General features: G+C 42.5%; 47 protein-coding genes (2 of these 47 running past the window's edge). 12 read left to right on the top strand and 35 right to left on the bottom strand.

Features of this window, described 5'->3' with window-relative positions:
* Window positions 1–1,373, top strand: the 3' end of a protein-coding gene (locus tag J3P37_RS02210) for a hybrid sensor histidine kinase/response regulator transcription factor (RefSeq protein WP_256009359.1). The gene continues 2,656 nt to the left of window position 1, outside the view; 1,373 of the gene's 4,029 nt are visible here — the last part of the coding sequence; its start codon lies off the left edge, out of view; its stop codon occupies window positions 1,371–1,373.
* Window positions 1,374–1,408: 35 nt separating this feature from the next.
* On the opposite strand, the gene J3P37_RS02205 is transcribed toward J3P37_RS02210, so the two are convergent.
* The 4 genes from J3P37_RS02205 to J3P37_RS02190 all read right to left on the bottom strand — a co-directional run bounded on the left by J3P37_RS02205 (window position 1,409) and on the right by J3P37_RS02190 (window position 3,873).
* Window positions 1,409–2,125: a T9SS type A sorting domain-containing protein gene (locus tag J3P37_RS02205; RefSeq protein ID WP_256009358.1), complete on the bottom strand. Its 717-nt coding sequence runs from the start codon at window positions 2,123–2,125 to the stop codon at window positions 1,409–1,411.
* 104 nt (window positions 2,126–2,229) lie between these two features.
* Window positions 2,230–2,865, bottom strand: coding sequence for a DUF6266 family protein (locus J3P37_RS02200; RefSeq protein ID WP_256009357.1), 636 nt, complete (start codon window positions 2,863–2,865; stop codon window positions 2,230–2,232).
* 260 nt (window positions 2,866–3,125) lie between these two features.
* Window positions 3,126–3,365 (bottom strand): hypothetical protein, encoded by a 240-nt coding sequence (locus J3P37_RS02195; protein WP_256009356.1) that lies wholly within the window; start codon window positions 3,363–3,365, stop codon window positions 3,126–3,128.
* A gap of 307 nt (window positions 3,366–3,672) precedes the next feature.
* Window positions 3,673–3,873 (bottom strand): hypothetical protein, encoded by a 201-nt coding sequence (locus tag J3P37_RS02190; protein ID WP_256009355.1) that lies wholly within the window; start codon window positions 3,871–3,873, stop codon window positions 3,673–3,675.
* A gap of 220 nt (window positions 3,874–4,093) precedes the next feature.
* On the opposite strand from J3P37_RS02190, the gene J3P37_RS02185 reads away from it, so the two are divergent.
* Window positions 4,094–4,252: a hypothetical protein gene (locus J3P37_RS02185; RefSeq protein ID WP_256009354.1), complete on the top strand. Its 159-nt coding sequence runs from the start codon at window positions 4,094–4,096 to the stop codon at window positions 4,250–4,252.
* Between the two features lie 252 nt (window positions 4,253–4,504).
* On the opposite strand, the gene J3P37_RS02180 is transcribed toward J3P37_RS02185, so the two are convergent.
* Both J3P37_RS02180 and J3P37_RS02175 read right to left on the bottom strand, forming a co-directional pair.
* Window positions 4,505–5,377, bottom strand: a complete 873-nt coding sequence (locus J3P37_RS02180; protein WP_256009353.1) for a hypothetical protein — start codon at window positions 5,375–5,377, stop codon at window positions 4,505–4,507.
* Between the two features lie 33 nt (window positions 5,378–5,410).
* Complete coding sequence (locus J3P37_RS02175; RefSeq protein ID WP_256009352.1) at window positions 5,411–5,680, bottom strand: hypothetical protein; 270 nt, start codon at window positions 5,678–5,680, stop codon at window positions 5,411–5,413.
* A gap of 1,045 nt (window positions 5,681–6,725) precedes the next feature.
* On the opposite strand from J3P37_RS02175, the gene J3P37_RS02170 reads away from it, so the two are divergent.
* Window positions 6,726–7,457: a response regulator transcription factor gene (locus J3P37_RS02170; protein ID WP_256009351.1), complete on the top strand. Its 732-nt coding sequence runs from the start codon at window positions 6,726–6,728 to the stop codon at window positions 7,455–7,457.
* A 153-nt stretch (window positions 7,458–7,610) separates the two neighbouring features.
* Here the strand turns inward: J3P37_RS02170 and J3P37_RS02165 are convergent, their stop codons facing one another.
* The 14 genes from J3P37_RS02165 to J3P37_RS02100 form a co-directional block, all read right to left on the bottom strand.
* Window positions 7,611–9,641: an alpha-amylase family protein gene (locus J3P37_RS02165; RefSeq protein WP_256009350.1), complete on the bottom strand. Its 2,031-nt coding sequence runs from the start codon at window positions 9,639–9,641 to the stop codon at window positions 7,611–7,613.
* A 25-nt stretch (window positions 9,642–9,666) separates the two neighbouring features.
* Window positions 9,667–10,668 (bottom strand): glycoside hydrolase family 43 protein, encoded by a 1,002-nt coding sequence (locus J3P37_RS02160; RefSeq protein ID WP_256009349.1) that lies wholly within the window; start codon window positions 10,666–10,668, stop codon window positions 9,667–9,669.
* Window positions 10,669–10,702: 34 nt separating this feature from the next.
* Entirely contained in the window at window positions 10,703–11,743 is a 1,041-nt protein-coding gene (locus tag J3P37_RS02155; RefSeq protein ID WP_256009348.1) for a glycoside hydrolase family 43 protein, read from the bottom strand.
* 21 nt (window positions 11,744–11,764) lie between these two features.
* Window positions 11,765–12,916 (bottom strand): cellulase family glycosylhydrolase, encoded by a 1,152-nt coding sequence (locus tag J3P37_RS02150; protein WP_256009347.1) that lies wholly within the window; start codon window positions 12,914–12,916, stop codon window positions 11,765–11,767.
* 14 nt (window positions 12,917–12,930) lie between these two features.
* Complete coding sequence (locus tag J3P37_RS02145) at window positions 12,931–15,282, bottom strand: family 20 glycosylhydrolase (RefSeq protein ID WP_256009346.1); 2,352 nt, start codon at window positions 15,280–15,282, stop codon at window positions 12,931–12,933.
* Window positions 15,283–15,284: 2 nt separating this feature from the next.
* Window positions 15,285–16,244 carry a BT_3987 domain-containing protein gene (locus tag J3P37_RS02140; RefSeq protein ID WP_256009345.1) on the bottom strand — a complete coding sequence of 320 codons (960 nt, stop codon included), beginning with the start codon at window positions 16,242–16,244 and terminating at the stop codon, window positions 15,285–15,287.
* A gap of 78 nt (window positions 16,245–16,322) precedes the next feature.
* On the bottom strand, window positions 16,323–18,152 hold the full coding sequence (locus J3P37_RS02135; protein WP_256009344.1) for a RagB/SusD family nutrient uptake outer membrane protein: 1,830 nt from the start codon (window positions 18,150–18,152) through the stop codon (window positions 16,323–16,325).
* Window positions 18,153–18,161: 9 nt separating this feature from the next.
* Window positions 18,162–21,566: a TonB-dependent receptor gene (locus J3P37_RS02130; RefSeq protein WP_256009343.1), complete on the bottom strand. Its 3,405-nt coding sequence runs from the start codon at window positions 21,564–21,566 to the stop codon at window positions 18,162–18,164.
* Between the two features lie 104 nt (window positions 21,567–21,670).
* Window positions 21,671–22,858, bottom strand: a complete 1,188-nt coding sequence (locus J3P37_RS02125) for a FecR family protein (protein WP_256009342.1) — start codon at window positions 22,856–22,858, stop codon at window positions 21,671–21,673.
* 72 nt (window positions 22,859–22,930) lie between these two features.
* On the bottom strand, window positions 22,931–23,509 hold the full coding sequence (locus J3P37_RS02120) for an RNA polymerase sigma factor (protein ID WP_256009341.1): 579 nt from the start codon (window positions 23,507–23,509) through the stop codon (window positions 22,931–22,933).
* 288 nt (window positions 23,510–23,797) lie between these two features.
* On the bottom strand, window positions 23,798–25,216 hold the full coding sequence (locus J3P37_RS02115; RefSeq protein ID WP_256009340.1) for a calcineurin-like phosphoesterase C-terminal domain-containing protein: 1,419 nt from the start codon (window positions 25,214–25,216) through the stop codon (window positions 23,798–23,800).
* 222 nt (window positions 25,217–25,438) lie between these two features.
* Window positions 25,439–26,986, bottom strand: a complete 1,548-nt coding sequence (locus tag J3P37_RS02110; protein WP_256009339.1) for a bifunctional GNAT family N-acetyltransferase/carbon-nitrogen hydrolase family protein — start codon at window positions 26,984–26,986, stop codon at window positions 25,439–25,441.
* A gap of 141 nt (window positions 26,987–27,127) precedes the next feature.
* Complete coding sequence (locus tag J3P37_RS02105) at window positions 27,128–27,319, bottom strand: cold-shock protein (protein WP_256009338.1); 192 nt, start codon at window positions 27,317–27,319, stop codon at window positions 27,128–27,130.
* A 111-nt stretch (window positions 27,320–27,430) separates the two neighbouring features.
* Window positions 27,431–28,873: a S41 family peptidase gene (locus J3P37_RS02100; protein WP_256009337.1), complete on the bottom strand. Its 1,443-nt coding sequence runs from the start codon at window positions 28,871–28,873 to the stop codon at window positions 27,431–27,433.
* A gap of 88 nt (window positions 28,874–28,961) precedes the next feature.
* Between J3P37_RS02100 and J3P37_RS02095 the strand changes: the two genes are divergently transcribed.
* Complete coding sequence (locus J3P37_RS02095; RefSeq protein WP_256009336.1) at window positions 28,962–30,113, top strand: helix-turn-helix domain-containing protein; 1,152 nt, start codon at window positions 28,962–28,964, stop codon at window positions 30,111–30,113.
* Between the two features lie 78 nt (window positions 30,114–30,191).
* Here the strand turns inward: J3P37_RS02095 and J3P37_RS02090 are convergent, their stop codons facing one another.
* Together J3P37_RS02090 and J3P37_RS02085 are read right to left on the bottom strand one after the other, a co-directional pair.
* The gene (locus tag J3P37_RS02090) at window positions 30,192–31,325 is read right to left on the bottom strand and encodes a glycoside hydrolase family 43 protein (protein WP_256009335.1); all 1,134 of its coding nucleotides are present in this window, start codon (window positions 31,323–31,325) and stop codon (window positions 30,192–30,194) included.
* A 38-nt stretch (window positions 31,326–31,363) separates the two neighbouring features.
* The gene (locus tag J3P37_RS02085; RefSeq protein ID WP_256009334.1) at window positions 31,364–32,557 is read right to left on the bottom strand and encodes a glycoside hydrolase family protein; all 1,194 of its coding nucleotides are present in this window, start codon (window positions 32,555–32,557) and stop codon (window positions 31,364–31,366) included.
* A 48-nt stretch (window positions 32,558–32,605) separates the two neighbouring features.
* On the opposite strand from J3P37_RS02085, the gene J3P37_RS02080 reads away from it, so the two are divergent.
* Both J3P37_RS02080 and J3P37_RS02075 read left to right on the top strand, forming a co-directional pair.
* Window positions 32,606–34,096: a M48 family metallopeptidase gene (locus J3P37_RS02080; protein WP_256009333.1), complete on the top strand. Its 1,491-nt coding sequence runs from the start codon at window positions 32,606–32,608 to the stop codon at window positions 34,094–34,096.
* An 18-nt stretch (window positions 34,097–34,114) separates the two neighbouring features.
* Window positions 34,115–35,689 (top strand): DUF6770 family protein, encoded by a 1,575-nt coding sequence (locus tag J3P37_RS02075; RefSeq protein ID WP_256009332.1) that lies wholly within the window; start codon window positions 34,115–34,117, stop codon window positions 35,687–35,689.
* Window positions 35,690–35,775: 86 nt separating this feature from the next.
* On the opposite strand, the gene J3P37_RS02070 is transcribed toward J3P37_RS02075, so the two are convergent.
* The 3 genes from J3P37_RS02070 to J3P37_RS02060 are packed head-to-tail and all read right to left on the bottom strand — an operon-like array spanning window position 35,776 to window position 39,176.
* Window positions 35,776–36,270, bottom strand: a complete 495-nt coding sequence (locus J3P37_RS02070; RefSeq protein ID WP_256009331.1) for an SRPBCC family protein — start codon at window positions 36,268–36,270, stop codon at window positions 35,776–35,778.
* Window positions 36,271–36,308: 38 nt separating this feature from the next.
* Entirely contained in the window at window positions 36,309–37,763 is a 1,455-nt protein-coding gene (locus J3P37_RS02065; protein ID WP_256009330.1) for a glycoside hydrolase family 28 protein, read from the bottom strand.
* A 54-nt stretch (window positions 37,764–37,817) separates the two neighbouring features.
* Complete coding sequence (locus tag J3P37_RS02060; RefSeq protein WP_256009329.1) at window positions 37,818–39,176, bottom strand: alpha/beta hydrolase family protein; 1,359 nt, start codon at window positions 39,174–39,176, stop codon at window positions 37,818–37,820.
* Window positions 39,177–39,224: 48 nt separating this feature from the next.
* On the opposite strand from J3P37_RS02060, the gene J3P37_RS02055 reads away from it, so the two are divergent.
* Genes J3P37_RS02055 through J3P37_RS02040 form a run of 4 tightly spaced genes read left to right on the top strand, consistent with a single transcriptional unit; the run spans window position 39,225 to window position 41,167 of the window.
* Window positions 39,225–39,497, top strand: a complete 273-nt coding sequence (locus tag J3P37_RS02055; RefSeq protein WP_256009328.1) for a hypothetical protein — start codon at window positions 39,225–39,227, stop codon at window positions 39,495–39,497.
* 49 nt (window positions 39,498–39,546) lie between these two features.
* Complete coding sequence (nudK, locus tag J3P37_RS02050; protein ID WP_256009327.1) at window positions 39,547–40,125, top strand: GDP-mannose pyrophosphatase NudK; 579 nt, start codon at window positions 39,547–39,549, stop codon at window positions 40,123–40,125.
* 8 nt (window positions 40,126–40,133) lie between these two features.
* Window positions 40,134–40,598 (top strand): GNAT family N-acetyltransferase, encoded by a 465-nt coding sequence (locus J3P37_RS02045; RefSeq protein WP_256009326.1) that lies wholly within the window; start codon window positions 40,134–40,136, stop codon window positions 40,596–40,598.
* Window positions 40,595–41,167, top strand: a complete 573-nt coding sequence (locus J3P37_RS02040) for a GrpB family protein (protein ID WP_256009325.1) — start codon at window positions 40,595–40,597, stop codon at window positions 41,165–41,167. The genes J3P37_RS02045 and J3P37_RS02040 overlap by 4 nt, the downstream gene beginning before the upstream one ends.
* Window positions 41,168–41,215: 48 nt before the next feature.
* Here the strand turns inward: J3P37_RS02040 and J3P37_RS02035 are convergent, their stop codons facing one another.
* The 10 genes from J3P37_RS02035 to J3P37_RS01990 form a co-directional block, all read right to left on the bottom strand.
* Window positions 41,216–42,019, bottom strand: a complete 804-nt coding sequence (locus tag J3P37_RS02035) for a DUF3298 and DUF4163 domain-containing protein (RefSeq protein ID WP_256009324.1) — start codon at window positions 42,017–42,019, stop codon at window positions 41,216–41,218.
* Window positions 42,020–42,032: 13 nt separating this feature from the next.
* Window positions 42,033–42,302, bottom strand: coding sequence for a TFIIB-type zinc ribbon-containing protein (locus tag J3P37_RS02030; protein ID WP_256009323.1), 270 nt, complete (start codon window positions 42,300–42,302; stop codon window positions 42,033–42,035).
* A gap of 130 nt (window positions 42,303–42,432) precedes the next feature.
* Entirely contained in the window at window positions 42,433–44,418 is a 1,986-nt protein-coding gene (locus J3P37_RS02025) for an alpha-galactosidase (protein WP_256009322.1), read from the bottom strand.
* A gap of 2 nt (window positions 44,419–44,420) precedes the next feature.
* Complete coding sequence (locus J3P37_RS02020) at window positions 44,421–45,980, bottom strand: DUF4832 domain-containing protein (protein ID WP_256009321.1); 1,560 nt, start codon at window positions 45,978–45,980, stop codon at window positions 44,421–44,423.
* A 36-nt stretch (window positions 45,981–46,016) separates the two neighbouring features.
* The gene (locus tag J3P37_RS02015) at window positions 46,017–47,129 is read right to left on the bottom strand and encodes an acyltransferase family protein (RefSeq protein ID WP_256009320.1); all 1,113 of its coding nucleotides are present in this window, start codon (window positions 47,127–47,129) and stop codon (window positions 46,017–46,019) included.
* Window positions 47,130–47,143: 14 nt separating this feature from the next.
* The gene (locus J3P37_RS02010; RefSeq protein ID WP_256009319.1) at window positions 47,144–48,019 is read right to left on the bottom strand and encodes a PKD domain-containing protein; all 876 of its coding nucleotides are present in this window, start codon (window positions 48,017–48,019) and stop codon (window positions 47,144–47,146) included.
* 18 nt (window positions 48,020–48,037) lie between these two features.
* Complete coding sequence (locus J3P37_RS02005) at window positions 48,038–49,552, bottom strand: RagB/SusD family nutrient uptake outer membrane protein (RefSeq protein WP_256009318.1); 1,515 nt, start codon at window positions 49,550–49,552, stop codon at window positions 48,038–48,040.
* A 10-nt stretch (window positions 49,553–49,562) separates the two neighbouring features.
* Window positions 49,563–52,826 (bottom strand): SusC/RagA family TonB-linked outer membrane protein, encoded by a 3,264-nt coding sequence (locus tag J3P37_RS02000; protein ID WP_256009317.1) that lies wholly within the window; start codon window positions 52,824–52,826, stop codon window positions 49,563–49,565.
* A gap of 267 nt (window positions 52,827–53,093) precedes the next feature.
* Window positions 53,094–54,305, bottom strand: coding sequence for a FecR family protein (locus J3P37_RS01995; RefSeq protein ID WP_256009316.1), 1,212 nt, complete (start codon window positions 54,303–54,305; stop codon window positions 53,094–53,096).
* 380 nt (window positions 54,306–54,685) lie between these two features.
* Window positions 54,686–55,276, bottom strand: a complete 591-nt coding sequence (locus J3P37_RS01990) for an RNA polymerase sigma-70 factor (RefSeq protein ID WP_256009315.1) — start codon at window positions 55,274–55,276, stop codon at window positions 54,686–54,688.
* A 721-nt stretch (window positions 55,277–55,997) separates the two neighbouring features.
* Here J3P37_RS01990 and J3P37_RS01985 point away from each other — a divergent pair.
* Both J3P37_RS01985 and J3P37_RS01980 read left to right on the top strand, forming a co-directional pair.
* Window positions 55,998–56,696 (top strand): response regulator transcription factor, encoded by a 699-nt coding sequence (locus tag J3P37_RS01985; protein ID WP_256009314.1) that lies wholly within the window; start codon window positions 55,998–56,000, stop codon window positions 56,694–56,696.
* Window positions 56,680–57,671 carry the 5' portion of a sensor histidine kinase gene (locus tag J3P37_RS01980; RefSeq protein WP_256009313.1) on the top strand. 376 nt of this gene lie beyond the right edge of the window, so only the first 992 of its 1,368 coding nucleotides appear in the window; its start codon is at window positions 56,680–56,682; its stop codon lies beyond the right edge, outside the window. Before J3P37_RS01985 ends, J3P37_RS01980 begins: the two co-directional genes overlap by 17 nt.

Below are 57,671 nucleotides of genomic sequence, written 5' to 3'. Positions count from 1 at the left end.
AGAACGGCGAAAATTTGCTCCGGCTCGTAAACGAACTGCTCGACTTCAGAAAATTGGAATCAAAAAACTTTCAGCTGGAACTGCAAAAGGAAAACTTCATGGAGTTCCTTAGCGATATATGCCAGTCTTATCAGAACACTGCAAAAAAGAAGGACATTTCGCTTTCCTTTAATCCAGATGACGTAGCTGCAGACATATACTTCGACAGGAAGCAAATGAGAAAGGTTGTAAGCAATTTAATCTCTAATTCAATCAAGTTCACTCAAACCGGTGGCTTCATAAAAATCAAGTTAGACAGAGACGAAGAATACCTTTATCTTACTATAGAAGACAACGGACGGGGAATCCCCAAGGAAAACCTGCAAGATATCTTCAAACCTTTTCATCAAAACGAAGTTCAGGATGCCGATTCAGGCTTTGGCCTTGGACTAGTCATCGCTCAGGATATTATTAAGCTTCATAACGGAGAGATCTTAGTTGAAAGCGAGCCCGCCAAGGGTACAAAGTTCTTAATAAAACTCCCTGCTATTAGGGGTTTTTCTTATATACCTGAACTTTCTGATGAAAGCCCCATCTCTGGGGAGGATAGTTCAGGTCTCCCCTCACTTTCCGTTTCAACCAACATTCAAACAGTTCTACTTATTGAAGATAACGAAGATATCCGCCAATATCTTAAAAAGATATTACAGCAAGATTACCAAATCCTTGAAGCTGGAAACGGTCTTTCAGGGTTCGAAGTCGCGGTGACTGCTCTTCCCGACCTCATTATCTCTGACATCCTTATGCCGGAGATGAATGGAATCAGCTTAACAAAAAAACTAAAGAGCGATCAGCGTTCCAGCCATATACCGGTAATTCTTCTGACCGCACGCACATCACTCGATCAGAAGATCGAAGGCTATGATAGTGGCGCTGACGAGTATGTTACTAAACCCTTCAACGCTGCTCTTTTGAAGTCGCGGATCACCAATATTCTTCAAAACAGGCAGGTAATTTATGAACGGATCAAAAATGAGTTAATCACGGAGCCTGAACTAATAACTATCTCTAGCCCTGATCAAAAATTTCTTACACAACTGGTGAATATCCTTGATGAGTACATTGCAGAAGATGTAACGATTAAATTGCTCACAGACAAAATGGGAATGAGCCACTCAGTTATCTATAAGAAAATAAAAGCCTTGACTGGCCAGTCTCTGGTAGAATTTGTAAGAGATCATAAGTTAAAAGCTGCAGTGCAACTTCTTAAGAAAAACTTCCAGGTCTCCGAAGTTTGTTACATGATAGGATTCTCAGACAGCCGTTACTTTAGCAAAATGTTCAGGCAAAAGTTTGGAGAGCTCCCTTCGAAATACAAGCAAAATCAGGAATAGACATTAAATATGCTCCGGTCGAAACCGGAACATATTTAATGTCTATTCCTGATTAGCTTTGCGCTTTTCGTGAATGTATTCGTTGCGACTTTCAGGATGTACATACCTGACGTTGACCCATTACCGCTACAAGAGCAACCGATATTGAGGTTATCTAATGCAATAGTATATTTTCCTGCTTTTATAAGCTGTTCTCGTTTATTCATTAAAACAACACCTTTCAAATCCGTTAGTAGCAGATTAAGCCAGGAATCCTTTTCAAGATATACTTCCGCTGTGAATTTTCCCGTTGGACTTGGATTGGGATATACCTTTAAAAAATCTACCGGTTCCAGAGCAAAGCGATTGCTCGAAACCTCTTCTTCTTCAGTTGAAATTTGTTGTAAATTTTGGTTATCCTTTTCCTCTGTTGCCGCAATGACAGCTTGTGGAGTAACAGGCTGCCCCCAACAACTCGGATTGGGGTCTTTGCCTTTTGAACAGAGGTATAGTTTTTTTACCTGTTCAGAACTTAGCGCCTGATCCCAGACCATAAAGTCGTCTATTCTCTTTACAGCCTGCCCGCCATTAATTTTCTCTCTACTCGCTCCGACTGCCCATCTACTAACATGTTTATAATCCTGAGCGCCGATCATCAAATAACGACAGACAAACTCCTTTCCAGGATCTTCTACATTTGGCGTTTTAGGATGTCTGCAGTAGACCTTTCCTCCTAACTTACCGGATAATAAACCATCTTCTATTTTTGCCATAATTTTAAAAGCTTAATTGATGAAACATTACAACCTGTTATTTTAAGCTGCTAGATCCGGAGCCGCATAAAGCAAGCCCCGGATTTTGCATCAACCTAAAAATGTCAGATCACTATCTGACCTGCATAAACACTCTCTGAACGCTTTGAACCATCCCGGTTGGTGAAGAAGAGAAACACATGCAAGGTGTCTCCGTCAAAGTCGGCAGGAAGAGTTACCAGCAATTCAGCCTCAGCCCTGGTTGCACCCCCGACAGGTAAATAGATGTTCTTTGCCGGATTATAGATTAGCCCTGTTGCCTCATCGTCAGCAAAAGCACCGTACAGCGTGGTTAAGGGCGACCAGGAGATCTTCAAATCACCAGCATCGGCAGCCACGGCAGCACTTGGCGATTTCATTAGATTTCCCTTGCTGATCAGCATCTTACTAAAATCAACTGTATAAGCGGGGTAAGTGCCTTTGATCGCATTGCTCAGAAAATGCTGTAAGGCCATGTTGTAACCCGTTGCTTTACCCGTCTTTTGTCCCTTAAAACCTACATTCAGCAAGGAAGTGATGGGTTGCAGGGTAGTAACCGCTAAAGCAAAGCGGGCTTGCTGCTCTAGTTGCGATTGGGTTGCCGGTTTGTTGCTCTTTTTAGGCAAACCCTTGATGTAGTCGATGTCTTTCCAACTACTTCCGATGATTGAGCCAGCTTTGCCGGAAAATCCGCCGTTGGCTCCTTTTTTAATAATTCCCATTTTTTTAAAAATTTAAAATTTAAACATTCTGTTAAGGACGCGTTACGTAACTTGCTTCCGCCAACAAACATAGAGTGGATAAAAATGAGGCTTCGCTGAAAACGGCGTTTTCGCTGCTTTTGATACTTTTAGTTGTTTTTGACGTTTTTCGCTGAATTCGCTGTTTTTGGCGTTTTTAATCATTTCCGTCGTTTTCGCTGTTTTCGTCGTTTTTAATCATTTTCGCTGTTTTCGCTGTTGTAAAACTTTCTGCCTATTCTTCATACCGCCTCAGGCAGTTTTACTGCTATTCCCAAAGACATATCCCCAAACAGGCAATGGGTTGCGGAAAACAAGCCAGTTTCTACCACGTTTTCCGAACACTTTCCGAAGCGGCTTCGCTTTTTTCCGAAGCCTTCCCGAACACTTCCCGAAGCCAGGGTATGTTTTTCCGAAGGATTTGGCAACTTTTCCCAAACGCTTCCGATACTTGACCATAACCTTTCCCAGCCCTTTCCCAAAGGCTTCCGGTACCCTTGCCAAACAGGAGTTTTAAAAAAACGATCAAGTATCCGGGAAGTATGATGGTTGAAATAAGCGACGTGTCAGACGCGAACCAGAAGTGGTCAATTGTGTCTGCTTAAAGACATGGAGAAACGGCAATAATTGGGGTTAATATACCGGGCGGGCGTCCGGCCTGAAATGCTGAAAGACAACTTATATTTAATTAAACCGGGCGCCAGCCCGGTTCAATTAAATATCTTACAGGAAAGTTCTATCTCCTCCTGCTTTCAAAAACCGGGCGCCAGCCCGGTTTTAATTAATACCTTACAGGAACTGTTCTATCTCCTCCCTCGAAACACCCATGTACTCGCAATACTCGTCCACTGTTACTCCCTGATGCTTCTTTTTTCCATAAATTAAGCGGATTCTTGCAAGAAGTGTCCGGCAATACGTTGGCTCTTTTCCTGTAATTCTTTCTACATCTTTAGCATAAATGTAGATCCTTTTCTGTTGATTTGGTTTCATTATCCTCCTCATTTTTTAAAGAGGTAAAATTATATCCTACAACATTAGACGCCAGAGAATTAAAGGGATCTTAAATCCTGTCTCTTCAAAAAAACGGAACAATTTCACCCTTTAATTCCCTCATGTTCAACGATGAATTACCTATGTTCGCAATACAATTAATTGAAAAAGAAACAGTAGAAAGATAGATATGACGCGGAATGCTCTTAAAGAACCCTTTTTGAACAAGGAAATCAGCCAGCTGGATCTTAGTGAAGAGTTTAAAGTGCTCGCAGCAAAGTATGGTTATCATACCCTGGCAGATATGCTACGTCTGGAACGCCCCTATTACCTGCTCAAACATCCTGGCTTTGGATTCAGAATGCTTTTCGATATATAATTTAGGTTTATAATATTCATGGGTGCTGATGGTAATTAATTATGTTGCTTCAACGTGTAGTTCTTCCGGAGCGCCTGTTTATCAGGACAATAGCCAAATGTAAACAGCCCTTCAACCTTGATGATCTGTAACAAAATTGTTTAAGAAAATTAATGGAGGGTAGCGTATGGATTGAGAGGCGGGTAGTGAAGATGGCCGGAGGAGCTTCGAATTGAGAATGTTAGAATTAAAATTGAAATCAGAGATTTTGCCTTATTCAGGCAGCGAAGCCGGAGAAAGCACCAGCATCTTCATTCTTCTTACGAAAAACTTAAGGGCCATACCATAAGGTTTCAGGGCACTATTCAGTGTACATACTGAACCTGGGTCAGTTCCTAATTCAAGATCTACTTTCTGGGTGATTCCCGTGTAATCAAAAACAGGCAGCATACCCGGGACGTTATTTAAGTAGCTGATCAGGCTTGAAATATCACTGTTCCTCAGAAAATGCCGTTGTCCCTCCCCTGCTTCAAAATTATTTTCTTCCTTACCGCCTTTGCTTAAAGGAACGCTTGCCGATGGCTCATGCACCAGGTAATAACAGTCCGTTTCCTGTTCTTTTATTGCTGCATTTACATTAAAGTAACGGCAGAGATCTTGCAGCATAAAGTTTGCTAACTCTTTCTCTCGCTCGATTGGGAGGACTAGCTCGTAAGTAATGCTTTTTCGCGGACGATCCTCTTCTCCATCAATAAAAAAGAAGCGAAGTTCATCCAGCTCTTCTAACACTATTTGGCTATCGGGCCATTGGTTTTCCGGCAGCTTCAATGCCTTTTTAAAAAGAACCAGGGGGTCGATGTTGCTAGCAAAAAACCTGACCGTACTATCATTCCGTAGCGTGTCGCATTTTGAAGGGTAGCCCTTACGGTAACCGCCAATAACTGAGCTCACCTCAGTAGATGAATTTTTGAGGTTTGAAGTGTAGTTCGGGGTAGTTTCGTTCAAATTGTCGCTTCTCTTCTTTCTTCCCGCAGAAGCATTGAATAGCAGAAGCAACATCATGAGTAAAAGTAAAATCCCTTCAATGATCAGGAACTTCTTAAAAGCCTCTGCTTCGGGAGACGGTGAGTTTGGTTTGCGGAACATCGTGCTGGTTTAAGGGATTTTATATCAGAATCGTTAGTTATTTACTGGCTCATCTTTCTTTAGTACTCCTGTGTCTTTATGGACCTTCTGAACAGCTGATGCAAGTTCCTCCATCTGTCTAAAAAAGTCTGTAAACTCCCGGATCTTTTCTTCAGACAGTGAACTGAAATCTTTTTTAGCACACAGAAAAGACCAGTGCCAGAGCAAGCGTTCTGCCTTAGCGGGTGGATAGGTATGGAAAAAATTCTCCATGAGTTGTATGAGCGTTATGGGTTCATCGGGGTTTTCTGTGGTAGTATCCATTATGAATTATATTAAGAGTATTCATGTAATGGAGTCTGGTAAATAGGTACCGTTAGAAACGCAAAAAGCATGGAACCTTACTTACGTCTTAGAGGCCGTAGGAAGCCCGAGAACGAATAAGCAAGGCCCACGCTTATAGCGTGAGCACTTACACTTATACTCTCGTTCTCATGAAATTTCCTACGTTTCTAAGCCGAGACTCAAAGTGCGAAATGCTTCAAATGTTTTTATGAAGGATTCGCAAAAATATCTATTCTGTTACATATTATAACTGTGAATATTTACAAATCAAATATAACAAATTAATGGATAGAAGTGTAAAACATTTAGACAGTTGTGATGAAAATCACACATTTTAATGCATACGGGATTACATATAAGAAAAAAATTCAACAAGCGAGAGATCGCCTACATTGGATATTAAATTTAGGAAAAAGTCAGGAAACAATTAGAATAACCTTCAAAATCTTACTTAATCCATGTTCCTAAACACAGGACGGCATGATGACGGTCCTTTTTGTTGACCAGGGTTTCCGATCTAGTGTTCATCTAACGCCACTTGTTGTGCATCCAGAGTGAGCAGGTTTCGTAAACGCTGGCAGCTAATAATAATCCTGCCGGCAGATTGATAGGATTGCAGAATATTGACTGCTCATTTCTAACTTCTTCCGTTACTGCTTCGCCGACTTTCTTCTGTTCCAAATCACTCTTCCTACACACTGGCTCTGCGAAAAGCTTCCGTTTTTATGCGACTTAAATGCTATCATTACTTCGATCTCTCGCCTGCAAGTCCCACGGGCAATTCATACTGTAGCTGTCCCTCCTTGCGAACAGTTTCCCGTATTATTAAACTGCACGCAATTTACGGAAGTAGGAGGGCAAGTCACCTCGTCGTCCAGACTCGCCTATTTGATTGTTGTTGAGGTGTCCCAGGAAACAAGTAAATTGTGGTTTTAGGAAGTAATTTGTATTATTGGCTTGACTGTTAAAAATAATGCCTCAATTTCAGCATGGAGAATCACCAATTAAATATCGTAACTGAAGGATGAGTACCAAATACAAAACCCAAAATGAAATAACAGCGCTAACTAACAGGCAATTATATTCACTTGAAAATGGTTTAGCAAAAGGCCATTATTCCTTGCAAGACATCGGAGAACTAATACCCGGTGCTATTATGGTCCATGATATGAATGCCTTACAGGTTACCTACATGAATAGCTGGGGCTGTGAAACATTAAATCATTCCATGGATGAGATCAACGCCATGGGCGAAAAGTACTATGAAAAGTTCTTTGTGGAGGAAGAATCGAGATGGTTCCTCTCAGGAATGCAGGATTATCTTAATCGCAATGATCAAAGCGAACTGTATTCGTTCTTTCACCAGGTACGTACCGGGCCAAAGATGAAGCTAGCCTGGCACTATGCGGTGTGCAAGCTTGTCCAGGGCACCGTCAGTACTGGAAAGCCGGCTGAACTCATCCTAATTGCGAATCCCGTTTCCGGCATGGGATTTATGGTGAACAAAGTTAATAAGCTACTTGATGAGAATATATATATAGCCAAAAACTATAAAAAGTTTGTGCTGCTATCAAAGCGAGAAAAGGAAGTGATCAGGCTCCTGGTTGAGGGAATGTCTTCAAGTGAGATCTCTGACATTCTTTTTATTTCCAGGCATACCATCAACACACATCGGAAAAACATTTACCAGAAGCTGGATTTCAACAAGTTTTCGGAATTGGTAAGGTTCGCTAATGCTTTCGAACTAAGAAAATAGCTACAAGTGCCAGATTAAGGCCCTTTGACAAACCCCATTCCATTTCATGCCTTCCATCGTTCTCAACTTTAGTTCCATCCGAGACCTTTTGGATTTCGGCTCTGCCAATCACTCTAGTAGCCCGATCTTTTCATCTTTTATAATCTTCAAAGTTTAGCGCTGACGTTTATCTTCGTTAAGAACCGCATCAATCACTCTCACCTCGTAAGGCTCTAGGTTCAGGGTGATTGTATCTCCTTTGCCTACTACAACTTTGCTGTCCGTTACTTTGGCATCGTAAAAGTTAAAACTCGTCTCATTCCCAAGAGGGATTTCGAACAGTTTGGAAGCTTCCCCAATAAACGTTTTTTTGTCCCCCGAAGGATTACGAACGGTGAGTACTGCTTTACCCGATGACCAGGCAGCAAAACCATACACCTCATTTTTTATGGGATCTCCCCCAACCCAGTGCACATCCTGCAGGATGTGTGCGTTGCTTCTCGCCCATTTTGCAGCATCAGCCAGAACATCCCAATTCTGTGTAGTCAGTTTGTTCGGATTTATATAAAGCTCCTGAAGACTGGTTCCGGTGCCAAAGAATGACCATATCTCATCTGAGATTTCTTTACTACTAAACCCGAATGCTCCCGGAGGGCCGTTTTCTGCTATACAAATTCCATGAAGCATTACAGCGTTCAGAGGAAATAGCGGTGCTCGTTTAACTACATTTTTATAGGTTTCAGAGTCACGATAAGTTATCCATTGCTGTCTGCCAGAACCCGTGCCAGCTGTATGGGTATCAAGTCCGGCCCTCCATATCACGTCACCGAAGTTCAGCCAGTACACCGAAGGCCATGTTCCTACCGTCATGCTCAAATACAGGTCAGGGTTTACCTTCCGCATACCCTGAGTAAGCTTTAACATTGCCTCAATATCTTTCTGGTAAGTAACACTCGCTCCGTCAGCGCCGTTACCGGCTCCTATACCGTCGAATTTGAACAAAGACACCTTGTACTTTTCCATGAAATCCTGTGCTACGCCTTTAAAGCGATTAAAATATACTGGTCCTGACAAAGAAAAGCCGTTTGCATTTGTCTCAAAGGGAGGGCTCTGCCTTCTTCCGTACTCCAGCCGTTGTCTTTGGTCTTCCATGTATCCTCCCCAGGGAGAGATCCATACCCCCAGTCTGGTGTTAAAGCCCGCCGCCTTTTTGGCCATGGCGGAGAAGCCCGCAGGAAAGTTCTTATTAAACATCCAAAGCGTCTGATTATCATCCCATCCGTCGTCGAACAAGAAAGCTTCCATTTTAACATTTCGTTTCAAGATCAGGCTGTCTCCAAACATTTGGATGCGGCCCAAACAGGAGGCTTCATCAAGCTTGCGGTCTATCCAGGACAGGTCGTACCAGGAGTTATAATGCAGGTTCTGGCGGTACGGCGCAGTCCGCTCCCTTTCCACATAATGCAAAAATCCGCGCCTCAGCTGGCCTTGAGGAGTGGTTCCCCATACCGTTGAGGCTGTAAAAGGATTTGTTGCAGCAAGAGGTTCCAATCGCGGTAAGTAAGATGAATGGCTGGTGGTGTCCTTCTCGTATTGGGCCATCGGATCTTCAATGGCAAAGAACATATTATCTACCACGATGGGCGACCCGTCCACTTCCCCATACTTACTTGCACCTCGCTTTAAAGGCAGTTTTAAAAGCGTAATCTTATCAATCGGCACTGCATCCTCAGCATTGAATGTAAACGTCTGGCGGATATAATTGGATCCATCTTTTAACGCTACCTCCCATTGTACATTCAGGCCTGAAGTTCTTTCCACTAACTTCACTGAAAACCCAACTCCGTTCACTCTGTCCGAATACCTCAATGCGCCTTCATTGGCGGGAAATTTATGCCGCCGGATTTCAGAAAATTCAAAATCGCCAGAGCTTAGCAGCTTGCCGCTCTTTAGTTTTATTTCAAACAGTTGCATCCTTTCCAGAGACACTCCAGCTCCCGCTTCCTTATCCAGGAAGCGACCCGAAGCAATCTTTGCCCCCTGTTTAACCCAGGTAACCTGAAGAGATCTGTTTTCTACAACAAATTGATCTTTCTTAAACTTTAACACGGCTTTTCCGGGATTTATACCCGGATATTCAATTTGTGCAAGACCCTGAAACCAGGTAAAAAAGCACAAGGCAAGTACGATAGAATTTATGTTCATTAATAAAATATTTGCTCGGGAATCCTTACTTTACGAAAGGCCAACCCTTTTTATATGTGATACCTTTTACGAGGAAAACCCGGGTATTATAATCCTGTTCAGCCGGGTTTCTGTGTACAGGAATTGCATGGTAAGCTATATAAGCCTTCCCCTTTTGATCCCTGAAGATAGAGTTGTGCCCCGGCGCAAGCCATCTCTCATCTTTTTCCAATATAACACTGCTCGTAACACCCTTACTTTTAGCCATACTGACAAAGGGGCCCAATGCCGACTCAGACTTGGCCACCAGCACCGCATAATTGGCCTGAGGACCGCAACAATTGTCACCAGAATAGTATAGATAATAGCTCCCCTTATGATAGTCTATCCATGCGCCTTCGATGAGCCTGTCATAGGTATTTTCCTGGTAGGGATGTATCAGAAACACAGGCTCACTGCCTTGGGCAAAGCTTTTCCAATCGTCAGCGAGTTCCTGAACGCGAATAGGTTCATGACCAGAACCCCAGTAAAGCAGCTTCTTTCCGCTTTTTGGATCAATAAAAGCAAAGGGGTCTATATTTACAAATCCGGTTCCGCAGATAAGCGGACTTCCTTTATCGGTGAACGGTCCGATGGGAGTATCAGAAAAGGCCACGCCCAGACACTTCCCCGTATTTTCTCCTTTTTCGCCTGAGTAAAACAAAATGTATTTATTAATATGAGGATCAAAAAGTACATGAGGGGCCCAAAAGTCCTTAGTTGCCCAGGTCGGTTTTTGAGGTAATGCGTCTCCGGCGATTTCCCACACTTGCAGATTTTTGGAAACAGCGACCGGAATATTATAGCTTTTACCATTTATTGCCCCGTTAGTTGCGTAAGCGTAATAGGTGTCACCCACCCGGATAATGGTGGGATCGGGGAAATTCACGTTAAATACCGGGTTGGAGATCTTCTCCTGACCATAGCATGGCGTGAGGGGCAGAAGTGTCTCTAACAGTATATTTACCGATATCAGGAAAAGGAAGAAATTACGGTATATCAGATTCATTATATATGGAAACTATTATTAAGTAGCTGGCTTATTAGTAAGCAGAATTCAGGAAGGAAAAACTCCCGGCCTCCACATCAAAGACATCTTTCTGGCTGGCATCTTTTGTTTTTTTCAGATTAATGATCGCCGTTTTTCTGGGTGTGACGGTAGCTGAAGTATTATGTGTATGAAATACATAAGAAAGATTACCGTCTTTACCCTTCACAATATCGCCATGGCCGCTGCCTGCATGACCCGTAACGGATTGGTGAATAATGGGATTCCCTGTATACCGGGTCCATGGTCCGTTAACATTCTCACTAACAGCATATCCTACCGCATAATCCTTGTGTCTGAAATCATTAGCTGAATAAAACAGGTAGTAGAGCCCCTGATCTTTAATCACGGTAGGGCCTTCGGCCACCCGGCCCGCTGCGGTGTTTACATGCTCCCAGGTGCCCGGTGTGGCCGTGATACATTCTGTATTGGTGCCAGTCTTCATAGCCGAATAGTCAGCCTCCATCTCGGCCACCCAGATGCGATTACCGCCTCCCAGACGCACATGGTACAGATACTTTTTACCATCGTCGTTTATAAAAATGAAGGGATCTATCAGCCCATAGGAAGAGACCAGGGCAGCCTTCACCTGCTGCCTGAATGGGCCATTGGGTTTGCTGCTCTCAGCAATTGCAATCTTTTCATTGGCGGTGTAGGCCATATAGAACTTTCCATTGTCGGCCCAGACATGCGGAGCCCAGAAGCCCCAGTCTCCAAAGGCCTCACCCTTCTGTAAAGCATAGCCCCTGGGTGTCCATTGTTTCATATCGGTCGAGGTATAAACCAGGAAACCATTGTTGGCATTCTTATCATTTGTACCATAAAGATAGTAGGTACCTTCGTGGTAAAATATTGTAGGATCTGCCTGGAAAACGGGATTGACTGCTGCCGGATTTTCTGTTTCATCCGGCTCTGGATTCATCCCGGCATCCGGCCCCAAAGCTGGATTGTCGGATTTCTTTTCACAGCCAAGAGCTAGTAGAGACCCGAACAAAAAGAATATGATGGCTATATTCAACGAAATTTTTATTTTCATATCATTAGATTGAAAAGTAGACTAAGGTTTTTTGTTAGTTCTTGAGGTTATTTCCTTTATCAGTCTTGTTTCTTCCACTTGATAAGGCCTCCCATCGCGATGAAATATCTCGTGAAACCATAAAACAGGGTCGCCAGTATATTTCTTGTCCCAGCTATCCCAAGGCATCTTGGTTTGTGTTTTGCCATCTACCAACCCCCAGTTATAAGCACCTACCCGGTACTTCTGCGCTATAGGCAGTGAGCTTTGAAAGGTACTTTTGTTCCCACGAGCCATATATTCAGTGCAAATTATCGGGCGACCATAGCGCTGTAACCACACGATCCTTTTTTCAAATTCGTCCCCGCTGTCGTAATTATGAAAGGTAATAATATCCGATTCTTCCAGCTGCAACTTATCTATGGCTTTGAGTTTCGCATCCGACGACCAGTCTCCCTGCCATACACCTGAAGTCAGCGGTTGGGAAGGATCCATTGTGCGAGCCCATACAAATGTTTTTTGTAGCAGGGGAAGTACATAATCTACCTTATTAGGTAATTCTACTCTTCCGTAAGAACTGTTATTCGTATTGTCAGGCTCGTTCCATACGTCCCAGCCTAAAATGCGTTTGTCTTTTCTGAAAGTACGAACCACTCCTTTTACATAGCGCTCCAACCGCGGGTACTGAGTAGAGTCTTTTAGGGCACTCAGCCCGGGACTCTGCACCCACCCCGAATTATGAACAAAAGGTGCAGGCTCACGCTGTTTTCCCAATTTTGGAAAGGGATCCCAACATGAGTCAAACAAAACAAAAAGGGGCTTGATCTTATGCTTGTGTGAAATTTCTAAAAAGGTGTTCATTCGCTCCACAAAACCTGTAGAGTCCTGCTCCCATAATAGATCATGCAGGTAAACCCGCATGGTATTCATTCCGATGGATTGAGCCATGCCAAGCTCCCTGTTGATAGTAGCGGTATCGAAAGAAGCAGCTTGCCACATTTCCAGTTGGTTGATTGCTGTACTCGGAATAAAATTTGCCCCCACCAGCCAGTTCTGCGAGGCATACCAGTCCTTTGCTTTTTCTTTGCTCCAGATGGAACGCCCGGTCGTTTGGGCCGGTTTCTGTATAGAGCAATTTTGGAGCAATAATCCTGTAACCAGCAGGAGAAATATGTTGGTCCTTAATAGTTTCATTGTGTTTGGTTTTGTTAGTTAGTATAAAGGTTGTCTTTAAATTGATAGTCACCAGATGGTTTGCTGGCTTTTACTTCAAGATATCTTCCACCTCCCGCATCGAAATAATGAAGGCGGATCTTGTGAAAGCCTTTGCGCAGGGGAACAAGTCCGGAAGCCTCGGTTACTGCATGCTCTCCGTCATTTTCGATGATCGGCTCATCGTCTATATAGAGTACGGCACCATCGTCTGATATAACTTTGAAGGTATACATATTATCCTCAGGAACTTCTAAATAGCCTTCGCATATAAGATACAGCGTCTTCTTACTTGCTAGTGGCCGCAGGTCGAAGTCTTGAAGAACACCTGAAGAGTCAACCTTTTCTATCCGTATATCTTTCGCCTGAGCAAACTTATTAGCCGCGGTTTTGAAGGAAATGCCCCTTTTGCTGGGCTTAACCGGAACTCCCGGCTTATAAGGCTTTTTATTATAAGTAGCCGTATAAACTCCACTTTTACGCCCCGATTGCAACACAATAAGGGCCTTTACTATTACTGGTACATCATCTTTCAGATTTAATGTAAAGGGTGCCTCGTAGCGGCTGCTTCCGTTGTTAGGATCAGACCCGTCAAGAGTATAATAGGTTGTGGCGCCCGCTACAGATGGTTCCAAAACTACCTCCGTGGTCGATTCAACAGTTACCAGATCTTTGAAGTTTTTCGGTTCAGGGATCCGGAAATTAAGCTTCTCTTTATCCAATGCCTGCAAACGCATTTTAAGTTTTTCCAGGAACCGTTCATAATTCTTTGCTGACGCTGGCGACCAGGACACTTCTGACACCGCCAGTGCCCTCGGATAGGTCATATAATCAGAGTGACTTCCTTCCCTGATATTTTCGCCCCAAACATTACCCTGGATCCCCTTAATGTATTTTTGCTCTTCGTCCGTCAGTGAATCGGATAAGGGCTCGTAACTGTATACTTTGCTTAAAGGCAAAAAAGCTGGAAAAGCTGGTGGTTCAGACTTTGGATTACCCTGATTGTAATCCAGATACAAGTAAGTATAGGGGCTCATGATAACGTCGTGGTGCTGACGGGCCGCTGCTATCCCCCCACTTTCCCCCCGCCAACTCATTACTGTAGCATTCGGCGCTAAACCACCTTCCAGGATCTCATCCCAGCCAATGATTTTGCGTCCTTTGCTGTTTACAAATTTTTCCATACGTTGAACAAAATAGCTTTGAAGCTCATGCTCATCCTTGAGGCCCTCCTCTTTTATTCTTTTCTGGCAGTTCAAGCAAGCCATCCATCGATCTTTGGGCGTTTCATCTCCTCCAATATGAATGTATTCACTGGGGAAAAGGGCCATCACTTCGCTTAGTACATCTTCAAGGAAGTCAAACGTAGATTCTTTACCAGGGCAATAAACATCATTGCTTATTCCGCCGTACCGGGCCACCTCATAGGGGCCTTCCGTGCATCCCAGGTGAGGATACGATGCCAGAGCTGCATTAGAATGACCAGGCATTTCAACCTCGGGTATTACGGTGATATGTCTTGCAGCGGCGTACGCGATCATCTCACGGATCTCGGCCTGTGTGTAATAGCCCCCATATTTACCATCTTTTATAAAGGGCGAGTTTTTCACATTATCTACTGGTTCACGCCAGGCACCTATAGTCTGAAGTTTGGGATACTTCTTTATCTCGAGTCGCCAACCCTGGTCATCCGTTAGATGCCAGTGAAAACGGTTAAATTTAAAATGCGCCATTACATCAAGGAACTTTTTCACATATGCAATGGAAAAAAAGTGGCGGCTGACGTCGAGCATCAATCCTCGGTAGCCAAAACGTGGCTGGTCATTGATTAAAGCCGCCGGAATGGCTGGTTCTTTCGTCACAGCCGGAGGTACTAATTGTTCGAGAGTTTGCACTCCGTAAAATAATCCGGCAGGATCCCCCGACAAGCGGAGCTGCTTGTTCTCAATCAATAAGCTATATCCCTCTGGCTGCCCTGAAGATTTTTCTCTGAACAGGATATTCCCGGGAAAAGAGCTGGCATTTTTTGCAGGCTTTAACTTCAGTTTGAAGCGATAGTTACTCAGAAGAAACTCGTTGAACAGCTCTGCAGCTATTTTTGCCCCTTCCCCTGAATAGTAGATCACCTTTTTTTCAGAAATATTAAAACTTCCCTCAGACAAGTGCATTTCAGCCGGCTCCGGTATCAAAGCCACTTTAATCTTTACCTGACCAACAGCCCCTATCCCACCAACAAGACTAAGAAGAAAAATAAGCAAGATACTTTGAGCGGCAGAACCGCTCAAAATAAAATATTGCTTATAAAAAATGCCGGAAACGCATGATCTTTTTATATCGATATTTCTCATTCCTAATAAGTATAGACGACAAATTCTGAGAGGAAGGATAATCCCTGAAGCCCCTCCAACATCGTTAGCCTGATATTTTTTATATATTGCTTTTCTATTTGATAATACTGATAGCCTTTGTTGGCTGGGTCAAAACGCAAGTCGTCACCTATAACAAACCAGTTAGTTCCATCCAAGCTTCCCTCTAATTTGAACTTAGTAAATCCCCTTGGATTGTTCTGACGCGGAGCCATGGCTATCTTTGTAACATACTGTGGATTTATCATATCGAAACTTAGCCAGTGCGGATAAGTGGTCTCCGGCCAAGGGTCATAACGGGCATGCCATATTGTATTCAAATCCCTATCCAGAACGGCTGAAGCACGTCCTGTGTTCTCACCTGGCACTTGTTCAGATGAAGCAGTAGCTATCCAGCCGGTAGTGTTCGCAGGCTTTTCTTGGAGTTTTGAAGCAACGATTAAGAGCGTTTTTGCACCTGGACTTACAGTATAACCCGAAGCCTTTTCAATACTAAGGGCCAGGAGATAACTTTTTGAAGGATTAAATTCGCGGGATTTGTACTTCAGAGTAGCAATATCAGAATACGTTTCACCTTTCGGAATTGTCAGATCCAACTTGTCAAGAGTATAAGAACTGGAAGGAAAGCGTTCATATAGTTCCTCTCCATTAATTCTTCGGCTATCATTTATACTATCAAAGACGCGACGGTCTTCCACAAAAGATACGTTAATATCATTTGCGGGCAGTCCAAGTGCGCCAAAACCGACACCAAACTTGTATATACGTTCTTCATCAGTATAAGGGAATATACTTAGGTTCTGTACACCTGTATTCGCCTTTGAAACGAATACCATTGCCCCCTCTTTAGAGTCGGTTAACACTTCATATGGAGGTGTATCTTTATTGCAGGCAAAAAAGCCCACTGTAGTACCGAGCAAAAGAAAAAATATTAGCTTATGCATCTCTTTATTGTTATGTAAGTTTATACTAGTGTATGATTTGGTCAATCCTGTCTTCAGGAACAGTGTAGAAAATCTGTTTTAGTAGCCAGGAAACTGGACAAGACTTTTATTTCTATCCATCTCATTTTGCCCGTACGGCAAAAAGTAAAATCGGCGCTGCCATGCAGCCCTGCTGAAAGCTACCGTACGGATATGAAAGGCTGGATCAGATAATGAGGTACCAGCATCCATATTCATTCCGTAAAATACACCTCCCTGGTCAGATCCCGGCTTGTCTGCTATCTTCCATCTCCGGACATCGAAATACCGGTGTCCTTCAAAACAAAGTTCAATCCGCCGCTCCAGGCGAATCTCATCACGCAGCCTAACCTGATCCACCGTCTGAATCTCTGGCAAACCACCTCGAGTTCGAACCCGGTTTAAATAGCGGAGAATATCAGGGTTGGTAGGATCAGCTTCATTTAGTGCTTCGGCATAATTAAGATACAACTCCGCTAGGCGTATAACCATAGTTGGACGACCAATACTAGAATAAGGATCCTTACTATACGTAGGAGGAATATTTTTCCTCGCCGTATATCCTGTCTTAGGCCAATCTCTCGGAGCGCCGGCTTTTCCTGAACTGCCTGTGTTGAAAAACTCAACGCGTGCATTCTCTGCTCCGGCTTTGGCAACTCCGGGATTCACTGCCCCATTAAATGTCACATCAACGTAAAACCGCGCTTCACGATTTGTGTACATACTGTTGGTTCCTGCAACATAATAAGGGCTTGCCATTGTGGTGTATTCATTTTCCCGGTAGTTTGCATTCGCATTGATAGACGAACCATCATTCATCCTGAAATCGTCTACCAGTCGCTGAACTACTGCATGTCCATTGAAGGCGGTTCCCTGAATGGAGCGGGGTGCGCTTGTTCTTTCCCACAGCTCATAACCACTTTGAGGTCTTAACCAGATGCCTTCTGTTTTACAACCATTCCAGAATAAGTCTCTGCAAGAAAGAAATGCTGCTCTAAACAGGTTTGGATCATTAACCTGATACAATGCTCGACCCTGTATTTCAGCGATATCTATTGCGGCTTTTGCAGCCTCAGCTGCAACGACCCAACGATCCCTGTCATACACCTGGTTTATCAGGTGTTTCCCATCCAGGTTCCTGAAATCGCCCATATCTGTATTGCCATTGTATAAAGGGCTTGCATGGTACAGCAGAATCTGTGACTCGACAGCTGCAGCTATTATCTTGTTAATTCTTCCAGTTTGGGCTTTATCAAGCTCGGCAGTGCTCCCAGGCAGATAGTTATCTACTGGTAAGTTGTTTTTCGCCTCACGGATCTCTTTTAAAACAAACTCCACACATTCATCCCAGCTGCTCCTCGGGATCTGTAGGTCATCAGTGGGACTAATGGATTTCAGCGGTACAATTACTACAGGCCCCAGTTCCTTCATCATTAACCAATAATAATATGCACGCAAAAATTGAGCTTCGCCCTTATACTGCTTAATTAAGTCTCTACCATTATCGAGGGCTAAAATTTCTGTATTTCTGTCAACGTTCTCCAAAAAGATGGAGGCTAACCGGATGTTCTGATAATAGGAAGTAAACCGGGATGGCGTGTTAACCGCATTCAAAGCCCCACTATTGATTAGCGGAGTATTCCAGTTACCAGCATCAAGTTCATCCGTTGTGGTGGAGAAAACATAGACAAAGTTATCTATATTCCAATGATCTGGTATAAACGAGTATAAACCTGCAAGCCATCTTTCCGTTTGTCCACGGTTAGAAAAAACTTTGTCGATCGTTACAAAATTATCCGGTTGAGTATCGAAATATTCCTTTCGGCAACCGCTCAAAAGGGTTATGATTGCTATTATATATACCGTAGTTATATTCGTTTTCTTTTTCATACTGATCTCTTATTGAAAATTAACGCGTACACCAAGATTGTAGGCAGTAATGTTAGGATAAGCGGCTCCACGGCCATCTCCAAGTTCCGGATCCCAAAACTTCCAGGGAGAAAGGGTAAATAAATTAGTTCCATTGAGAAACATCCTGATCTTTTTTATATGCCCTTTTTCAAAAAAGGCATTGTTACTGAATGTATAACCTATCTCCGCTTGTTTAAGTCTCAAATAGTCCGCGCGCTTAATCCACCATGTACTTGTATAATAGTTAGTAGTAACATCCTGATTTGTAGATAGACGGGGGTAAAACGGTCTTACATTTGGGGTTCCGGGCGTCCAATGGTCAAGGATCATTGTATACATGTTACCATAGGTTGGTCCATTGCTAAATGGAGTAGTTGCATACCCTCCGGAGTAATTGAAGTCAACCATGCCAACTCCCTGAAAGAAAAGGCTCATATCAAAGCCCTTAAATCCTCCTCCTAAACTAAGACCGTAAACTATCCGCGGCACCGATCCATAACCTATACCCGTTTCATCGTTGCCATTTATGATGCCGTCGCCATTCAGATCTTTGTAACGAATATCGCCTGGGCGAACGTCGCCGGATTGTAAAGCGGCCTTTTCAATTTCATCTTCATTTTCGAACAACCCTGTGGCTATATAGCCAAAACGCTGACTGATAGGCTTCCCGACCCTGTTCAAATACGGATAATTATAAGGCGGTAGCCCATCATACACTGCAAGGTTTTTATTATAGTTAAAGACCCCCCTAAAGGAAATAAAATTGCTGTTCGTCCAGTTTTTGTTATAATCTAGCGTTATATCTATCCCTTTATTTTTTGTTTTTCCGATATTATTAAAGGGAATATTCCCTATAGTAAATCCTGAGCTATAGGGAATGACATAGTTTGGCATTAAAATACCTTCCCGGTTTTCTTTAAATAACTCTACAACCAGCTGAATATTTCTGAAGAAAGTTGCTTCGACACCAAGGTTCTGTCTATAGGAGGTCTCCCAGTGGACGTCTCCCCCAATCCGTGTTTCACCCAACCCAGTGTACCACGTTGTTGAGCCCGGATCTCCAAAAACATAACCACCCTGATCTCCCAAGGTCGTCAGATACAAAAACCGATTTTCTGGAGAATTGACCGCAGCGTTGCCCGACAGCCCGTAGCTGTATCGTAATTTGAAAAATGTTAGATACGGGCTAATAGGTTCAAAGAATTTCTCGTTCGACAAGACCCACCCAGCTCCGAATGAGGGAAAGAAACCATATCGTTTGCTCTCGATAAAATTGTCAGACCCCGAGTAAGAAAAATTTGCCTCAGCGAGATATTTGCTATTGAAGCCGTATGTCAGCCTTCCAACGAAATTCCGCTGACGGTAAGGTATAGCCGCGGTGTATGAGCCCGCATTGGCGTCACTAAAATCTGACTGATTCACTAATAATAAACCCGACACGTCGTGAAGACCAAAATTCCGGTTGTAATTTATCCCCGCTTCAGAATATAGCCTCCTGTCGACAAAACGCGAAATGCCAAATTGCAAAGCGTCATTACCCCTTTCAGCTATTCCGGTGACAAGACGGTTCTGCGCATCTCTCCCACTTGCATAATAGGTTTGCAAGGTCCGTGCTCTGGTTAAAGAGCGGCTCATGTTCACGTCGAACGCAAACAGACCTGTAACACTCAGACCTTTCAGGAGCATTTTTAAGTCCTGTGTTCCTCTGATGTTGGAACGAACCGTTGTATATTGCCCATTGGTAACCCCTGATTGAGTTAAGGCCATTAGTGGACTTATTTGAGTACCTGGCAGCTGAGGCCATTGTCCGTTTGAATACCTTGGTGGAATTACGTGCGGAGAAGAGCTCGTAGCCAAAGAAAACAACTCGTTGACTCCATAGGCGGGACCATTAACATTCGAAAGAAATCCATTAATTCCAAGATCCAGCTTTGTGGTATTAGTAAGATTAACGTTAATGTTGTTGGTGAAATTAAACCTGTCCAACTTCAACGACGAATTGTAGGCTTCAATATCATCCGTTTTAAACTGCCCCGATTCACCGAAGTAGCCAGCAGATATATAATAGTTGGCGTTCTCCGAGCCTCCGTTTACATTTAATGTTGCCCTCGAGTTCTGGCCGAAATCACTAAAAAGCACGTCGTACCAATTTACGTCCGGATATAAATCCTGATCAACGCCCGAGCGGTGTTTCTCTATCCGTTCTTCGGTATACAAAGGTGACCTTCCCCTCATTGTTAGACCTTTGTTATAAAGCGTCATGAAGTCCGGGCCGTTGATAAACTCTGGAAGAGCTGTAAATTTGCTGACGCCCTGGTTAATTTCTGCGTTTATTACCGGCTTTCCAACTTTTCCCCGTTTTGTAGTGATTAAAATAACACCATTTGCACCTCTTGTTCCATAAACAGCGGTTGCGGTGGCATCTTTTAATACAGTAAAATTTGCGATATCCTCAGGATCTAAATTATTAATTGCCCGGTCAGGGACACCATCAACAACTAATAAGGGCCCCTGAGGGCTCGAAGCAAAAGTACTAATACCACGAACAAAGAGCGAACTGGTTTCGCTACCGGGGGCGGCACCACGCTGAGTAGCTACAATGCCAGATATCCTGCCGGCTAGCACGGTTGTCAGATCCCTTACTGGCCCCTTTAATACTGATGGTTCGATACTCGACTGCGAGCCTACTGAACTTTGTTTTTTTTGAGTTCCGTATCCAACTATCACTACCTCGTTTAACTTCCTTTGTGCCTCATCGGGTAAAAGCCTTACATTAATGGTACGGTTATTTCCTATCCTTATAGATTGAGTAGTAAAACCGATGAAAGATACTTGTATTGAATCGTCTTCATCTTGCACCTCTAGCATAAATTTCCCCAGGATATCCGTCAGAACTGCCTTATTAGTTCGCTTGATTTTTACCGATGCGCTGGGGAGCGGCTCGCCCTCTTCATCTGTCACAGTACCGGACAACACCCAGCTCACAGCTCTCGTCCTACTTATCTCTTCCTTGTTTTTTATAAGAATTACCTTATCGATGACATCATACGTGAAAGGCTGATTGGCAAAACATTTTTCTAAGGCATCCTTTAACTGAATTTTATGGACATTTATAGTTACTGCTCTGGCACTGCTTAAAAAGTTCGATTTGTAAAAAAATTCATATCCTGTTTGCTTGCTTATTTTTTTTAAAATGATTTCCAACGGCGCATCTTTCGCGGAAAGGCTTACCTCCTGTGAAAAAACTGACGCTGTTACCTGTAGACTTATTACAGTGATCAAAAAAACGGTTAGTTTCATAACTAAGAATGGTCGAAAAGAATTAAAGTGGGGCGTCGCCGGAGGTGTTACCTGACAGGCGTTAATTTCCTTCTCATGAATGTTTAAATTCATACATTTGCTGTAATGAGGTTAATATTTGATTATTTCGCTGATGATCGTAATTTCCTTGTTTCTTCCGGAGCGCGGGAACGCTCCGGAGTCTTTTATACGTCTACTTATTTTTCCATATAAACACCCCTTCCTTTAATTTTAAATTTTATACCACTGGTGATTTCCATTACTTTTAAGACCTTAGACAAACTTGAACTACGGGAAATTTTGGCGTTGAACATCATCAATGGCTGGTCGCTTACCTCTTTAAATTCTATGTCGTACCACCGTTCCAATTGTTTAATTACCGTTGTGAGAGGTGTATCATCGAATATGAAAAAGCCATCTTTCCAGGCAAGCACCTCATCAATATTTTCAATTTCCTTAGTCCTTATTACTGATAATGCAGGCGACACAATAGATTGCTGGCCCGGCTTAAGAACTTTTTCGCTCTTACCTGCTTGAATCCTCACACTTCCCTCTACCAGTGTTGTCCGGGTTAATCCATCATCCTGATAGTCGTTGACATTAAAATGGGTGCCTAATACTTCGATTACCTGATTGTTTGAAATGACAGAAAAAGGCCGGTTAGCATCTTTTGCAACTTCAAAATAAGTCTCTCCGGTAACCTCAACTTCTCTTTTGGCAGTCGAAAAAACGACAGGAAAACGGGCAGAAGAGCCTGAATTCAACCAGATCTTAGTCCCATCCGGCAAAATTACCTGGTATTGTCCGCCCCTGGGTGTTTCTATAGTGTTAAAAGCAGCTGTTTTGTCAATCCCTGCCTGACCCGATAGAGTATAAATCAGCTGGTTATTTTCGCCTCGTGTAATAATTACCCCTGACTCTTCTGCGAGTTTTCTACTCGCAGCATCCATGATCCCCTTGCCAGTGGAAAGAAAAATCCGCTTTCCGTTTGCAAGCGTCAGTATTGCTTTGTTATTTCCTGGTTGAACATCGTCTTGAACGTATAGTTGCTTTTTAGCTGTTGGCTTATAACCGTAATAGAAGAACATTGCGCCTATCAGGAAAATAACACAAGCTGCGATTCCAACTTGCGGCCACAATGGGTATCGTCTAGGAGCACTTGAAATATTGGGCTCTGCTCCTTCGTAGATTTTTTTTGTCAGCTCTCCATAAATTTCATTTTTAATCAATCTATGCTGCTCAACACTCAGTTTAGAAGAAAAACTATCTTTAAGTCCGAAAGACTCATAGTAGGCATTCAGAAATCTGATTTCTTCTAATGAAGCCTTTCCATTCTGAAATTTTTCAAGTATTTCGAAGAAAAACTTCTTTTTTAGTTCATCCATCTATTGACGTGTTTTTATACACGTATCACAAGTCAACGTTTTGCCCAGCGACATTGAATATTTTCTAAAAAATTATATTTCTGTAATGACTAGAGCGATCTGGAGTAGGGTGATGGCTGTTTTTATCTTTAATAGTGCCCTTCCAAGATGATTTCGCACCGTTTTGGGAGAGAGATTAAGTAGTCTGGCAATCTCGTTAGGACTTAGATCTTCTGCATACCGCATATTAAAAATGATGCGTTGCTGTTGGGGTAAGGCTTTGATCAGGGCTTGATATGAATCTGACAATTCTTGCCTAAGAAGCTTGGCATCTGAATGGTCACCATGACCTTCCAGTTCCAAAAATATTTCACTAAGGGGTTTGAGGCGCTGTTGCTTTTTCAGAATACTGAAAACCTGATTTTTTGTTACCGAGGTTAGCCATGCCGGAAGATTTAAAATTTCTATAGTCCCCGCTTTTGCCCAAAGGCAAGCAAACACTTCCTGAACTACATCTTTGGATAGGTCATAATCATCGAGGCGCTTAAAAGCGTCATCAAGAACATCAGACCAATATCTTTCATACAAAATCGTGAACGCCTTATGGTTTCCGTTTCTCAGATCCTGTAACAGTTTCTCATCGTATTTAGTATGTTGTTTTCCGGAAAGCATTTAGATTACATGAGGCAAGTTAACAAAATAATTACATTAAAATAATAGTCATTTACAAGAATTTTGAGTAAATAAGTCGCTCACACCTGCAAGGCATGGGCTCAACAAAGGGCAATCTTACAACATACAAGATTTTCCTGCGCCTAGCATCTCAAGCGACATCTGAAAGGGGCTAACATTCTACGACAAATAGTATTTAGTAGCAGGAAAGAGAAAAGCTTTATCAGCAAAAAACCCCGCAGCTTTGAAACTGCAGGGTTGCTAGAGGGTATTAACCACGTTTGCGTCTTAGGCTTCTATGGTATGTTCTTTAATATAAGTCCTTCCAAAACGGTCAGTTGCTTTTACAGTTACTTTCTTAACACCTGGTTTGAAGTGTGCCATAAACAGGTGATCTGTTTGTGTTGGCTTGGTAAACGCCCGGCCTTTTGTTGGTTTGCCTAAGCCATTTAACCTTACAGCCTCCGGGTCAGCTCCAGTTTGCTGCTCAGGCGCGCCCATGGCTTTGCCATCCAAACTGTATTCGATCTTCCATTCAGGATCCCAGTTCCAAATATTAACAAGTAAGCGATGCTGGTTGGTTAGCGTATCTACATAGATGCTCATCTGGTGATCTTTAGATAAACCTGTAGGTTTATAAAACCACTCCATTTTGTTGCCATCTACGCTGTAAACACCGTAACCTCTTGGAGTACCGTCAGAGCAGATATTTCCGGCCCACCATGCGCCACAAACGGCGCCATGATTGTGTTCAAAAACTCCGTTGGCGATCTTATTAACGGTATAATGCGTGTGTCCTGACATCACGTGCACGTTCTTAAATCCTTCCAGAACTTTATAAAGCTCGGCGTTGTTTTTTACACCATTGTGCAGCTGAATATGCAGGTTGATGATCAGCAGAGCATCTTTATCCACATGTTCCAGATCTTTAGCCAGCCAGGCAATCTGCTCCTCTGTGATGTACCCATCATACAAACGTTCGCTGCCAAGATATCTTACATCGTCGAGCACCACATAATGCGCTTTTCCGCGGTTGAATGAGTAATAAGTGGGACCGAAAAACTCTTTAAATGTTTTATCGGATGTTTCGTCACCACCCTTCCGATAATCCATGTCGTGGTTGCCTAGTGCCTGGAAAAACGGAATACCCATTTGTGCTACCGCCTTGTTATAATCGTCGAAGAACTCCAGGAAGTCCCAGGCGATATCACCTACCGTAATTCCATGAACCAGGGCATCAGGGCCAAGGGCTTTGATCTGGGCAATGGTGTCAGGTACTGACGTATCCATCATTTGCTTCACATCATCCTTGGTGCGTACCTGAGGATCCGCCCATACGATAAAATGATGCTTATTGTCGTTCTTCTTCAGCCGGGTAAGCTGAAAATCATATTCATTGCGACTACCCAGGGATTCGTATTGCTTAGCCAGGTTAGCATTCGTTTTGAATTCATAACCAGAAGGCGTACTCATAAATAGATAAGTCGCCTTATCATTCAGGGTGATGGTATACTGTCCCTTACTATTTGTGCGAACCACCGAGAAACCATCGGAGACAGACACATTAGCTACTCCCTTATTTTTGTCCATCACCTTTCCGGTAATGGTTTTATTACGATTTAATTTGGAGAAAGCATCACTGTTCAGGCTGATAAAGGCGCTTCCTGCAATGAAGCCTAAACTGTTTAAAAAAAATCTTCTGTTCATCTTAATGTTATTGACTTATGAAAGCTTACCAAGTAGTAATGTGTCGTGATATCAGTCAATGCTTCAATCAGCAATGGTAACGCTTCCTTAAATCTAAATTCGTTTGCGCAAACTTACAAACGCTATGTTATCGCAATATTAAATTGCTAACTGCCGGCATTAAGATTCTTTTTCGTGGTGTAGTCTACAAATCGCTGGATTTTTATTCTAAACAACAACACCTTATTTCTTTGACTTATTTACTATTTGATAGATATCCAACCTCCGGTCGGCAAGCGTTCTTACGGCACCAAAACTGTGAAGGTCTTTTAAAAGGTCTACATCTACGTCTGCAATAAGTGTAGTTTCTGTATTTGGAGTAGCTTCTGCCTTTATTCCATTACTTGGAAATGCAAAATCAGAAGGCGTGAACACAGCCGACTGGGCGTATTGAATATCCATATTATGAACTTTCGGCAGATTACCAACGCTTCCGGCAATCGCTACATAACACTCATTTTCAATCGCTCTTGCCTGAGCACAGTTGCGCACACGGGTGTAACCGTTCTGAGTATCCGTCAGAAAAGGAACAAAAAGAATCTGCATTCCCTGCTCCGCTAAAAGTCGTGGCAGCTCAGGAAATTCAACATCGTAGCAAATCACTATTCCTATTTTCCCGCAGTCCGTATCGAAAGTGCTTATAGAATCACCGCCAACCATACCCCAGGCACTTACTTCCGATGGCGTAATGTGGAGCTTCCGGTACATTTCATGTGACCCGTCTCTTCTGCAGAGAAAACCAACGTTTTGTAAGGTTCCGTTTTCAAGATACGGCATGCTACCGGTAATAATGTTAATGTTATAGCTTATGGCGTACTCTATAAATTTGTTCCTTAACGGGATAGTGTAATTTGCAATTTCTCTCATCGCATCTGCCCCACTTAAATGATTGTAAGCCGTCATCAACGGCGCATTAAACAATTCCGGGAATAAAACAAAATCGCTCTGATAATCACTTACCACGTCAACAAAAAACTCAATTTGTTCCAGTAAAGAATCTAAATTAGGGAAAGGACGCATTTGCCATTGAACCAATCCTAACCTGATTATCGACTTGTTGGAGTTGATATTTCTCGTCTCTTCGTTGTAATAGATGTTATTCCATTCCAAAAGTGATGCGTATTCAAGTGATTGAGTATCGCCTGGTAAATAACCTTTCAATATTTTTTTAACGTGAAAATCGTTCGCTAACTGAAAGGATAAGGTAGGGTCGTGAATCTCTTTTCCCTTCACCTTTTGAAGGTATTCTTTCGGAGTCATCTTTTCGGCATAGTCCTTATATTTAGGAATACGGCCACCTGCAATTATTGCACGCAGGTTATAGCGTTCGCAGATGTCTTTCCGGGCATCGTAGAGACGCCTACCAATTCGCATTCCGCGGTAATCAGGGTGAACAAAAAAGTCTATTCCATATAAAACGTCTCCTTTGGGGTCGTGAGTGGTGAATGTATAGTTCCCGGTAATCTGCGCATACGTATGGTTATCGCCAAATTTATTATAATTTACAATGAGAGATAAGGCACATCCTGCAATTGCCCCATTCACCAATAGGCAGATCTGGCCTTCGGGAAATAGCTCTACCAATTTGCTTATGTGAGTTTCACCCCAGAAAGATGCGCCTTCCCATTCTGAATATGCTTCAATCATTGAAGTCTTCAGACCCAGGTAATCATCTTTAGTGAGTGTTCTTAACTCTATTTTTAATTCCTCGTTCTTTAAATCGTTTTCCATGGTAATAATTAACTAACAGAAGCATCAAACGGTTAACTTATATGTAACCGCTCAAGAAAGCATCCGTTTGACTAAGAAGTGTATAAATAAAAAAAGCATCCTCCGGACAGGAGAATGCTTCACGATATAAAATATAGTATTTTAAGCTATTGTTACATTTACCGCGTTAAGACCTTTACGGCCTTGCTCAACCTCATATTGAACGCTATCGTTTTCACGAACGTTGTCCCTAAGGCCTGAAGAATGAACAAAGATTTCGCTTCCACCATCCGCTGGTGTAATAAATCCGAAACCTTTAGTTTCATTAAAAAATTTTACTGTTCCTTTTTGCATTATATTAAATTTATTCTATAAAGGTAGAACTATTTATCTAATAAACAAGATTTTATTATTTTTATTTAAAACACCTCTTCATGTATTTAAATTCACCTCCCCTGTGACATATCACTGAAGCCTGGCATTTACCTTTTCGACTTTGATCTTATTTAAAACCGTTTCCAGTTGTTCGTCTTTGCTCTTAAGGATACCAGCTGCTGACCTTCGTAACTCAAAAGCAGGTATAATACCCCTATCTTTTTGCGCAATCTCCGACACTTCCATCGTATAAAGGGCCATGGGGTTAGCCATAGTAATTTTGGTATGGGGAAGATTGAGAAAAAGGAAAGTTCCGCTAAAATCATATTTGTAAGCCCCGGATGTTTCGGTCCCAATCAAAGTAGCCCGTTTATCTGCAACCACTCTGCTCAGGAATTCTGTTGTTGCAGACATACTCAAGCCATCCTGCAGGATCCAGACATTTCCTCCAAAAGCGTTTCGTGCCGGGCGTTGAGTGCCAAAATTCTTATGCAGCGTCCACCGGTAGCCCCCGTCTCCATTTTTTCTGATAAAAACTTTTAATATCTTGGGAAAAGGAAACCAGGTGTGGCTGCTATAGGTAAGATCCTCTACTTTGCGGACCGCCATTTTAATATCTTTGTAGTATCTGAATTTATCTTTAGCCAGGTACCTGTAAAGATCCATCCCTTCACGGTCGTTACCACCCTCATTGCTCCTTAGATCTATGATCAGCTGTTCTGTTCCGCTTTTTTTAATATCTCCAAAGCTTTTCCTGAGAAACTTCCTAAACGTTTTTTTACCCGTCATAAAGTTCGGAATCCGCAGGAAAGCAACATTGTCATCCAACATTCTGAGACTAAGGTTCTGTTCCAGGTATACAAGATTGCTGTCCAGCTTTTTCCATTGGGCATAGTCAATGCCTTTTAAAACAAATCTTTCTGAACTCCCCTGATGATCGCTTAGTTCCACCTGAAATTCATCCGAAAGATCAAGGTAATCTGCATACCAGGCACTAAAGTATTGCTCTACTTGTTCCCTCGCTGCCGTACTCTTTCCATCTACATACATATTGCCTGTCAGGTCCGCTACAATATCTCCAATTGGTCGCCCGTTAATTGATTTAAGTAGTTTTCCTTTGTATTGTTGATCCTGAGCCGCAGCGACAACCAATTGGTTTTTATCGTCAAAACGAACAATGAAAGGAAATACTGCTGTATGCCTGAAAAAGAAAGGGTAATATTTATGACCAGGCAGGAACTTCATGTGGCAGTCTTGCATACCTGCGATCATACGGTTTGCGATCCTGTAGAATTCAATATTAGTCCATTCGCTTTTTTCAGCCAGTTTTCGGTCGATCTCGTTATATAACATTAGCAGATCCTGACGCTGACCAAAAACATCCAGGCCTGGATGGGCCTCTGCTAAGGTGGTCTTCATCATCTTCAACTCCTCCCTCAGCAGATCAGAACTAAAGCTTTTCTCTGCCGTCTGTGCAATAGATTTGAGAGTAAATAGTGCAACAATTGCGAAATGAAAAAATAGCCGTTTCATTGTTATAATTTTTCTCCAAATCTGCACTTAAAGGTATCAATTGTCGTTCAACCCGACAAGTTTATACTCCTTTATGCTACTTTTGGGTATGAGTTTATTGCTGGCTGCGGTACTTTTGTCCGGATTATTTCAGGGCCTTATCTTAATCATGCTGCTTTTGAAGAAGGAAATCAACCTTCTGCCTAACCGCTTGCTCGCAAGCCTGATCCTTTTATTTGTGATCCATCTTGGGCTGGTCGCTATCGATGTGAACAACCACTTCTTACTATTCCCTCATCTCAGCAAACTAAGCTGGGTACTGCCTTTGTTGTACGGGCCTTTAATCATTTGCCTTACTGAAAGTATCGTTGAAATCGAATTTCGTTTTACACGCCGGCATCTACTGCTACTTATTCCATTCTTCGCATATCTGTTCATACTTTCCCCCTATTTTCTGATGCGAACCGACGAAAAGTTACAATACCTTACAAATGTGGGCCAGGTTGAACAGGATGATATGGGTTGGATGAACCAGCTTACACTATTTATCCATATTGCCTTTGTTAGTGCAGCATTCTATATCTTTTATAGGAAAAGCTCTCATTTACCCTTTTATTACTCCGATCCTGGCAGGGTCAGGTTGAACTGGCTTAAGCACTTTCTTATTGGAATGCTCGGAACTATTATTCTTTCAGGTATCAGTTTTTATGCTAGAATTTACCAGATAGAATTCCTCGGTTCAATCTATCCTTCCAATTTTATCTTACTGGTGATCATGGTATACTGGATGGGATATCGTCTGATCCAGGATCCGACAGTTTTCACAGTTTCCGAACTTAGAACAGGTACTTCGGCCGCGCTTGTCGAAGAAGGAGAAACAACCTCCGGAATGAAATATCAAAAGAGCGCAGTAAGCGCTGTCGAGCTAGATAAATATGCTCAGGCGCTTCTGAACCTTATGGATACTAAAAAGCCTTACTTGAATTCGAACCTTACCATCAATGATCTTTGTGCCGACTTGTTCATTAAACGCCACCTGTTATCGCAGGTGATTAATACCATCTTTAAAAAGAACTTTTTTGAGTTTGTCAACGAATACCGTATTAAGGAGTTCAAACAGCAGGTACTTAAAGAGTCAAACAGCCACCTTTCCATTTTAGGAATTGCACTGGAATGTGGTTTCAATTCTAAGGCAACTTTCAATTCTGCATTCAAGAAAGCAGAAGGTGTAACCCCCAGTGAATATATCCGGACTTTGTAAGGATCCCAAGTTAGAATTTTAACAGGTTGCCGAAAAATCTAACATCCTGTTATATGGAAATACGTGGCGAACGTGTGCTTAGGGACGAGCCTGCTCGTCGGTGGTCGGTCCGTGAACAACCAGTCTCCCGTCAGGCTTTATTTCCATTTTGTCAATAAAAACAACTCTCTCTTTGCCTGAAGCCTTCGTCCGGCCATGATAAACACAATACATGTTCTTTCCATTGTTGGTAAAAACCACACTGTTATGCCCTGTACCTGTTACTTCACCTCCGGATGCAGTATTCTTTTGCAAAATCGGGTTGTTTTCTGCTTTAACAAACGGACCTAAGGGGCTTTTAGACATGGCATAACCCACTGCATAGTTCTCTCCTGCAAAGTGGTTTGCAGAATACATCATATAATACGTGTTTTGATGTTTAAAAGTAAAGGAGCCTTCAGTCCATCTGCGATTTACTTCCCCACTGGTCACAGAGCGGCTTTCCCATTCTGCCTGTTTATCTTTCATCGATACAGGTGGCCTTAACAGCATAACAGGTTCTCCGATGATCCCGCTGAAGTCGGGCTTCAGTTCAACACCATAGATCCAGCTCTCTTCTATCTGATCGAACTTGCGGTTTTTTAACGCCCAATCAGCAATCTTAGATTTCACCGGATGCTTGTAGCAGCAGCGTGAATAGTATAAATATAACTTACCACTGGGATCAAAATAGACATTTGCGTCAATTACCGGGTATCCGGGATCAAAAAGCGGTTTATCGCTCATATCTACAAACGGCCCCTTGGGACTATCAGAAACAGCCACACCTATTTTAAAGTTTTCGAGTTCGCTGGTAGGGTTCTCCCGCCATTGAGCACTGTAAAACATATAATACTTATCTTTCCATTGATATACTTCCGGAGCCCAGAAGGCGTCAATTCCCCAGGAGCTCTTTGTATTCCCAAAATAAACCTGCCCTTCATTTTTCCAGTCAACGAGGTTATCTGAGGAATATACTCCGAACCCATCCTTTACTCCACCGGTTCCATACATATAGTACTTTTTACTTTTGCTATCTGAAAGTACATAAGGATCGCCTAGGCTTACCTTCAAGGGGTTTCTATGAACTTCTTGAGTTTCCGATTTAGCCGTTTTAATATTTTGACTGTAAGTACAACTTACCTGGATCAGGGGAATTGCGATAATTAAAAGAGTTCTTACAAAGTTTTTCATATCTATCTTTTAGTTTAAACAGATTATAAGGTACAATATTATTTCCAGGCCAGTGAGCATTTGCCAATAGCATAGAAGTTTCTGTCCTTAACATTCATCATCGCAGTGTACACTACGGTGAAGGTCCCATTTTTCTCTTCTATCGCGCACAGTGGGGTTCGGGTATAATGGTCGCCGGGCATAGCCCATTTATTCTTACTGCTTTGTACCTTCACCCTAGTTTCCCGAGTCCAGCTAAGGCCATCGCTGGAAGTACTGTAACCAATTTCCTGATCACCCAAAGAATCATAGATCATCAGATAACGTCCGTCTTTTAATTGAGAAACCACCTCATTTTCAGTGAAAACATCCGCCAAGCGGATTGGATTAAACCCTTGCGGCATTCTTGTCCAGGGGCCGTTTAGTTTAGGAGCAAAAGCCAGTCCGGTTGGCCAACCGCCTTTAGGTATATAATTATGCCCATCATAAGGAGAATACCATGTATTACCAACTTTATAAGGATTAAAGCAGGCAACAGCTTGCTGTCCTTCCCATTCCTGGGAGTTCGCGTCGGGCTCCATTACTATACCCATATCGGCATAGGGACCTGCAATGCCGTCACTTCCTTTAACCGTAGACATTGCCCGCCATATCCTTCCCTGATAATCGCTCCCCGCAATTTCACCCTTACTCTCATCACCTCCGCGATACGCTACATAAAAGATATTCCAGGCATCTTCCTCTTCATTAAACACTACCCCCGTTACCCAGACTTCCGCTCTGGGATTTGCATGCGTTCTTCCCGGAATGCTACTAACAATGGTAGATTGACGCTTCCAGGTTACCGCATCTTTACTTGTCCAGTGAGCGATGCGCAAATCGCGGTGGGGGCGCTCAAACATTTCATTTACAAACATATGGTAAACGCTATCCACCTTAACTACTTGTCCTGTCTCAAAACCAGATTTGTTACCACTGGAAACCACATCCGCGTGCTCTGGCCCTATTACCGGATCCGCGTGTTCACTAGTGAGTTTTAGAACTTTGAGATCCGACTGCATATCTTTTGTACCCTTTGAGGAGATACCCTGACCTTTAAGTGGGCTCAGAAACTGTAAAATAACTAGTACAGTAATAAAAGAAGAGATGAACAGTTGTCTGGTTATCATATCTGCGAATTGAATACCAATTATACTGAATTCGCAGAAACTTTCATAAAAAACACCTGCAAGCCACCCCGATATCCTTGACATTATCAATTGATTGTAAAAAAGATATATTTGTATCAAAGTTTAACCTAAATGTTTTTCACGATGTCTTACCGGCTGCTTTTCACCCTGGTGTTGGCAGGTTGCCTAACTCTTACTTTACAAGCCCGGCAAATCGCTGAAACCTATTTTCCCTTTTTTCCTAAAGATTCCGCAGGGATATTTTCCCTGTCTGAAACTGTATCAAAATCGGTCGAGGCATCTTACGTCATGACCTCAAAAATAAACAGCAGCCATAAGAAGCATTTTAATGCCATCAAAGAAAATGCAAGTGAGGAGGTTGCAGACCTTGTTAAATACACCGTCTTGCTTGACGAAGTAGTAGACCCCTTTCTTCAAAAGACACTTCGCCGTCTGCAAGCTTCAAATCCTGAAGCAAAGAACTGCCGACTGGTTGTCACCAGAAGTTATGTGGATAATGCTTTTGCTACCGGTGATGGCACCATATTCATTAATGCAGGGCTTGTACATACTTTGAAAAATGAAGACCAGGTAGCGTTTGTGATTGCGCATGAGCTGGCTCACAACATCCTTGATCATGTGCAAAAAAACCTTAGCAATTACCTGGGTAGCTTGTATGATAAAGATCTGCAAGCTGAGTATAATAAGATCATCAAAAACGGGTATAATAAGAATAAACGGATAAAAGCTTTGCTAATGAAAGTATCCGTTAACAATCTTTATCATCAACGACATCAGGAAAGCGCCGCCGATTCAATGGCTTTTTATATGATAATGTCTGCTGGTTTTAATCCCGCAGAAGGGTACAATGCCTTGAAGATCTTCGACAACACATCATCGCTTGGGTATGGCATCTTCGAGAAGCAGGCATCCTTTTTTGCCTGCAAGGAAAGCTGGCAAAGCAGTCCGGTCGAAAAGTCTTCAGGCTCCATATTTAATGTTAAAAAGGAAGTCGACACCTCCGACAGTTTAAAAAGCCACCCCGATTGTAAGGCACGTATGGCGGCAATCAGAAGGCTGCTCCTCCGTGCCGGACACGACACCACTCAGCACATCACTACCAGTCCTGACAATTCGTTTCTCAAAGTTACGCGAGCTGCCGGGTATGAATCAATACAAGCGATGTTCGATTATGAGTATTTTGACAGGTCACTGTATAGCTCGCTTTGTGAGTTGCAGTTTGAACCCCAAAGTCCCTACTTACGGTCAATGGCTATTTTAAGTCTGTTACAACTCAAATCCTACTTGCAGCGACACCGCTATTCAGAGGTAGTGTCCAATATCAGCGACTATAATCCTCAGGAGCTGAACAAGTTTTTGGAGTTCTTAAATGCGCTGAACCTTTCTGACTTCAAAGCGCTCAAGGAAAGTTTCGATAAGCTTTATCCCGGAACCGCATCCAAAGAAGAGTTTCCACTCATTGCTGCTTTCGCCGGAGCACACATCGCCGGTTACTCTCCGGGAGCGAATAGCCTGGCTGCCGAGTATAAAAAAATGTATCCATCCGGAAGGTTTACCGGTCTGCTGCAGCAGCTCAATTATATCAAAACGAAAAAAAAGTAAAAACCTAATAATCAAATCATGTTAAACAAACATTCACTGCTGGTTGCCCTGCTTGTGGCAGGCACAACCGCCTTTTCTCAAACCCAAACCCTGGACGGATTTTCTTCTATTTCCGGCCGCAGTATTACACCTATCATTAATATTAACGAGGTGAAAGGCTATAGCCTGTTTTACAAAGGAGACAAAGCCGACAGGAAGAATTCGAATTATGGTATAAGCATCTTCGATGAAAACCTCAACAAAGTAAAGGAGATCAACCTGGTAAAGCCAAAAGATAATTACATGCTTGTTAATAATGTCTTTAATGATCAGGCTTTAGGATTTATGTTTTACAACTTCAAAGACAAAGCGTTCGAAATTGAAACCTATTCTAACGACCTAACCAAATTGGGAAGTAAGGTAATTACCGATGTTACCAGAAGAGATAATATAACCATGCAGGAAAGCCTGAAATTGAATCAGGATGGAAATACTGGTTTTACTGCTGCTATCAATATCCTTGCGATACCCGGTAAAGGCTTTGTAAAGAACAGTATAAACGGACAAGGAAAGGGCTGGAGACTTGAAATGTTCGATAATACCGTTCAAACTAAATGGAAGATTGAAAGCGGAGATACCAAGGACTATGAATCCATCATTCCAATGGAGGCATCCGAAAAGTATTTGTTAATATCGCTCTTTAAGCGTTCAGGGGCCATGTCTACAAAATTTGAGTCTTACCTATTGCTTATCGATGTAGAAAATGGGAAAAAGATGTTCGAACTGCCTGTCGAAGGTGCAGGTAACGAAGTTCTTTCAATTACAGGAATGACAATCGATGATCAAAATAACGAGATCATCACCGTTGGAGATTACTATTCAAAGGGATCAAAACCAGGTGTGGGAAGAAGCCTGGGATTCTACACCAAACGCTTTGGTATCGATGGCAAAGAAAAATCTAAGAAGTTCTATTCATGGGCTGTGGATGTAAAAAAGGCTGCGAGGAATACCGTGATTGACGACTCCTTCAACAATTTCACTCATAAAATCACGCGTATGGAAAATGGCAAGACCTATATCGTGGTAGAACAATTCAAAAGAAACGTCAGCGCAATGGGAGTCGCTTCGATGGCTGCCGCTGTTGCATTTGGTGGTGGCGGCAATGCTGCAAGTCTTCTAAAAGGTGTTGTAGGAAACATGCTTCTGTTTGTAGTAAATCCGGATCTTTCTCTTGACGAGGTCCTTCAATTCAGCAAACGCAAAACCAGCGTAACCTTACAATCTGGTTCTGAACTTTATGGACCAGGCATTACAGGTCATTTCATGAAGTCCTATGGTGATTTTGATTACCAGTTCTTCGCTAATAGCAGTAATAGAAAAACGTTCAACGCCGTATATGTTAACTACGACAAGGAAAAAGGTGAGAAAGCGAAAAAAGTTGTCGGTAATATCATCCTTGGCGAGAAACAGATGGTTACCATCGATCAGATAGATATGCCTGCAAAAGCATCTTCTGCTTTCTTATATCCGGCCAAACCAGGTCATATCATGATGGTTGATTACCTGAAAAAAGAAAAGCAGCTTGGTATGAAGCTTGTAAAAATCAATCAGTAAGATTCAAATTACTTTTAAAGTATAAAGGGCCAGGATGTATGATATATCCTGGCCCTTTTTTTAAGTCGTTCGACACATTTGTATTGTTAGTTATTGATCATTGCACCAAGACTTTCATCCTTATTTCTCAGATCTATACCTCCTTCATAAACAGATTTCAAGTTTGTGAGGTAGAACGTCCACCCATTCGAGCAGCCTAAACGCACGAACTGTCTCGAGTAATCGTCAGTGGGTATATTGTAATGCCTAAGAGTTATCACTACATAACCTTCCTTTTCCTCAAGTGATACGTCTACTAAACAATCGCCTTCGAAGGTGAAACGGATAAAGTCCTTACCATTTGCCTCTTCTATAATCCCAATCATCGGATCTTTATACAGGTACCAATACCATTGGTACCGGGTGTTATTACTCACGTTTAAGTTAGCGTCATAAGCACTTTCATCGGCGTTGAAAAAAGTTACTTCTTTCAGAAACCATTTCTCCAGTTCAGAGGCCTTTGTCCAGGCGTCATAAATTGTTTTCAGATCCGATTTTACGGCAATGCGCTTTGTGAAGGAAGTCCAATCAAAATTTTCCATTGTTGCTGGTTAATCTAGAACTAACTAGGTGGTGAGAACTACTGAATAGACTCGACAGCAATTTTTAAACTATCGGGCACAAGCACCGTTTTGCCATTGATCTGCACATTTTCAAACTGAAGATTTTTTATGTAATCTACTTTCATCGGAGTTTTTACACCTTTAATATTGACATTGATCAGGCGTACATTTTGCACAGGCGAAGATTTATAAGCTGCTGACAGTAAGCCGTACTGGCCGCCTTTTTCAACATCCAAATTTTCGACCCAAATATTCCGGATCACGGGAATGAAGTTACCTGGCTTCTCATAAAACATATTGAACTTAACGGCTGCCTCGCTGTAAGTACCTACCTTGGTATTCTTCATGAAGACATTCTCAATGATCCCTCCACGGGAAGAGCTTGTTTTAATCCTCAACACTCTGTCGAGGTTGGGGCTGTCCATTGTATTATTAATTGCGTATATGTTCCTGGCTCCGCCAGCAATTTCACTACCGATCACTACCCCGCCATGGCCATCCTTCATGATACAATTCTCAATGATGTGATTTTCGGCGGGCCGTCCAATTGATCGTCCATCTTCGTCACGACCGGATTTTATCGCAATACAATCATCCCCGGTATCGAAATAACAGTCTTTGATCAATACATTTTTACATGACTCAGGATCGCAGCCATCGTTGTTAGGACCGTGAGAGATAATTCTGACCTTTTCAACTATGACATTCTCGCACAGGACCGGATTGATAAACCACATCGGAGAATTAACCAGTTTTACCTCGGCTATCCGCACATTCTTGCAATTATATGGTTGAATCAGGTTGGGACGCAGATAATGTCCGTCGCCAAAAATTCTTGTTTTTGGATCTTTTTTCTGATGCATCATTTCATGTAATGCTTCACGGGCAGCAGATTGCTCTGGCATTCCTTCTTTCCATCCATAATCCTTGCTACCTTTCCAGCTCCACCAGTTGTTGTTATCGGCATTGCCATCAATTATACCGTTTCCAGTAATAGCTATGTTTTTTTCCCCGTAAGCATAGATAAGCGAAGAATAATTCATACACTCCATTCCTTCCCACCTCGTAAAAACTATAGGATAGTCATTCACATCCCTGCTTCCAAGCATTTTTGCACTATCGCTAAAATGGAGATTAACATTACTTTTAAGGTATACTGCTCCAGTGAGATAGGTTCCCGAAGGAATAATCACCCTTCCTCCACCGCTTTTATTGCAGGCTTCAATTGCCTTGCGGAAAGCTTCGGTATTTTTAGTTTTGCCATCACCGACCGCCCCGAAGTCTGTGATTAGAAAATCCTGCCTTTTGAAATGAGGTGGCACAATCTGGCTTCGGAGTTTTTCCATGTCTGCCACTGGTGCAGAGGAAGAGTCCCAAACGTTCGCTTTATTGGCTGTAGCACAGGCGAAGAAGAGCAGTGCCGAAAGAAGCGGCAAGGCAACCCAAAGGTGTTTGTGTTTCTGCGGTATCATAATGATTATTTATTTTAATAAGTAGTTTTCAGTTTAGAGACAATGTAATAATTTCTATCGTCGCTTACGGCTCGCCATTGGCGACCTTAAATATCGTTTAAAAAAATCGTAAAGTTCGGTTAATGATTCCTTAGCTTGAGGTACCGAATGGCCTGTACCATAATTTACAAGTGTTTTCGAAGGAACACCAACAGAATCCAATTTGGCTTTAAAATGTTTTATCTGGTCCTGGTAATATCGCTCGTCATCCGTGTTATAAAAGAAAAACACGGGTGCAGTAGCCGGTGATTGAACAAGATAGGCGGCTCCCATAGCTTGCCACCTTTCGAAATTCTCTCCCAGTTTGCCCCATGCCCAGTTACACCGGACCTCCAGGTTGGCATCCCCGTCGTTTAAGACATTATAGATTTGTGTGTAGTCAAAAACCCCGGGACCAAGAACAGCGGCCTGCACATCGTCAGAAATGCCGATATTAAATCCTGAATTTTCAAAATCGTGCACGCAACGATCTCCTACTGCTAATGAGCCGGCCGTTGATCCGCGTGAGAATCCGAAGATGCCTATTCTTCCTGATAAACCCAGGCTAGCGCCCTTCTGGCGTAAGGTACGCACCGCTGACTTCACTTTTCTTGCAGCGTCTGGATTTGTTTGGTAAGATTTGTAAGTGTCGTTAGGCCCATTAAGGGGTTTGCCTTTCCCCCAGGGACAATATTTGGGATGGTCGGCAATTGCCCAGGCGATGCCATTAGCTGGGGCACCTTCCAGGAATGAATCGTTGAAACCGGCCAGTGTATATCCAAGGTTTAGCCTTTGGTTTTTATTGGCGTCTGTAAGCGTTTTCTTCTCAGGATCGTAAGTCGCATAACTGTTGCTGTAAGAGAAAGACAAAATAACGGGTACAGCTACAGAAGCATTAGCTGGATAAATGATATCCATACGTAGGGAATCCCCGCTGGTATATTGCTCCGGAGTATTGTACACGCCAGGATCATCTTCGAAATAGGGAATATTCCGTTCTATCCGGTATCCTTCAAAAAGCACATAGGATTGGTACTTTGAGCAATTGCTAAAGCCGCAAAAGGCCCCTGCAGCGATGGAGTCGTTTATGGCTATTATGTCTTCATTAATTTTAGGCGACACTGCATTCAGATGCCCGGCGTAGTTGAGTTCGATAACCCGGTAACCCTGAGAAAGCAACCAGCCGACATTCGAAGCGTTGCTGTTTCTTCCAATCTTTTTTACATTCAGGTTCTCCAGATACACAACGGTTACGTAGTTGCCTGCAAAATCCCTGAGAGGCGACCGCGCCTCTGTAGAAGTATACCTGATATCATTGCCCGTAACTTTGCTGCCCCACTTTCCGGTGGCAGCGCTGCTGGATACACTTAGGGTAATCAGGAAGAGAAGAAGCATCCCACTTTTACACATGCAAGCTGAATTTATGCAAAGAAACGAGTTAATTTGAAGAAAATTACGAGTCTGGAAGCTAAATATATGTTAGGACGGCCTGGATCACCATTCACCGGTTTGACAAAGAGTGCCAATCCTTCAACCGTTCTATGGGAAGGCTTATCACTAAACAGCCAGGAGCTATGGCAGTTTCCGAAGGTTTCCCGAAGCGTCTTCGCTGTTTTCCGAAGCCTTCCGGTACCCGGGGATAACCTTTCCCGGAGCTTTTTGCAAGGTTTAGGGTACATCTTCCGAATACCCGCGGAGAATGTTGAGAAAATATAACTGTTGCATAATTAGCAAAAACATCGTAGGTATATAATTAACAAGTATAATGAACGAACATATAGAGATCTTAAATACGGAGATTCTTTCGGATAACTGGTATACCCTTAAGAAAATAACCTACAACTACCTGAAGAAGGACGGCAATGTAGAACGCATGAACAGGGAGGCATATGACAGAGGGAATGGCGCTACTATCTTGTTATACAACAGGGAACAGAAAACGGTAATATTGACGCGACAATTCCGTATAACTACATTTATCAATGGAAATCCGGATGGTTATCTGATTGAAACATGCGCAGGATTGCTGGATAAAGATAATCCTGAAGATTGTATCCTCAGGGAGACTGAAGAAGAAACAGGCTACAAAATAAAAGATGTGAAGAGAGTTTTTGAAGCATACATGTCGCCTGGCTCTGTAACGGAAATCGTGTATTTTTTTGTGGCAGAGTATTTCAAGGAAATGAAAGTATCGGAAGGCGGCGGTATTGAAACAGAACAGGAGAACATTGAAGTTCTAGAACTACCTTTCGAACAAGCCTGGAACATGGTGACTTCAGGACAGATAAAAGACGGAAAAACTATTATGTTGCTGCAATATGCAAAACTTAATAACTTGTTATAAATTGAAGTATGTCTGGAACTATAATAGAGGCTAGTGCCGAGGATTTTGAGGAATTGACGGCAATTTGGGAAGCATCAGTCAGGGCAACTCATCACTTCCTTGCGGAAGAAGATATTCAATTTTTCAGGCCCTTGGTTTTGAAAGATTACTTACCTCAGTTGGAGGTTTTTTTCATTAAGTACACCGGAGATGAGATTGCAGGCTTTACGGCATTATCGAAAGATAAAATTGAAATGCTTTTTGTTAAGCCGGAATACTTCGCCAGAGGAGTTGGGAAATCCTTACTGCGCTTTGCCGTTGAAACTATGGGAGTAAAAAAGGTAGACGTTAACGAACAGAACCTATCAGCTACGTGTTTTTACCAAAAGATGGGATTTGTAATAACCGGCAGGTCAGAAACAGACGTAATGGGAAAACCATTTCCTTTACTTTTTCTTCAGACGAGCGAGAAAATCTCAGATCAAGATAAATGAAAAAAGTAATTGAAATCGTCGCTTATAATAATGCCTGGCCGAAACTGTTTTTACGGGCTGCCGCAGGGTTGAGAACAATTCCGGCAAATCTGCTGCTAAGTATCCACCATATAGGCTCTACAAGTGTGCCGGGACTTGCGGCTAAAGACGTCATTGATATCCAGATAACCGTTCCCTCCTTTAGAGCCGAAATAGAAGATCATCTAACCGAATTAGGGTATGCACGCTTACCAAATATAAATTCTGATCACCGTCCGCCAGGAAGACAGAATCTCTCTGATGCCGAATTATGTAAATGGTTCTTTCAGCGTACAGATCCGAACGTGAATCTCCATGTACGAAAGCAAGGCACCTTTAATCAACGCTATCCCTTATTATGCAGAGATTTTTTACGGGCGAACAGCGATGCTGCAAAAGCTTATGAACTTATTAAAATCAACTTAGCTGCTCGCTTTCCAAATGATCTAGAAGCTTATTATGACATCAAAGATCCAGTGTTTGATCTATTAATGGCAGGGGCTGAATTATGGGCCGCACAAACGGGCTGGCAACTTCCCCCAAGCGACTAGAGCGGGGCTGCACAGTAGATAAATACATTACCTGTCAGGTTTAAAAAATTATTTACCAAATTGAGAAAGAATTCCGTCGGGTTTAAGCCATTGCCAGATTGCCGGATAAGGAATCAAAAGCTCTGTCTGGCCTGCTGCGTAGGGTTTTATCTCATATTGATTATATAAAAACTGGATCCCTTCTTTCGTGAACGCATAGTTACCATTGAGACTGAACTTATCGCCTTCAAAAAAGTAACCTTTGTTTAACGGAGATCCAGCACTAAGCCCTTCATTCTTTCTGAAAATCTTCTCTGCAACTTTATTTAGAGAATCACGATGATCTGGCAGCAGCACATCGTCGAGCTTGATTACTTTTTTGTCTTTGATATTGTAGTTGATGTAACTTCGAAAAGACGACCCATGTGCCCCCCCGCTATACACATAAGAGTTTATATCCAATACGATCAAAGTGAGTGATTGATTTATGATTTTAACAGAACTCTGCAAGGCATATTGCCTCCCCTCAGCATAAGGCTCTTTCTTGAAAGCTTCATATTCTTTGATAAACCCATCCGTCTGGGCTTGAAGTGAGCTGCTTGGATGCTGGATAGGGTAAATAGCAAGAAGTTTCTTTTCGAGCGAATCGTTTAATACCGGCTCGTCATCAAACACGGGATATTTGATTGAAACGATCTGACATTTGTTAGTATCTGAAGAAGTACAATCCTTATCTTTTCTGCTGATGGTTTTGATTACATAGGTTAAAGTATCAGCCTTAGCTCCTGTTGTTGCAACAGGTTGTATAGAACGGGAGTTACAAGCACCTAAAGCGCATAAAAACAGGACCAAATAACAACTTGCTCTTTTCATTAAATAGCACAGTTTAGAAGTCAAAGAAGTCGTCTAAAAATGACTTTTTCTTTTTGTGAGGATATTGTTCTTTACCATGTCCCTTACCATAATCATTATATCCATAGCGTTTATAATCTGATTCATAATTCTCCCGTTTAGAGTAATGCTCCGCAGAACGCTCGATAATTTTTTCAAGCTCTCCCCTGTCTAACCATATACCGCGGCAGTCCGGACAGTAGTCTATTTCCACACCTTGTTTATCTGCTATTAATAACGTCGACTGGCAATTTGGACACTTCATCTTTTTATTTTTTAGTACCTGATAAGCACACAAGATAGAAAATTGTTTCTCAGAAAGTAATACGAATGCCTTAATTCTGCGTAACAACTTTGTAACCTATGAGGTATGAAACCTCATAGGTTTAAACGATCTAAGGATTCAATTCAGCGTTCATCACTCTAACCTCGTAAGGTTTCAGTTTAACCAGGAAGCTTCCACCTGAATAGAGTTTGCTATTACCCGCCTTTTTGGCATTGTAAAAGTTGTAATTATCTGATAAAGTCCCCGGTATTTCAAATACCTGCTTTACATTAACAGTGAACTCTTTTTCCTGTGAAGAAGGATTTCTTAAAGTAAGTACTCCTTTTTGATTGCGCCACGCGGCAAAACCATAAATTTCTCCTTTATCCGGATCGCCGCCAACCCAGTGCACATCGCTTAATATCTGTTCATTTTGCTTTGACCAGCGGGCTGCATCGCTGAGACAATTCCAATTTCTTGAATTCAATTTATGCGGATTAACATAGAGTTCCTGAAGGCTGGTCCCTGTTCCGAAAAACGACCAGATCTCGTCTTCAATATGCTGATCGTCCATTTCTAGTCCGCCAGGCAAACCGTTATCTGCAATGCATATTCCATGGTTCATCACGGCATTTAAGGGAAACAAGGGAGCGCGCCTTACTATATTTTTATAGGTTTGCGCGTCGCGGTAGGTGATCCATTGCTGGCGTTTTGCGCCCTCGCCACTCATCCCCGTATCCTCACCTGCACGCCATATGGCGTCGCCGTAGTTCAACCAGTAAACAGAAGGCCAGGTTCCTACCGTAAGACTGAAATACAATTCGGGCTTAAGCGACCTCATACCCGTTATGAGATCAAGAAATGATTCGATGTCTTTCTGATAACTAAGACTCGCACCACTTGCTCCATTTCCTGCCCCTACACCATCGAACTTGAACATAGAGACATTGTAATCTGAAATGAAGCTTTTGGTAACATCTTTGAAACGCTTGTTATAGACCGGTCCTGCCAATGAAAAACCGTTCTCATTGGTCTCGAAGGGTGGATTTTGCTTTTTACCGAACTCGAGGCGCTGCTCCTTGGCGGTATCATATCCGCCCCAGGGCGAGATCCAGACTCCTATGCCTGCATTATAATCGTTTGCGGCTTCCTTGACTTTGGTAAAACCACTGGGGAAGCCTGAATTGAACTGCCACAGCGTTTTATTGTCGTCCCAGCCATCATCAAATAAGAAGGCCTTCAACGGCGTTTTACGCTTAACTATCAGGCTATCGCCGAACATTCTGATCCGGTCAAGACAACCTTTTTCATCAAGCTTGCGGTCGCCCCAGGAAAGATCATACCAGGAATTGTAATGCAGCATCTGATGATAGGGTCTGGCTCTTTCGCGTTCTGTATAATACAAGAAAGCACGGCGCAGCTGGCCTGCAGGACTAACGCCGGCAACAGATGATACGGTTACGGGGTGTTCAGAACTTATAGCTTCCTGGCGTGGTAAAAGTACACCTATGGTATTTTTAGTCTCGCTGATCTGACTCATGGGATGTTCTATGGCAAAGAACATATTTTTCCAGATCAGCGGGGTACCGTCTACACTTCCAGCCTGTTCCACTCCGCTGGCGGGAAGATTTATTAGCCTGATGCCCGAAATTTGAACGGTATTTTTAGTGCTGAGTGTGATGGTCTGCCGGATATAGTTCGCATTATCTTCTAAAACAGCTTTCCACAAAACGCTGATACCTGAAGCAGTATTCTCCAGTTGAGCTTCGTATGCCTTGTCTTTCTTGCTTTGTTGATCGGAGACCGTTTTGGGTTTACTTTTCAAAATAAAAGCGTCGGAGGTTAATGTTTCACCTTCCGGCAGTGTAAGCTCAAACAAGGGGGAGTTTATTACTAAATCATCGCCGGTGACCTTGTCGGTAAATCCGATGATCTTTAGTTTATTTGCATTAAAACTAAACCTAAGTTTAAGTGCTTCATTTTCTAAGATGAAGCTGGAAGCAGACGACTTAGCCTGGGCGCGCCCGGGATTTTCTCCCGGATAAGGAACTTGTGCAAGCGTGTAATTGATAATGCCAATTAAACTTGCTACTAGTAACAAAAGTCCTCTTTTCATGCTTAATTAATATGGATAGTATGATTCAATTTGTTGTATCCTGTATTTGCTTCCCAGGTATCGTTGTTCGCTAAACGAATACTATACTCGGGTCTTGTAGCGATACTGGCATATGCATCGGGCAGATTTAGCAGGAGTTCATAGTCGCCTGCAACAATATCTGCGGGTATCTTCACAGAAGTCTGAAGCTTTACACTACCAGAGTACCATTTTCTGATATCAGTATCCAAGGGCAAGACTATCGTTTCACCGGAGCTTTTCGCTTTGAGGATCAATTGTACAGGGCGGGGATTGTATGGCGCGGCATATCCCTTATTATTGAGATTAAGGGTGAGATTCATCATCGTTTTTCTCACCGCATTATCAGGTAATACAGCACTTTCCAAAACGAAACGATACCCCAGGTTCTTTTTGATATTATCCATACATCCTCCTGTTTGCCAATCGTTGTTTACATCATTGTTGTAATGGGCATTGATATAAGAGTAGTGCATGGCTGCGAATTCTGTCTGGGCTTTTCCGGCGGGTTCACAGTCGTTTTGGGGGCTGAACGCATCGTTACAAGTTTCACCGCCAACAACGACGTATTTACCGTCATTCATCATATAGTCGCGTAGTGTATTCACCACTGAAGCATCCGAATTTCGGGGTGAGTCATTGTTTCCATAATCTTCGAAAGTTCCTGCATCGTTTGTACTGGCCAGGAAACAATCGTTATGATATCCTATTCTGGCTTTGGATATTGCCGTGAAGGCTTCAGATTCAGTTAAGGCAGCAGAACCCGGAAGTGCAGTTACTCCATAAACAAATCTTTGTTTAAACTGAGGCAAACGTACCTGTACCATACGGTCGGCAGGCACCGCATCAAGCATTGCTGCAAGAATCTCGCTGCGGTCGTTCCAGTTTTGATCAGTTAATTTATTCCCCTGGTTCCCGTTAGGTGAAGGATCACCAAAATAGTCCGAATAATAGTTCTCTCCCCAAATGCCTATAAAACCTAGCTGCACGCAGGCAATGACATCTGCATTTTCGTGCAATACAGGTTTCAACTGCGCAATGTGATTAAGCACAATGTTTTTTGGCGCATCACCATACGGAGGACAGATAGATCCTTCAGGACAAGCCCCTGAATTGCTGGTAACGGTATATACAAAACGGGGAATAACTTTAAGTCCGGCGGTTCGCACGGCTTGCATATCCGCTTTGATACCGTTCAGCACGGCGTCTGGAATTGCTGAATTCTTTAAGTCATTAAATATGTAATACCGGAACAACAAACTGCTGTAAACGCTGTAATTAGCGTTTGAGATGCTCTGAAACTGACGGTACCCGGCAATTTCGGTAGCATTTAACTGTGTAAAATTACTTGATGTGGTTTCGGAATACCGGTAAAAGCCTCGTTCCGGATTAGGAAAGTCTTCATTACTTTCAGTATAAGAAACATTGATCTTTTCGATGTCAACAATGTTGTCGCCGCTGTCTTTACAACCTAAAAAGACGGCCAGTAGTGCACATGCTGTGAAGCCTATTTTAGTATATATACTTTTTATTATTAGTTGCATATTATCTTTATTTATATGAATTAATAGCTTAAAATTCTAAATTTTAAAAAAGATCTTTCGCTGATAAAGCCAGTAGCAGAGATACCACTCTGCTGCCAAGGTGCAAAAAGCGGAAATAAGTGCCAGCGCGTTAGCCGGAGTTCCTGTAAAGCCGAGAAAACCATGAACAAAAATGGCTACAATCCCATTAAACCATTGAATACCAATTGTTTCGAAAAACAGGTAAAAGAATATAGCATTCATCCCTGCTACCGTAAAAACCCAGGCATACATGTTTAATCTCGTTACATCGGTGAGCCAGTATAAAAAAGCCATGATGAGCAACACCCAACCACCTGAAGCAAAAACAAAAGAGCTTGTACTGATCCTCTTAATAATCGGAGTTATCTCCGAAATGTCGAGCGCATAGCCAACAAATAAACAGGCAAGACCAGCAAAAAGCAAATATCTTATTTTAAGCTGGTGCGAGCATTCGGAGGCAAGCAGTTTGCCGGCAAGCACTCCCCAGATGGTATGGCAGGCCGTGGGAATAACGTTTATCGCTACCCATCCATCGCTATTGATCTTTCCCATCAGCACGGTATCCATCCAGGCGCCAAAATTATGATGTTCAGTGAAGGGCTGATCAAAACCGGGAACATCAGCAAAGCGATACAGCAGTTCGGTCAGCAACAAAAGCATCAGTGAAAATACAACCTGCCATGCAGCAGGCTGCCTGATGATCAGATAGGCTATGAGCGTTGTAACCGACAATTGGGTCAATACATTCCACAGCTCCCAAACCAGTTTTCCCGCATAAACGCAGTGCAGGGCCGTTCCCAGCACAAACAGGCGGAAACATCTTAGCAGAATGTGCTTAAAATTGCTTTCCCAGCTAATCCCTCTTCGCTCTTTAGCAGAAGACGAAATGTACAGGGCTGATCCTGCCATCAGCATAAAGGCTGGCTGCACCAAGTCCCAGAAGCGCAGCCCATGCCATGGGTGATGAAAGAACTGTTGTACGAGCAGACTCCCCAGCCCCGACGCTTCGGCCGGGATAAGTCTTTGCAAAGAAACATACAGCATACAGCTTTCTGCCGCCAGCAAGATCATGATAAGCCCTCTCATCACATCCAGCGAAAGAAGGCGTGTTCCTGGTTGAAAAGTCATGCTCTCACCTTCTCTTAATCTTCATCTTCCATATCCAGAAAATACGAAGCTGAACCCACAGCCGGCGCACTTCCCAGTGTGGCAGACCAGTCGCTCTTTGTTGCCGCTATCGCTATGCGCAAGCCGTTCCCGGTAAGACCTTTCAATTTTCCTCTTTCAAGCCTGCATTCGAATTTTAGCATGCCTCCATCTTCAACTACTGTTCCCAAGGTGTAAGCTTCTGAGATGCTCTGTATGGCAAAGCTAAAGGCTGTTTGGGCTCCGGTATGATAAAATATATCAAACCAGTCCATAAGCAATTGTCCTTCCATCAGGATATCATATCCGCCTTCGGTATAACTGCCGGTAAGCAAGCCCGTAGCGCTGCTATTATCAGAATCTAGATAGAAGTCAAATATTTGTCCATCACTCCGTTTACCGAGCATTTCCACATAGATGTATACACCGTTACCATCATAATCAAGCTTAACTTTTTTTATGGCATTGCCTGCATCTGTAGTTGTAAAAACATTAGCTGTAACGGCATCCCAGTCGTCAAGGGTGTTGTCATTAAGTTTTACAGGTGTGGTTTTGGCTATCCGGATCACTGTTGATCCCTCCTCTGTTTGTCCGGAAGCAGTAGTTGCATACAAAGTAGCCACATACTTCCCTTTTCCCGGATAGATGTGAACAGGGTCTGCATCAGTAGAAGAAGATCCATCTCCAAAATCCCATCTGTAGGTGCTCGCTCCCTGAGTTGCATTCTTGAAGGCTACCTGATTTCCCTCCACCTCCATACTATAGATCACATCGATCACCGGAACATCGTAATCATCATCCTTACAGCTACTAAAGATCATGACTAACAGCATCAAAGGAAGAATATTCTGTATCATTTTAAATGTCTTCATGTTTTTGATCTTTAAAAGTTATGGATTTTGCCCAACCAATGAATTAGTTAATATTTCGTCGATAGGAATATAGTAGATCACCCGCGGACTTGACCAGCTGACCGTAGTTTTAGCGTATCCGGTTGGTGCTTTCGTCAAGTCGATATCGGTTTCTTTCAGACCAGGAAGGTGATAACCCCAGTAGAGTCTTTGCAGATCTCTTTTATTCCGGTACACATCGTACATCCGATGTCCCTCAAAGGCCAGTTCGATACGTCTTTCGTTCAAAACCACATCCAGTGCACTTGAACCAGCCGGTACCTGGCCGTTATACAGTGCGTTTTCGAGACCCCGGTTTTTGCGGATCATATCCACATCATTCAACGCATCGCCAGTTTTCTGCAGTTTGGCTGCCGCCTCCGCACGGTTAAGATACATTTCGGCCAGGCGGAACATCACCGGAGAACTCAGGTTAGGGCTGCCACCCTGGCCAGAAAACTTCTTAATGTAATAAACCTCGATGCCATTCTTTTTTTGAACAACGCCGTTATTATCCTTCAATGGTTCAATGTAGCTCCATCTCACGTCTTCAGGATGCTGGCTCATCAGATCTCTTAACGATTGAGAGGCAAATTCTTCACCCCATCCAGAATTACCATCTGAATAGATCATTGAAGCTATTGAACCGAATTTTCCATAATCATCGGCCGCAGTAAAAGCGACGCAAAAGATGGTTTCAGGTGAGGCAGTGGCATTGGCAAATAAGGATGGATAAGTTGCCGATGTGCTTAACTGGAACCTGGGAGCAGCGATCACCAAATTGGCGTAATCAATTGCCTTTTCATTATCTTCCTTATATAAATTTACCCTTGATAATAATGCCCATGCTGCTTCCTTTGAAGCATATTGCACTCCCCTGTTCTGAGTCATAAGAGAAGCTGCTTTTTCAGCGTCAGCTATAACCGACTGATATACCTCTGAAACTGTTGACCGGGCTTTCAGTGAGGGCTCTGAAAGCGATGTTCTCAGAATGATTCCTGGTGCATTGGGGTCCTGGCTATAGGGACGGGCAAATAACCTGACAAGGTTGAAATGACAGAAGGATCTGAGAAAGTAACACTCGCCCAGCAGTTGCTGCGTGGCTGCATCAGGACTTTCCATTTTTTCTGCTGCTTCAATCACAGTGTTAACACCGCTGATGATCTTGTAAGATACATACCAGAAATACCTGGTGTTTGCCTGTGCCGGAGAGTGATCCTGCGTAAAGCTGTAATATAAAGGGTCTGTTGTAACCTGGCCGTTTACAATATCATCACTGGCAAAATCAGAAAGATGATAAAATTGACGCAGGTACATATTATTGTTATCTATAATTCCATTGAACGAAATATGATCTTTAAACAGGGCATAGGAGCCATTCAGCGCATTAGCCAATCCTGCTGTCGTGGTGATCAGATTCTCAGTAGTTATAGCATCGCTTGGCTCAACAACAAGATTACAACTAGATGTTGCCATCAAAGAAGCAGCTATAAGAGTTAAAAGTTTCGTTTTCATATATGTGAGTTTAGAACCTGCAGTTAATGTTTAATAAATATTGCCTGTTGTTGGGATATTTAAAATCAGATACTCCCGGGGTTGCAAAACTGGCTGGAGTAAGAGTAATAGTCGTTTGAGGATCCTGGCCTAGGAAGTTAGTGAAGGTGTAAACGTTATCCGCTGTTAAGGATACAGTAAGGCTTTCAAATTTCATTCGCTTCACTATTGATTTGGGCAAGGAGTAAGACAACGCTACATTTCTGATGGTAAAATAGCCGCCGTTCTTAAGATATCTCGTAGAAGTTTCTGTAGAGTTGGCTGCGTTCTGAGGGCTTGGTTCTGTAGCAATATCACCAGGTTGGGTCCAAACTACCGCGTCATCAGGCAACCGTAACTGGTTATAGTATGGCTCGTGACCATCATTCATTACAAAACGAAGGTTGTTACTGAACACTTTATTCCCATAGTTGAAATAGGCATTTATCCGGAGACCAAAGCTCTTGTAGCTGAAATAGTTATTAAAACCACCCTGATATTTTGCCAGTGCTGATCCTACTTCCTGAAGTGTTGCCTGAGAATACTCGGAAGTTGTTTCCCGGGCTACAACATTGCCATCTTCATCTTCAATGAGCCTCTCCCATAGTGGAGCACCAGTCTGAGAATCAACCCCTCTCCATTTTGGCATATAAAACTCATACAAATTACCCCCATTTCTGTAGATCTGAGAAATACTCCATGATCCAGTTCGGATAAACTCTCCAGGTAAATGCTTCAGCTTATTACTGTTGAAATTAACAGTGAGGTCAGAGTTCCATTGAAAGTCGCGCGATTTAATATTGCTGGAGTTAATGGTAAGCTCAAGCCCATCATTAATAATCTGCCCTGCATTTTGCCAAAGCTGCTCAAAGCCGATAGAAAGGGGTTGCGAAACTTGCAGCAAAAGATTTTTTGTTACGTTATGGTAAGCGTCAAATGAAATATTAAGTCGTTTAAACAAGCCAAGATCGACACCAGCATTATATTGATGTTTGCTCTCCCACGTAAGGAGTGGGTTAGGCAGTTGGTAAGGAGTTGCTCCCGGTAATGAGTTATATTGTGTATTCAGAGAAAACAAGCCAAGGAATCTTGAAGCTCCGATATCCTGGGTACCGGTTACTCCATAGCTGGCACGTAACTTCAGGTTATCGATGATCCGGTTTGCACTTAGGAAATCTTCTTTGTTTAGCTGCCATGCGGCAGAAACGGCAGGAAATCCGGCAACCTGGTTACCTTCGGGAAAAGCTGAAGAGCCATCAATCCGGTATGAGCCGGTTAAAAAATATTTGTCTTTGTAACTATAGTTTACCTGCGAAATAAAAGACTGGAGTATTCTCTTTTCAAATGAACCGTCCACCAGCTGGTTGCTCGAAACCACGTTAAGTACTCTCAAACCCTCGGGTAAACCACGCCCCTGTGCTCCCGAAAGTTCAGTACGTCCATTTTCCAGGGCCACGCCAGCTAATCCGTCAAGGCTGTGCTCGCCAAGGTCAAAATTGAATCGCAATAGCTGGTTTGATACCAAGCCATAATTAAGAGTATTCAATTCATCAAGAAAGCCTTCCTTATTATATGTTCCTGCAGCGAGGGGTGAAATAAAGTTGACGCCTTTATTGAAGCCTGCCGCAAAACGGTTAGAACTGGAAAAGGTAAGCCAGTTTGTAATGGTATAATTAGCTCCAAGGTCGTAGTTCAGATCAAAGCTTTTAGAGGAGTGGTCTGAATTTTCTACGGTATGTACCGGGTTTATTTTATCTCTTGACCACCATTTAAATGTAGACGTGCCATCTACATACACCGGCTTCCCAGCTGCATCATATGGATTGTCCCAGGGCATGTTCAAGAAAGAATAGTACATGTCCATATAATCATAACTTTTACTGAGAGAGCCGCTTAAATTGATATTATTTGTGACATTTAATTTCTTTGTGAAGTGATACTTCGAATTGGCTCTTAAGTTAAGACGTTGGAAGTTGGTATTCATAAAAGTTCCTTCTTCATTATAATAAGAGGCACCTACGTAGTAACTGGCCTTTTGCGTTTTACCACTTGCTGAAAAGTAAAAATTGTTCACAGGGGCAGGCGTAAAAGATTCGTCGACCCAGTTATAATTCTGTGAACGTAGTTCAAGAGGTCGCTCCGCGTAAAACTTGATGAGATCGACTTTGTAGGAATTGTCTGCAGCGCCAACTATATAATCCCTGTAGAACTCTTTCTGATGCTCATAAAGTTCTCCCCCGCTCATCATATCCATTTTGCCGAATTCAGCGGTCCGGAAACCGCTTGTCAGCTTTGCTTCGAAACTAGTCTTATCTGTTTTTGCACTTTTAGTGGTTACAATGATCACCCCTGCATTCGCCTGAGATCCATACATGGCTGTAGCTCCGGCATCTTTAAGGATTGTAATATTCTCTACATCGTTCGGATCATAATTCCCCCCAATAATACCATCTACTACAGTAAGCGGGGTTTGTGATGCATTAACTGAGGATACCCCCCGCAGCCGTATTTCAGGGGCAGCACCAGGAGCACCTGAATTATTGATCACCTGCAAACCTGCCACCTTTCCCTGAAGCATGGAGCCGACATTATTTGTAGTAACGTCGTTTAGTTCTGCGGCAGAAACTGTACTCACCGCACTGGTGAGCTCAGCTTTTTTCCGGGCACTGTATCCTACCACTACTACTTCGCTGAGGTTTTGCAGATCTTCCTGCAATATTATGGCAAGCTCTGCGCGACCGTTTACCGGCATCTCCAGGTTTGTAAAGCCTGTGTATGATACTACCAGTACAGCGTTATCCTCGACCCCCTCAAGGATAAAATTGCCGTTTACATCAGCTGCTACAGCTTTATTGGAGTTTTTAACTTTTATGGTAGCACCAGGTAAAGGAACACCTTGCGCATCAGTGACCTTTCCTCTCAGCGTGATCGGCGGGACTTTATGAACCGTCCTTTTATTCACATCTGCGGGTTTAATGATGATCGTTTTATCCAGGATCTCCCAGGTAAATGATTGAGTAGAGAAGATTTTTTCTAAAGCTTCTTCTACCGAAACCTTGTTAACGTCAAGACTTACGGGAGCCGCCTTTTTCAGATACACTGCATCATAGAAAAAAGTGTAACCACTTTGTTTCCTAATTTCCTTTATCACTTTCTCAAGGGGAGCTTTTTTCATAGCCAGACTGATCTGCTGTGAAAAAACACCTGCCCGGACCTGGAAACAGGTTATTATGGTTAAAATAGTAGCGAGCTTCATAGTTAGCAAAACTTTGAGTAAAAGCGGGTGGCAACTGAGATTTGCTGGAATACAGGGGCAGCGCATTCCCTTGTTGCGAACATTAGAATTCATACATTTGTATATTAAGGTGATCAAATAGCATTTTTTACTTCGCTGGTATTAAAATGTTGAAAGGCCTTATTGTCGTTGGTGTTCCACCACCTGCGACCTGCCCGCCTTTCCACAGGCGGGTTTTTTTATGACCTTTAAGCTCTCGTATACAGAGAACTGCATTTAGGGTAATCATCAAGGCATCATAGAAACCCTCCTTCCTTCGATTTTAAACTTGAGGCCACTTGTTTTTTCCATCATATCAAGCACCTTAGACAATTTTACATTGCGGGACAAAATTCCATTGAATTGTTTTGATGGCATCTCTTGTATATCAACGTTGATATCGTACCACCGGGACAGCTGCGTCATAATGGCTTTCAGGTCAGTGTTATTAAAATAGAACATTCCGTTTTTCCAGGCTATGGCTTCTTCCGTATCAACCTCGCTTACACTAACAGAATGTGAGGAGGTCAGAAGGACAGACTGCTGCCCCGGAACGAGAAGTTGAGACTTAACCGTTTGCTGGTTTTTCACTGTGCTTAAAACTGGCTTAACACGAACGCTTCCTTCGAGCAAGGTTGTTTTAGTTTCAATATCATCCTGGTAAGCTTTAACGTTGAAATGTGTGCCCAAAACCTCAACTGTTTGACTGGCGGTTTTAACTAAAAAAGGTATCCTCCCGGAGCTGCCCTTAGCTAGCTTTTTTGCTACTTCGAAGTACGCCTCTCCCTCTAATTCTACTACCCGCTCTTTTTCATTAAAGCATGCGGGAAATTTCAGCGAAGATGAGGCATTTAACCAAACCCTGGTTCCATCAGAAAGCGTAAGATTATACTGGCCTCCTTTAGGAATACTGATAACATTAAACACTTCTCGTTTAGATTCATCTGAGGATTGCCCCCCGGGGGAATATATCAGAGAACCGTCGGCAGTTTTTTTAATTTTTGAAGCCCCTTGCTCGGCAAGGGTTCCTTTTTGGGATTCGTCGAGCACCAAACTGGAACCATCTGCCAGTGTCAGCACCGCTTTATTCTTGCCGGGCGCAATATCATTTTTATAGCGGACATCCGCTTTCTTAGCTGTAACAGAAGTTTTATCATCCGGCTTCATCACGAAAAACAGTGCTGCCGACATAATCAATAAGACCACTGCTGCCGCAACTCTATACCTTTGAAAAGTAATGGATCTTACCGGAACATCATCATTTGTTTCACTATCTATATCGCCTTCGATCCGCGACCAAATTTCATTTCTTAATTCCTCAGTATCGTGCGACTCTTCATTCTTGCTACTATTAATCTTCTGAAGTTGATTGTAGTAGTAATTATAAAGCGAGATCTCGCGCTCAGATGCTTTTCCCTCGCTTATTTTTTGTGCCAGTTTATAAAATTCCTGTTTGTCCATTTTGTGCCTTCTACATATCAAGGCACACAAAAGCAAGGCAACCCCTAAAAAGTTAAAAAAAAATTAACATTATTTTAAAGAGGTATATCGGCAGGGATGGGTTAAGAAATGGAATTGTTCAGGAGATCACAGAGAAAGCAAGGAGAAATATATGTTGGTTCCCCGGCGCTGTCCTTAGTCTGTAGCCGGGGCTCAAGCGCGCCAGGGACTAGGATCAACCAATTAGAGAGAGTCTCCGACTCCTCAGGCGTTTTGTATAGCGCTTCAACGGAGTAGGAGACTCCTTTTCATTTCTGAACCCCTAGAGCTCCTCCGGAACTCCTAAGGACAGACAAAAGCATTAAAAGTGTTCTCCGTGGTTCCTCAGGGAAAGAGGGGGCTCAGAAGAACAACAATAGAAAAGATGAAAAACGAGCCAGAGATGAACGCAGCTTTCTGAGTGCTATTGTCATTTGATTTTCAACAGTTTTTACAGATACACCTAAACGGTCAGCTATTTCCCTGTTAGTAAGATGTTCCTCCCTGCTTAAAATAAATACCTCCCTGCACTTCACCGGAAGCATATTTGTAAACCGGCTTATAATTGTCAAGAGTTCTTCGAGCTCGGTTTTTTCATCAGGAAGCACTAATGGTTCTCCAATACGTCTGATTTCTTCAAAAACTGAGCTATGAATTTTTCCGTCCCGTATGTAATTTGCAACCTTAAACTTTACAGCACTTAGAAGATATCCCTTTAAAGAATTTATTTTCAACTCAGAATGATGCGACCAAATCCAGACAAAAAGCTCCTGTACAATATCCATACACGCTTCTTTTTCTCTCAAAATATTGTAAGCAGACTGGTACATTGGTCCCCAGTACCGCCTGTAAATCTCTTCGAATGCATACTTATCCTCGTGAATCAGCCGATCCAACAGGACATCGTCTGTATAACTTCTATATTCCGCCACCAAGATTTTAAGTTTAACCAAACTTAACGATTTTTAGCAGAAAAAAACAGCGTTATAAAGACAAATTCAGTAAAATAATGAACAATTTATAAAACTACCACCCTGCCACCCGCATCAATGATCACTTTTTAGCAAACTTTTCATTATATTGATATATTTCGAACAAAAAAGACATTCATACACAGACAACATTGAAATAAAATCAGCAAATCGATAATTTTATTAGCATTGTCAAAATAAACTATCTCAAATCAAATCCACCTACAACTACTTTTTGAAAGGATTCGTTTTTATTGATTTCAATTTTTCGTTAAGCTCTTCTGCCTTTTGAGCGTATCTGTCAACCAAATTTAATCTTTCCTGAGGGTCATCTTTGCGAGGTAAAAACGAATTCTGACTAAAACGCGCAACGGTAAATGCTTGGAAACAATATGCCTGTTAATGAGGTGGCTTATTTTTGCGGGTATAGCGATCCGAATTATTTTGCCCGGATTTCCAAAAAACATCTTGATGAATCGCGGATAAAATACAAAGAAAGGACTATTAATCTTAATGAGCTACCGGCACTATCCTGAATTTTCTTTCCGGAACGCTTAAAACAACTTACCGTCTAATTTGTAGGTAAAAATCAGTCGGCGTGGACATATATTGAATGAAAATGCATTTATAGTCATTTTTCAGTCAAGTATCTTGAAAAAAGACAAATTCCAAATAGAAAGTAATATTTTTCGGCATGCCAAACATGAAAATCTTGTTGATAGAAGATGAGCCGGGGTTAGTTTCTGTTGTTGTGAGGGGGCTGAGCGAAGCCGGAATGGAAATTACCGTGGCCGCTGATGGATCCATCGGATTAGAAATGGCTACCAAATATAATTTTGATCTGGTTATCCTTGATATAATGCTGCCGGGAATAAATGGCATTCAGGTTTGCAGGGAGCTGCGAAAAAAGAACGAAAACATTCCGGTATTGATGCTGACTGCCCTTGGCAGCACTGAAAATATTATCACCGGCCTGGACAGTGGCGCTGACGACTATCTGGTAAAGCCTTTCAAATTTGCCGAACTGGAAGCACGGATCAGGTCTCTTATCAGGAGAAGTAAAGCACCGGTTGCTGCAAGTACGAAAACGCTGATTGCAGGACTCGAGGTCGATTTTACCTCTAAGATAGCCAAGCGCTACGATAAACCGCTAAGCCTGACGGCTACAGAGTACCGCCTGCTGGAATACTTTATACAGAATCAGAATAAAGTCCTTTCCCGGATCCAAATCCTGGAGAATGTCTGGAATATCGACTTTAATATGGGAACGAATGTGGTTGATGTGTATGTGAATTATCTACGAAAAAAAGTGGACAACAATTATCCCATAAAACTAATTCATACCGTGTTCGGCATGGGCTATATTTTCAAAGAAGAAGCCGGATATGAGAATTCAAACTAAGATCACCCTTCTTTTCTTTTTCATATCAACAACCGGGCTGGTTCTGCTGCATGCTTCGATATTTTACTTTGTTGCCGAGTTTAATTTCGAAGACTTTTTCGAGCGTCTGGAGGCGAGGGTTAACCTCACCGCACAGATCAACATTTATTCAGATGAGAAGTCGGTAGCCTATCAGGAAGTAAGGAATAAGTACCTTGAAAAACTTTCCGAAGAGCAAGACTATATCGTAAAATTAGACAAGAATGGTAATTTACCACGTAAGCCAGTAGATGCGCCGCAAAGCTTTTACAACTCCATTTTCAAGAATGGCAAATCCAGATATAACGAAGGGAACCGTTTTTATGCCGGCTCATTTTTTAAAACCTCTCGCGGTAATTTCCTTGTGATCGTTTCGGCGGCAGACCCTTACGGTTTTAAGGAACTGGCCGAACTACGAAAGGTGCTCTTTGTTTGTTTTATGGTATCAATAATTCTGGCTTATATCGCCGGAAAAATATTCTCTTATTATACCATAAGTCCCGTACGATCAATTATTAAAAGCGTTAAAAGCATTTCTGCGAACAATCTGCATTCCAGGCTTCCGGAAGTTCTGGGCAAAGATGAAATAGCAGAACTGGTACTTACTTTTAATAATATGCTTACCCGGTTGGAGACGGCATTTGAAACCCAAAATAACTTTGTAAGTAATGCCTCTCATGAATTACGAACTCCGCTTACTATCATAACAAGCGAAACTGAGTTATTATTAAGCACAGACAATCTTCCGGAGGCAATAGTAAGATCTGGAAAAAACATTCTGTCTGAAGCTGAGAAACTTAACAATATTTTAGAGAGTTTACTCGGCCTGGCACAATCAGGTTTCGATGGAAAAAAACAGAACTGGCAAAAAATACGGGTTGATGAACTGGTCTGGACTGTGATCGATTCTGTACGAAAGATCGAACCTGACTGTAATATTGATATGGATTTCGAATC

This window comes from Desertivirga xinjiangensis, assembly GCF_024436435.1.
In the GTDB taxonomy this organism is placed as follows: domain Bacteria; phylum Bacteroidota; class Bacteroidia; order Sphingobacteriales; family Sphingobacteriaceae; genus Desertivirga; species Desertivirga xinjiangensis.
The sequence above is the reverse complement of the archived record's forward strand: the minus strand, read 5'-3'. Positions and strand labels throughout refer to the sequence as shown.

Coding starts and splice junctions, on each gene's coding strand:
- J3P37_RS02125 (WP_256009342.1), bottom strand. CDS start 22,858: ATGGATGAACTAAAAAAGAAGTTTTTCTTCGAAATACTTGAAAAATTT.
- nudK (WP_256009327.1), top strand. CDS start 39,547: ATGAACGAACATATAGAGATCTTAAATACGGAGATTCTTTCGGATAAC.
- J3P37_RS02205 (WP_256009358.1), bottom strand. CDS start 2,125: ATGGCAAAAATAGAAGATGGTTTATTATCCGGTAAGTTAGGAGGAAAG.
- J3P37_RS02160 (WP_256009349.1), bottom strand. CDS start 10,668: ATGAATCTGATATACCGTAATTTCTTCCTTTTCCTGATATCGGTAAAT.
- J3P37_RS02005 (WP_256009318.1), bottom strand. CDS start 49,552: ATGAAAACGAAACTTTTAACTCTTATAGCTGCTTCTTTGATGGCAACA.
- J3P37_RS02065 (WP_256009330.1), bottom strand. CDS start 37,763: ATGATACCGCAGAAACACAAACACCTTTGGGTTGCCTTGCCGCTTCTT.
- J3P37_RS02085 (WP_256009334.1), bottom strand. CDS start 32,557: ATGTCAAGGATATCGGGGTGGCTTGCAGGTGTTTTTTATGAAAGTTTC.
- J3P37_RS02165 (WP_256009350.1), bottom strand. CDS start 9,641: ATGAACATAAATTCTATCGTACTTGCCTTGTGCTTTTTTACCTGGTTT.
- J3P37_RS02130 (WP_256009343.1), bottom strand. CDS start 21,566: ATGAATTTAAACATTCATGAGAAGGAAATTAACGCCTGTCAGGTAACA.
- J3P37_RS02170 (WP_256009351.1), top strand. CDS start 6,726: ATGAGTACCAAATACAAAACCCAAAATGAAATAACAGCGCTAACTAAC.
- J3P37_RS02175 (WP_256009352.1), bottom strand. CDS start 5,680: ATGGATACTACCACAGAAAACCCCGATGAACCCATAACGCTCATACAA.
- J3P37_RS02180 (WP_256009353.1), bottom strand. CDS start 5,377: ATGTTCCGCAAACCAAACTCACCGTCTCCCGAAGCAGAGGCTTTTAAG.
- J3P37_RS02115 (WP_256009340.1), bottom strand. CDS start 25,216: ATGAACAGAAGATTTTTTTTAAACAGTTTAGGCTTCATTGCAGGAAGC.
- J3P37_RS01985 (WP_256009314.1), top strand. CDS start 55,998: ATGAAAATCTTGTTGATAGAAGATGAGCCGGGGTTAGTTTCTGTTGTT.
- J3P37_RS02200 (WP_256009357.1), bottom strand. CDS start 2,865: ATGGGAATTATTAAAAAAGGAGCCAACGGCGGATTTTCCGGCAAAGCT.
- J3P37_RS02190 (WP_256009355.1), bottom strand. CDS start 3,873: ATGAAACCAAATCAACAGAAAAGGATCTACATTTATGCTAAAGATGTA.
- J3P37_RS02040 (WP_256009325.1), top strand. CDS start 40,595: ATGAAAAAAGTAATTGAAATCGTCGCTTATAATAATGCCTGGCCGAAA.
- J3P37_RS02120 (WP_256009341.1), bottom strand. CDS start 23,509: ATGCTTTCCGGAAAACAACATACTAAATACGATGAGAAACTGTTACAG.
- J3P37_RS02035 (WP_256009324.1), bottom strand. CDS start 42,019: ATGAAAAGAGCAAGTTGTTATTTGGTCCTGTTTTTATGCGCTTTAGGT.
- J3P37_RS02095 (WP_256009336.1), top strand. CDS start 28,962: ATGAGTTTATTGCTGGCTGCGGTACTTTTGTCCGGATTATTTCAGGGC.
- J3P37_RS02015 (WP_256009320.1), bottom strand. CDS start 47,129: ATGACTTTTCAACCAGGAACACGCCTTCTTTCGCTGGATGTGATGAGA.
- J3P37_RS02155 (WP_256009348.1), bottom strand. CDS start 11,743: ATGAAAATAAAAATTTCGTTGAATATAGCCATCATATTCTTTTTGTTC.
- J3P37_RS02060 (WP_256009329.1), bottom strand. CDS start 39,176: ATGCTTCTTCTCTTCCTGATTACCCTAAGTGTATCCAGCAGCGCTGCC.
- J3P37_RS02080 (WP_256009333.1), top strand. CDS start 32,606: ATGTTTTTCACGATGTCTTACCGGCTGCTTTTCACCCTGGTGTTGGCA.
- J3P37_RS02025 (WP_256009322.1), bottom strand. CDS start 44,418: ATGAAAAGAGGACTTTTGTTACTAGTAGCAAGTTTAATTGGCATTATC.
- J3P37_RS02075 (WP_256009332.1), top strand. CDS start 34,115: ATGTTAAACAAACATTCACTGCTGGTTGCCCTGCTTGTGGCAGGCACA.
- J3P37_RS02140 (WP_256009345.1), bottom strand. CDS start 16,244: ATGCATAAGCTAATATTTTTTCTTTTGCTCGGTACTACAGTGGGCTTT.
- J3P37_RS02100 (WP_256009337.1), bottom strand. CDS start 28,873: ATGAAACGGCTATTTTTTCATTTCGCAATTGTTGCACTATTTACTCTC.
- J3P37_RS02070 (WP_256009331.1), bottom strand. CDS start 36,270: ATGGAAAATTTTGATTGGACTTCCTTCACAAAGCGCATTGCCGTAAAA.
- J3P37_RS02150 (WP_256009347.1), bottom strand. CDS start 12,916: ATGAAACTATTAAGGACCAACATATTTCTCCTGCTGGTTACAGGATTA.
- J3P37_RS02000 (WP_256009317.1), bottom strand. CDS start 52,826: ATGAAGCTCGCTACTATTTTAACCATAATAACCTGTTTCCAGGTCCGG.
- J3P37_RS02105 (WP_256009338.1), bottom strand. CDS start 27,319: ATGCAAAAAGGAACAGTAAAATTTTTTAATGAAACTAAAGGTTTCGGA.
- J3P37_RS02110 (WP_256009339.1), bottom strand. CDS start 26,986: ATGGAAAACGATTTAAAGAACGAGGAATTAAAAATAGAGTTAAGAACA.
- J3P37_RS02045 (WP_256009326.1), top strand. CDS start 40,134: ATGTCTGGAACTATAATAGAGGCTAGTGCCGAGGATTTTGAGGAATTG.
- J3P37_RS02145 (WP_256009346.1), bottom strand. CDS start 15,282: ATGAGAAATATCGATATAAAAAGATCATGCGTTTCCGGCATTTTTTAT.
- J3P37_RS02010 (WP_256009319.1), bottom strand. CDS start 48,019: ATGAAGACATTTAAAATGATACAGAATATTCTTCCTTTGATGCTGTTA.
- J3P37_RS02020 (WP_256009321.1), bottom strand. CDS start 45,980: ATGCAACTAATAATAAAAAGTATATATACTAAAATAGGCTTCACAGCA.
- J3P37_RS02135 (WP_256009344.1), bottom strand. CDS start 18,152: ATGAAAAAGAAAACGAATATAACTACGGTATATATAATAGCAATCATA.
- J3P37_RS01995 (WP_256009316.1), bottom strand. CDS start 54,305: ATGGACAAACAGGAATTTTATAAACTGGCACAAAAAATAAGCGAGGGA.
- J3P37_RS02030 (WP_256009323.1), bottom strand. CDS start 42,302: ATGAAGTGTCCAAATTGCCAGTCGACGTTATTAATAGCAGATAAACAA.
- J3P37_RS02090 (WP_256009335.1), bottom strand. CDS start 31,325: ATGAAAAACTTTGTAAGAACTCTTTTAATTATCGCAATTCCCCTGATC.